The following is a 56,475-nucleotide window of genomic DNA, read 5'->3' as shown; positions in this document are numbered from 1 at the left end:
GCGGCATCCTTGTCGCTTTCGGCCTGATTGCGGATGACCTCCAGATTCTCCTTGGCGTTGATAAACGAGGCCTCAGCATTCTGCACACGGATTTCCTGGTCAATCTTGGAGCTCAGCAAAGAACTGGCATCCAGTTCGACCAGCAAATCTCCGGCTTTCACCCGGGCCCCCTCTTCAATCAAATAGATAATGGATGTACGGCCTTCTACTTCGTTCTTGATAATAATCTGGTCCTTGGCCTTGATGGTGCCGGACTGAAGCACACTGATGGTCAGCGGCCCCCGCTGGACAGGAAAGACCGCCATCGCCTGAGAGGCATCCGAACGGGACGTCAGGAAATAAAGGCCGCCGGCCAGCAGCAGCAAAACCGCCAGGCCGGTCAGAAGTATTGTCTGCAGTTTTTTAGCGGGTTTGGGAATCCGATTGTCTGTCATACAAAACCTCCGGAGCAATCTCCTTCCATAAACCGTTTTCACCCACCTGCAGAACCCCCATATCCCGCTGCAGGTTCAGTTCAGCCAGCCGATAATTGATAATCGAGGCGGTCAGCTGATTCTGGGCGTTCAGCAAAGCGTCCTGGGCATCCAGCAAATCACGAATTTGAGCACGCCCGGCATCCAGGAACAGCTTGGTGCTTTTCTGTCGTTTTTCCGCAACGGTCACCGCCTTGGCCTGAATTTTGACCTGTTCCCGCGACTCCAGCAGCGTACGGAGCTGGTTTCGGATAGACAATTTAATCGAATCCTCCGCCTGCTGAAGAGAGCGAACGGCTTCTTCGAGAGCCAGATAGCTCTTGCGATAGGCGTTTCGTTCGGCCGTGCGTTCCAGCGGAAGATTCAGATTCAGCAGGGCCGTATAGCGCCCGCGGTCCCATTCAAGCCGTGCATCGTCCATTCCGGCGGACCCCAGCGAACGTCCGCTTCCCCAGCCGGCTGTTCCCAAAAACGTCAGCTCCGCCTTCAGACGATCGGCTTTTACGATAACGTCCCGCTGAGCATCATACACCTGGCCTTGAACCACCCACAAGTCCGGACGCTTTTCGAAGGCGGTCTTGACGGCGATTGCCTCCGGCAGTTCAAAGGGACCTGCATCTTCCCCTGTCGGGGGCTGGGGTTCAATCGGAGCGTCGGCCGCCGGAAAACTCTGGTCTCTGCCCCTTTTCTGCTCGGACGAATCCGAATAAACAAAATAATTCTTATAAACCTGCAGCTGTTCCAAATCTTTCCGATCCAGCTCAATCTGAGCATCGGGCGGGAGTCCCAGACGAATCTTAAAGGAGTCCAGGCGCTGCTTGTACGACTCCACCGCCCCAATCCATTGCGCCCGGGCGCTCAGCTCCCGCTGCACAGCCTGGTCCACCTGAATTTCGGGCAGCCGTCCGGCATCGGCCAGACGCCGGGACTGACGGGCGGACGCCATCGCACTGATATAGTTTTCCCGGCTGTTGCGCACCTGGTCAAACTGGCGAAGAACGCCCAGATATTCCGCCGCGATGGTGACGGCAAACTCGCTTTTATAGCGTTCGAACTGCCAGATGGCATACATCACGCGGCGCTCGGCCTGCAAAAGGGGTTCGGCCGCAATATGAGGGCCGGACCCGCGAAGCAGAGGAACAGAAATGCTCGCATCGGCCGTCAGACCCAGCGAAGAGGCCCCGCCGAGCGTTAAAAGATTGACCAGGTCCGCAGCCATCCCCGCCCGCAGCTCCGTCCCGTTGGTGAGCTTCTGAGACGCACTCAGACTGCCGCTGTGAACGAATCCCCTTTGCGGAGACAGACCGGTACGATTTTCCTCATAATAACTCTTGGCCGCTCCGGCAAACAGCGTGCGAAATTCGTTGCGGGCCAGGTCTAAATCCAGAGCCGCCGAAAAAATAGCTTCTTTTCTGGATTGATAATCAAAGTTGTTGGCGGCTCCGATTTGCAGCGCATCCATCAGCGAAAGGGTAATCACCTGATTCGGCTCCGCTGTCCAGGTCCCCGTCTTTGGTTTTTCAAATGGGTAATCCTTTTCAGGCCAGTGGGCAAGCGGTTCTGTCTTGTCAGTCCCGAGCGAGGCCGGAGTGGAAACCGGCAGTGCCTGAATCTCTATCAGACGCCGTCGGAACAAATCGCTCGGCCGTTCTACGCTGAAAGGCTCCGTCCGACCAATCGACTCTAACTGCTTCTGCTCAATGATTTTATAAGAAACTTCATCCGCCTTTTGACGATAGTCGGACGGGCTTTTACAGCCCCAGACAACGCTCAGTATGGGGACAAAAAAAATCCTTCCGGCCGTCAGGATTCCGCGTACAGGAAAAATCCTCATTTTTCGTCGTTTCCCTCAAATTCCCCTTCATATACGAAATGAAACCTTATTTTTATTGCAAAAAAACCGCAATGTTTTTTTTGAAAGTTTTGCGAGATATAAGGATTTATCCTGTCCATATTTATACTTTTTTGTGGAAAAAAGTGGGTGGTTGACACAAAATTTTTTGTCCGGAACCATCTTGGGAAACTAAAAAAGCTGGCACTATATAATGTTCCTGATTTTTTTGTAACCACTATATATTGGTTTCCCGCCTATTTAACCGAACGCTTTTAGAAAAATGAAAAAACTTTTTTTGTTTGTTTTAAGAAAATTTGGCTTTGACACGAAAATAATAATGTGGTATTGTCCCCCATAAAAGTAAAGAAAAGTAGGGAGAAATAGCAAAGATTCCCATGCTTATGCTAACAGGCGAATCCGAGCATGTGGTCGATGAAAAGAACCGTCTTTTCATCCCTGCCAAACTGCGAAGCAAGGTGGATGCCGAAAAATACGGCAGCGACTGGATTCTGGCGCTGAGCATTGACGGGATTCTGTGTCTGTATCCGGAGAAATGCTATCAGCAGCTCTTGGCCGAACTGGCAGCTGATAACAATATCCCGGATGATGACTTTGTGATGATTGAACGCCTGCATTTTGCGTTCTCGAGTCTTGTGGAGTTTGATAAACAGGGTCGGCTTCTGATTCCGGAAAAACTGAAAAAACGGGCCAACCTCGGCAATAAACTGACGCTGCTGGGTGTGCGGGACCATATCGAAATCTGGAACACGGACGAGTGGGACCGGTTTGTGGCCGAAAAGGCCGCCGGGTTTGAAAAACACCTGATGCGGGCCCGAAAATCGCTGCTCCAGAAGCAGGCCCAGGAAGCCGCTTACCCCGAAGAGGAAAATCTGCAGCCCACGGAGGAATAAACCATGAAAGCCGCTCAAGCCGTTCAGCTGATTCAAAAGGTGCTCCAGGGGAGCTATCCGCTGGATGAGCAAATCCTCAGCAGTCTGAATTATCTGGAAAGGCAGCTGGAAAGTCTGAAAAAGAAGAGCGCTCTTTTCGAAAAAATCGGATTTTCTGAGCAAATGGAGCATTTGCTCGAACAGGCCGCTGCGGCGGCGGCCCACTGACCAATACCAAGGGAAGGGTATTGAGATGACGCAGAACGGCTGGGCGAGTCTCACGGAGGACGATTCGCCCGGTCATATACCGGTTCTTTGGAAAGCATTAGCCGAGCGAATCCGGCTGCCTAAGGATGGGCGGGTTGTAGATGCAACCATTGGTTATGGAGGCCATAGCCGGCTGTTCGGCGCCCAACTGGGCCCTGAGGGGATAATTCTTGGTCTGGATGTAGATCCGAAATGTATCCAAAGGGCCCAATCTTTAACAAAAGACCTGTCCTGCAAGGTGGTGCTCGTACGGGAAAACTTCGCCAGACTGCCGGAGGTGATGACCGAGCACGGACTTGCGCAGGCGGATTTAATTTTGGCGGATTTGGGGTTCTGTTCAGCCCAAATTGAAGATGAAGAACGCGGGCTGAGTTTTCAGACCGATATGCCGCTGGATATGCGGCTGGACGACCGGCTGACTGTAACGGCGGCAGACCTGGTCAATCGACTGGAGGAAAAGACACTGGCGGATTTAATCTATCGCTACGGGCAGGAACGGGCTTCACGGAAAATCGCCCGTTTCATCGTTCAGGCCCGAGACCGCCAACCGATTACAACAACCGGTCAGTTGGCCCGAATTGTCCAAAAAGCCATAACAAGGCCGGAACGAAGGGGCCTGCGTCGGCTGCATCCGGCAACGCGAACCTTTCAGGCCCTTCGGATTGCCGTCAACCGGGAACTGGAGTGTCTGGAAATGCTGCTGAAGTCGGCTCCGAATCTCTTGAAAATCGGCGGCTTTTTGGCCATTATCAGTTTTCACAGTTTAGAAGACAGACTGGTGAAAAATAATTTTCGAGAAAATAAAATGGATGGGATTTATCAGATTCTGACGCCCAAGCCCATCACGGCAGACGAAGAAGAACGGAGAGAAAATCCCCGCTCTCGAAGCGCCAAACTGAGAATTGCCCAGCGAATCGAACAAGACAGGCCAGGTAAGAGGTGAGAACATGACTTCAGACGGGAAAATCGGACTGCTGATCAGTTTCTTATTCATTGTAATCATTGCGTTTCTCATCAATGGCCCCGGCGGATTTTTTAAAGCCGACAAACCCGTAATTGAAACAGCGGTTCAGGTGCCTTCCAGCCGTTCGGTTCTTATCGAGCAGGCCGTCGAGCAGGCCGCACGGGAACTGGAACCGGCACCGCTGCGTCAGACCCAGCCTCCGGCGGATATTCGGCTGATTGAACCAACACCGGCCACTCCGGCGACGGCTCCGGCCGCTCCGGCACCAGCTGTACAGACTCAACCGGCCGCCCCCGCTGCGCCGTCTGCATCGGCTGCACCAACCCCAGCGACCACACCGACCCCACCGGCCGGACAAATTCATACCGTCCAAAAAGGAGATACGCTGGCCTCCATCGCTGTTCGCTATTATGGAAAGGAAACCGGAAACACACGGGCCGCCATTCAAAAACTCTACGAGGCCAATCGGAACCTGCTGACCTCGCCGGACTCCATCCGAATCGGGGATAAACTCGTAATCCCGCCGCTCGAAAAAGCCGCTGCCGGTTCCGCTCAGGCTTCGCCCTCCCGCCCGGAACGAGTCCTTCTGGACAAATACAAAAATGTTCTCGAGCCGGCGGTCTCCGACCGAAACAAACCGCGCACGGTAGAATACGTCGTGCAGCCGGGGGATCGGCTCTGGGACATCGCCCAGAAATATCTGGGAGACGGAAAAAGATATCAGGAAATCGTCCAGCTGAATCAGGCCCAGATACCCAACCCGGATAATCTGCAGGCCGGCACTCGTCTGAAAATCCCCGTACGATGATAAGATTTATGATTTCCCGGGCCCGTTTGAGGTTTGTGATTTTTTCCTTAACAGCCGCTCTGATTGCAACCACCCATCTGCGTATCAGCACCTCGCGGCTCTTTCATCAGGCCCGTCAGGCCCAGATTGTTCAGGAACAGCTGCGGCGGCAGCTGTGGAAAAAACAGGTGGAGCTGGAAAAACTCCTCCAGCCCCAGCAGGTCCTTCCCCATCTGCAGGAGAGCGCCTCATGAACCGGCCCGCTTCCGGCTCCATCCGACTGTGGTCCGGCATCGGACTGTTAAGCTTGTTTCTGCTGGCGGGCTTCAGCGGCTTAGGAGCTCGCCTTTGGGACCTCCAGTTTCGTCAAAAGGAACACTTCGAACAGACCAGCCGCACTCAGCGCTACGCCGTGGTTCGCCAATCCCCGCAGCGAGGACTCATTACAGACCGCAAAGGGAGAATCCTGGCGGCCAGCACAATGATTTACAATGTTTTTGCCGAACCCCGCCGGCTGCTGCAGGACGAACAGTACAAACTGACGGCCGACACGCTTCAATCCATTCTGAATATCCCGGGACATGAAATTTCCAAGCAGATTCTGGAGGCCAAAAATCCGGGCTTTCTTCGTCTGGTCAAAGACATCCCTTCGGACCAGCAGCAGGCCGTTCTGCGGGCACGCCTGCCCGGCATCGGAATTGAAGAGGCCTGGGTTCGGTCCTATCCGGCGGCTTCGCTGTGCTCTCATGTGGTCGGCTTTGTCGGCGCAGAGGGCCGCGGCCTGGCCGGCATTGAACTGAAATACGACGCGGTGCTGGCCGGCAGAGGCGGACAAGATGTCTATGTAGTCGATGTCTTTCGAAGGCCCATCGCCGCCTATCCGGAAGGCCGCTCCCCTATTCAAAACGGAGACAATCTGGTCCTGACCATCGACCTGGTCATCCAGGAAATCGTCCGGGAAGCCCTTCAGAAGCAAATCCGGGAGTATCAGGCCGAATCAGGGATTGCGCTGGTGATGGACCCCTGGACCGGCGGCATCCTGGCCTGGGTATCCCTGCCGGACTTTGACCCCCACCAATTTTCCAAAACCCCCGCCGACCGTCTAAAAAACCGAATTTTGTCCGACCCGTATGAGCCGGGCAGCATTTTCAAGCCCATTGCAGCAGCGGTGGCCCTGGACTGCGGAGCCATTACCAAGGAAGAAAAGTTTGACTGTGAAGACGGCTACTGGGGACAATACGGCGGCATCCATGAGTTCGGCAACAAACGTTACGGCATTCTGAATGTGCGGGGCATCATCCTGAATTCGAGCAATATCGGAATGGCCAAAATCGGCCTCAAGACCGGAGCAAAAAGACTGCATGAGGGACTGCGTCTGTTCGGCTTCGGCCGTCCGACAGGCGTGGACCTGGCCGGAGAAGAATCAGGTGTTCTTCGACCGGTCAAACAATGGAGCGGATACAGCCCCACGCGAATTGCGTTCGGACACGAAATCTCCGTAACCGCCCTGCAGATGGCCCGGGCCTACTGCATCCTGGCCAACGGCGGAACACTGGTGCAGCCCCATCTGGTTCGGGCCGTCATCAATCCGGACGGACAAATTACGGATGTTACGCCCAGTTTGGTCGGAACCGGATACATTCTCAAGCCGGAAATCGCCGAATGGATGGTTCGGGAACCGCTTCGGGCCGTGGTCAAAGAAGGGACGGGAGACCAAGCGGCCGTCGAAGGCGTTGAGGTCTTCGGAAAAACCGGAACGGCCAATATTGCCCTTCCGACCGGCGGCTATGATACAACCAACTATGTCTCTTCCTTTGTCGGCGGAGCCCCTGTGGACCATCCGCGAGTGATTATCCTGGTGTCCATCCGAAAACCGAACCGCGCGTTGGGAAAGGGCTACAGCGGCGGACGGGTAGCCGCTCCGGTCTTCCGGGAAATCCTGCAAAAAACTCTTGCGTATCTGGACAGCAATCCCTAAAGGCTTTTTGTTTTTCAGCGAGGACGGGGACGCTGCCCGACCGGAGTGCGAAGCTCCAGATACTTGACTTTGCCCTGCAGCGTATATCCGGACCGAATGTAAAAGTTATACAGCGAAGAGAGTTTTTCCGTCTCATCCGCTTCCAGAAAAACCCCCGCCTTGCCGTAAGGAGCGCCCCAGTAAACCTGAGTGCCGTCATGGGTTTCCAGGATAATCCGCGGTGCAGACGGATTTCGGCCGCCAACCCAATTGGCAATATCCACCGCTTTGATTTCATTCAGGAGAGGTTTGTTCGGAGAACATTTTTCATCCATGCGGCGCAGGATTTCGATAAGCTTCAACACGGACACCGCCTCTTCCGAACGGGACACTTGTCCGGCCTTTCCGAGCCGCTCAGACGGCAGCCCGCGGAGCTCCACGATCGGCAGGGACATCAGCACGGGGGCATCGAGCACAACAGCCTCTTCATCCAGATAAATCGTCTTTCCGGAAGCGGTTTTCACCTGAAGGCAAGGTTTGCGGTACCGCGCCTCGACCCGAAGACGTCCCGGAACCGCCTGCACGCGTACGTCCGACAGCCAGGAAAAAACCGTCAGTTTTTCCCACACTCGGCGTGCAGAGCCCTCTTCCAGAGCAAACAACCCGCTCCCAACCGCCGCCTTGATGGCATCAATCCAGGACGACTCCACCCACTCCGGCACATTGGCCAGTTCCAGCGGGCCGTCCTGAAAGGCCTGAGGATATTCCCTTCGGACATACTGGTTCAGATAGCCGAAACTCCAGACAAGACCGGTTCCGAGCAGAATCCAGACCAGCCAGGACAGGCAAATCTTTACCCGGGCCGGCCAGACAGATTCCTTTTTTTCCGACGGCCGGACAGGCGGGGCGTCCTTTTTCCCGAACCATCGGCTCAGCAGGCCTCCTGAACGGCCGTTTTGACGGTCTTTCTTGCCAAACAGTTTCATAGTTCTCTGGTCTCACTTGCCCGTTTCTGAAAATCCATCCAGGCCGCCTCCAGGATTTTCAGACACAATCCGGTTGCATCAAGGCCTGCCCGCGCCGCCGCCATCGGAAGCAGCGAATGGCTCGTAAACCCCGGCAGAGTATTGATTTCCAACACCCACGGAGTCCCCTGCGCATCCACAATCATATCCACCCGTCCGAAGTGCCGGCATCCCAAAGCCCGGAAACTTTTCAGCGCGGTTTCCTGGAAAAGCGCAACATCGCGAGCATTCGGGAATGTGTCAAACAAAAACTCCGTCTGCTCATCGATATATTTGGCCTGATAATCATAAAAAGAACGTTTGGGACGGATTTCAATCACAGGCAAAATCATCTGGTCCACGATTCCGACCGTGATTTCCCGTCCCGGAATAAACCGCTCCACCATACAGTCTCCGAAGCGGCGGAAACAATCCTGCGCGGCATCCAGCGCCTCGCGAGCCGTTCGGACCAGCTGCACCCCGACACTGCTGCCCTGCCGCAGCGGCTTGACCACAAAACGCTCGCCCCCCAAACCGTTTATCGCCTCCAGCAGCTCCGCCTCAACCGCCTCGGCATCCACATACACAGCCGGCGGCGTCGGAATAGCCTGCTCACAAAAGCGCTTTTTGGCGGCCCATTTGTCAAAAGCCAGACAGCTGGCCGCCGAATCCGAACCCGTATAGACCAGGTTTTTCTCTTCCAGAATCTTCTGCAGGTGCCCGTCCTCGCCGAACTGGCCGTGCAGAATCAGGAAAAAAATGTCAATCGACGGGTCATCCAGAATCGACAAATCCTCCGGCTGAATGTCTGCAAAACGCACATCCAAATCCGTTTTTTGGAGGGCCTGATACACATTCTGCCCGCTTTGAAGGCTGACCGGACGCTCTTCGCCGATGCCCCCTGCCAACACCGCCACCGTCTTAAATCTGTTTCTTTGCGATTTCATTCTGCTTCCCGGAAAAACTGTGCAACGGCTCCGTCCCGCACCGGCGGCCCTACCAGATTTCAATCTCCAGCTCGAGCTGAACATCAAACTTCTCGCGGACTCGGGTACGGATTAAATCAATCAGCTGCCTGACATCGGAGCTCCGGCATCCTTTTTCCGCAATGATAAAGTTGGCGTGTTTTTCGCTGACCACCGCCCCGCCGATTTGCGTGCCCTTCAGCCCGGCCCGGTCAATCAGAGCACCGGCGGACAGGCCTCGCGGATTCTTGAAAATGCAGCCGGCATTGTGGGTATCCAGCGGCTGCGTGTTCTTTTTGTAAATCCAGACCTCTTTAATCACCTGCAGAAGCGATTCCGGGTCTGATTCCGTCAATTCGATTGTGGCCTCCAGAATCACTTTGGCTGTAATATTGGTGCTGCGGTAATCAAACACCAGCTCCGGCTTGGCCTTTTCGAAAATCTGCCCCTCCGCATTCATAACGGTCACGCTTTGAACCACCGAACCGAGGTCCCCGAACCGACCGCCGGCATTCATCCGAACCGCCCCGCCGATGGACCCCGGAATTCCGGTCAGGGCTTCAAGCCCCCCCAGGCCTTTTCGGACTGATTCGAGAACCAGCTTGTTCAGATTCGCTCCGGCTCCGGCTTTCAGGGTCGTGCCGTCAAACTTGTACTCGCAGAAAACCGGATTCTCCAGCCGAATCACCGCTCCGCGCACCCCTTCATCGCTCACAAGCAGATTGGAGCCGAATCCGAGGACCCGCACCGGCAGCTGATGGTCCTGACACCGGCGAAGGACCTCGGCAATCTGCTCCCGGCTTTGCGGAAGAATCAGATAATCCGCCGGCCCGCCCAGGCCGTACCAGGTATAAGGAGCCAGCGGACACTTTTCCTTAACAATGTGTTCTAAGCCACTGAAGATATTCATCGGCCACCTTCCAGATGGTTCCGGCACCCATCGTTACCACCACATCGCCGGATTGTACATGTTCTTTCAAATAAGACGCAATGCCCGGAAAATCGCGGATAAAAACCGCCTCGCTTCCGGTTCGGCGTATCCGTTCCACCAGCACTTCCGCATTCACCATCCTGCGGCTCTCGGCGGTATCCCGCACAAAATAGATTTCCGGGACGATGGTTGTATCGGCCAGATTAAAACTTTCTGCAAAATCATCAAGTAAAAAACGGGTCCGACTGTATTGATGGGGCTGGAAAACACACCAGAGCCGCCGGGGACGGTAGCGCTCTCGAATTGCCAAAAGAGAGGCCCGAATCTCCGTAGGATGGTGTGCATAATCATCCAGGACAATAATGCCGCGGGCCTGACCTTTGAGCATCAGCCGGCGGTCAATGCCGGTAAAGCCCCCCAGATGCTGCAGCAGGGCCTCCGCCGACAAGCCGGCGGACAGACAGGCCGCCGTCACCGCGAGGGCATTATCGACATTGTGGATTCCCGGAATCGACAGCCTCGCCAGCCCCAGAACCGCTCCTCTTTCGCACAACTCAAACTCATAACACCCTTCCCGCAGAAACAGCCGGCCGGCGGAGTAATCGCAGGATTCGCTGCGTCCGAACGTTCGAACCTGAATTTGTCCGTTCAGACGGCGAAGCAGACGAAGGGTATTTTTGTCCTGGCCGTTGGCAATCAGCACGCCTCCCGGACGGATGCCTGCGGCAAAGTCCGTAAAGGCGTCCACGATTTCCTCTTCGTCTCTGTAGTAATCCAGATGGTCCTGCTCGATATTCAGAATCACCCCGATGGAAGGCCGAAGATTCAGGAAACTTCGGTCATATTCGCAGGCCTCCGCCACAAAAAAGGGCCCGTCTCCGATTCCGCTGGAGCCCCCCATCTGCGGCACATGGGCGCCAATCAGAAACGTCGGCGACCGGCCGGCCTTTTCGAGCAGATAGGCAATCCAGGCGCTGGTTGTGCTCTTGCCGTGCGTGCCCGCCACCGCAATCCCCTGATATTCCCCAAACAGCCGACCGAGCATTTCGGCATACTTATAAATGCGGATTCCCAGCTCTCCGGCCCGTGCCAGCTCCGGGTTGCCGGCCGAAATGGCCGCACTGATGACTACCGCATCCGCATCCGCCGGAATATTCTCCGGACTGTGCCCCAGACAAATCCGGATTCCCATCGAGGCCATCTCTTCCAGCACTGCACTGTCGGCCATATCGGACCCGGAAACAACGGCCCCGTGCTTGAGCAGCATCTTGGCCAGCCCGCTGGTCCCAATCCCGCCGATGCCGATAAAATGATATTTTTTGCCAAGAAACGATTCCATGTCTTCTCCGTGAAAACAACGCACCCTTTATATCCCTGTCTTTATGCTGATTCAACTTCAATCCGGCGTAAAACGGCATATTCGGGCAGGGAATCCGGCAATTCCAAACAGTCCCCGTTTTTGGCCGTCTCTGACACCGTCCCGTCCGTATGGTTCAGCGGCTGGGGCATCCGGACGCTGGACAGACGTCCGCCGGGTGAAAGCACTTCAAACGTCTCGCCGGAAGCAATTGTATTTCGAACACGAAGGGTGCACCCATCCGGCCGAGTCTCAAGAACATTGGCGACAAACCGGCTGGTGCCCGCCGACACACTTTTGTCCCAGGAATAATCCTCCGGCAAAAACGAGCCCTTGATAAAACCGGCTGTATAGCCCCGATTGGGCACGCGATTGAGCCAGTCGAGGGCCTGCTCTTTTGTGAAGGTTTTTCCGTCCAGCAGCTGACGATAAAAAGAGACGACAGTCGCAATATAATGAATCGATTTCATCCGTCCTTCAATCTTAAAAGAGCAAATCCCCATTTCTCTTAATTGGGGCAGATACTCAAATAAAGCGAGGTCTTTGGAATTGAACAAATAAAGACCTCGATTGTCTTCAAAAACCGGCATATATTTTCCCGGCCTCTTTTCCTCGACCACAAAATACTGATACCGACAGGGCTGTTTGCATTCCCCGCGATTGGCGCGGTAGCCGGTCATGTAGTCGCTGAGGGCACAGCGGCCGGAATAAGAAAAACAAACCGCCCCATGGATGAAAACTTCTGTTTCCATCCGGCCTTTCAGGTGTTTTTGAATCTCCGCCAGCTGCTCAAGCGATAACTCCCGCGCCAGAATGACCCGCTCAGCGCCCAATTCTTTGTAGGCCAGAGCGGTCTGCCAGCTGAGTGTATTGGCCTGAGTACTGATATGAATCGGGGCTTTGAACCCCTTTTTTCGCAGCGCGGTTAACACACCGATATCGGAAACAATAATTCCGTCAATCGACATATCCTGAAGGGCGAAAGCATCGGAAATCAATCGACTATATTCATCCGAAAATGGAAAAATATTTAGTGCCGCATACCCTTTTTTACCCATATTATGAAGATACAATAGACCCTCTTTTGCGTCTTCAAGCGTAAAATTCCCCGCGAAATTTCTCAAAGAACCAAATTCCAATCCAAAATAGACGGAATCCGCCCCGTAGGCGACCGCCCATTTCAACTTTTCGAGAGTTCCGGCAGGGGCCAGCAGCTCCGTCATGTTTGGTGAACCTTAACAACAATCTGTAGTATTTTCATTATCGGACGCACCTACTACAGCGATATTTTTACTCGTTTTTATAAAAAAATTAAGAAATTAAAAGAAATTTCCGAAAAGAAGTTGACCAAATAGTCAGACCTGACTATATGGTCACTTATATGATGATTGGTGCAGAAAAAAGCAATATAACTCGTGCGGATAAAAGAGCCGACAGGACCCGGCGAAAACTTCTCGCGGCCGCACTGGAAGTTTTCACAGAATATGGACTCGACGCAACCACAATTGAGGACATTACCCAAAGAGCCGACCTCGGCAAAGGCACGTTCTATCGGCATTTTCAAGATAAAGAAGAAATCGCTACCTATCTTGTCGATTTATCCATTGATGAACTGCTCGAACGGCTCCGAAACGTCAGCAAACCCATCAAAACCCTTCCGGAGGCGCTCGAACACCTTTTGGATGCCCACTATAAGTTTTTTTTGGAAGAAAATGAAAAGTTTATTCTTTTATTTCAGGGCAGACTGCTGGTAAAACTGGAACGTCGGATTTCCGAAAAAATGGAAGGCCCCTATGAGCGGTATCTCCACGAGCTGGAACATCTGCTCACTCCCTTTGTCGGAGAAAAGATTGACCCGATGAAAATCCGACGTCTGGCGTGTGCTGTGGCAGGGTTCGTTTTCGGCTTCTTCTCCTTTGCTATGATTGGAATGGAGATGGAACAGGTTGAATCCAGCATCCAGCCGCTTCGGCAGAGTTTTGTAAAGAGCTTATCCTCGTTTTTGGGATATTTACCGGAAAATAAAGAATGGCAACCATAGGAAAAGGAACTCAGCTTATGCAGCCCCAAGTGACTTCTCTCGCTGCGTCACGTGAAGAAGAGCAATCTTCGGAACCTCCGAGTAGACCGAGGGCGGAAGAGCCGCCCTCCCCTGCCCCAGACTGTCCTGCCGTTTCTTCCAGAGACTCGCTCTGGAATGATTGGCGGTGGCAAATCCGAAATCGGATTCGCACGCTCGAACAGCTGTCGGCGTATCTGCCGGGCCTGTCAGAGCGGGCCGACCTGAAAGCGGTCATCAGCAAATATCCGATGGCCATCACCCCGTATTATGCCTCCCTGATTCGCGTGCCGGATTTATCGGACCCGATTTTCCGGATGAGCATTCCGAATCCGCAGGAACTGTCGGACCCGCCCTGCCTGAGCGAGGACCCGCTGGAAGAACATGTGGACATGCCGGTCCCCGGGCTGATTCACCGGTATAAAGACCGAGCCCTTTTGATTGCCACGACAACCTGTTCGATGTACTGCCGGCACTGCACGCGCAAGCGCATCGCCGGCACGCGGGAAACGGCGATTTCCTCCCGCCGTCTTCGCCAGGTCGTCGAATACCTTCAGGCCCATCCGGAAATCTGCGATGTGATTATCTCCGGAGGCGACCCGCTGACGATGGCAGACGCCGCGCTTGAATCGGTGCTGTCGGCGGTTCGTTCCGTGCCGTCGGTTCAGGTCATCCGCATCGGCACCCGGGTGCCTGTCGTGCTGCCGATGCGCATCACGGATGCCCTGGTTCAGATGCTCCGCAAATACCACCCGCTGTGGATCAATACTCACTTCAATCATCCGAACGAACTGACGGCGGAATCCTCCGCAGCCTGCGGCAAGCTGGCGGATGCCGGGATTCCGCTGGGCAATCAGTCCGTCCTGCTCCGCGGGGTGAATGACCGGCCACAGGTGCTCGAAGAACTGTATCGGGGCCTGGTGCGGATTCGGGTGCGGCCCTATTATCTGTATCAATGCGACCTGGTCCGCGGCGTAGAGCATTTCCGAACCTCCGTACGGGCCGGCATTGAAATCATGGAATATCTGCGGGGGCGTCTGAGCGGAATCGCCATCCCCACGTTCGTCGTGGATGCACCGCACGGGGGCGGCAAAATTCCGGTCCTTCCCAACTATGTTGTTTCGATGAGCCCGACTCATACGGTTCTGCGCAACTACGAAGGACTTCTGATTCACTATCCCGAACCCGGCGTGGAAACCATCCCGGATGAACAGACCGAACTCCACGGAACCCCCGGCGTATGGGAACTGGCGGCGGGCAAAGCGTCGGTCATTCAGCCGGCCAGAACCCTCCGGGGACAGCGGCGGGAAAAAATCCGGAATCGCTCCGGACTGGATGCCACCGGTTTTCTGTTCGACTCATGATTCGGAACCGCTGAGCCTCGAAAACTTAGAATCCTATGAAGAAAAAAATCGGCCTGGTTTACGATTTGCGAAGAGACTATTTATCCGCCGGCTTCACGCCGGAGGATGTGGCGGAGTTTGACTCCGACAGCACGATTGACTGCCTTCATCAGGCCATTGAGTCGCTCGGATACGAAGTGGAACGCATCGGCAACGGCTGGGCGCTGTGCCGTGCCCTCACGGCCGGAAAACGATGGGATTTGGTCTTTACCATTGCCGAAGGGCTCAAAGGCAGAAGTCGAGAGGCCCAGGTGCCTGCTGTGCTGGAGCTGTATCAGATTCCGTACACGTTTTCCGACCCGCTGGTCTGTGCAGCCACACTCGACAAGGCGGTCGCCAAGAAACTGGTGGCGTATGAAGGGCTGTCCACGCCGGCGTTTGCCGTCGTGCGCCGGGCGGAAGACATCCAATCCGTCGCACTGCGGTATCCTCTTTTTGCCAAACCGCTGGCTGAAGGAACCGGCAAGGGAATCGACCCAAACTCCAAAGTTGAAAATCCGGCGCAGCTCAAGCGGGTCTGCCGAAATCTGCTGGAGCAGCACAAGCAGCCCGTTCTGGTGGAAGAGTACCTGGCCGGACGCGAATTCACCGTCGGGATTGTCGGCACGGGGTCCAAAGCCCGTGTAATCGGGACGATGGAAATCGAGGTCGCCGACAAAAATCAGCCCCCGATTTATTCCTACCTGAACAAAGAAGAATGTGAAACGCGGATTCGGTATTCTCCGCTTCGGGAAGCGGCTCTGAAACAATCCATCGAAAGTCTGGCCCTGCGGTGTTATCAGGTGCTCGAATGCCGCGATGCAGGCCGGGTCGATATACGGTGCGATGCGCAGAATCGGCCGTATTTTCTGGAAGTCAACCCCCTGGCCGGGCTGCATCCGACCCATTCTGACCTTCCGATGATTGCCGCCCAGGAAGGCATGACGTATGAAGAACTGATCGGCGCTATTCTCCAGAGCGCTTTTGAACGAGCGCAGGAAGAACGGAATATCCATGGAAGACGTCCTTGTATTGTATAACCAGATTGACCCGGCCGACCCGGATTTTCGGGAAAGCCGCGGAGGCGTCCTGGACCAGGTCAAAGCAGTCCTGGAGGCCCTCGATAAACTCGGGATTGAATCCGAAGCCCTGGCCGTGGAAAGTCTCCAGCATCTGGTTTCCCTGCTGAAACGGCGGAAAGAGAAACTGATTTTCAACCTGATTGAAGAGTTTCCGGGCTCGGCGCGGGATGCCTGCGCCGTTCCGGCCCTGTGCGAGGCCTTTGGAGCCGGCTGCACCGGCAGCGGCACGGAAGCCCTGTTTCTGGCTCAGGACAAATCGCGGACGCGGGCTATCCTGACGGCCGCCGGTCTTCCCTGTCCGGCGGGCCTGACGGTCGAGCCGGGACGTCCGCTGCCGATGGACAAACTCAAAAAAGGCACCTACATCATCAAGCCCGCCTGTTCCGATGCCAGCGAAGGCATCTATCCGGATTCGGTGGTGACGATTCCATCCCCGCAGGCCGTCGAAAAAGTCCAGGCCATTCACCAGCGGTTTCATCAGGCCGCTATTGTGGAGCAGTTTATTCCCTCTCGGGAGCTGAACGTCTCGCTGCTCGAAACCGCCGGCAAAATCCGGATTCTGCCTCTGGCGGAAATTGATTTTTCCGCCTTTCCGCCGGACAAGCCCCGCATCGTGGATTACCACGCCAAATGGATGAAAGAATCCTTTGCCTATCAGCACACCCCCCGCATCATTCCGGCACCCCTCGAAGAGCCGCTGGCCGAGAAAATCCGCCGTCTGGCCACGCAGGCCTGGCTGGCCCTCGACTGCCGGGGCTATGCCCGAGTCGATTTTCGGCTGGACGAAAAAAATCATCCGTACATTCTCGAAATCAATCCCAATCCGGACATTTCCCCGGATGCAGGGTTTGCAGCCGCCCTGAAAGCCGCCAATATCCCCTATGAACGCTTCGTGTGGCTGATGCTTCAAAACGCCCTGGCGATTCGGGCCCGGAATACGCTGACCAGTCAAAACGGAAATACCCTATGACAGCCCCTGCTTTCGCAATCCGGCCGGCCCGCCCTTCGGACGAATCCACTGTGCTGGAGTTCGTGGAACGGACCGGCTTTTTCCGAGTCGGAGAGCTGGCTGTCGCTCGCGAAGTCTTTTGTGAAGCCGTCAGCGGAAAACCGGAATGCACGTATCAATCCTATGTAGCCGAGCTGGAAAACAGAGTCGTCGGCTGGGTTTGCTTCGGGCCGACTCCCTGCACCGTCGGCACCTTCGATATGTACTGGATTGCTGTGGACCCTCTCTTTCAGCGCAGAGGAATCGGCAGGAAGCTGAGCGAATTTGCCGAGGAAAAAATCCGCGGACAAGACGGGCGGCTGATTATCGTCGAAACCTCCGGAACCCCGCGCTACGATGCGACACGGGCCTTTTATGAGCAGAACGGCTATCTGCTGGCGGCGGAAGTCCCGGACTTTTATGCCCCCGGGGATTCCAAATGCATTTATTTAAAACCTCTCGTTTGAAGCCCGCCTAAACCAAATCGCAGGCATCCGGCGGCATCCAGTGCGGGTCTTGTCCTTCCCATTTGACGTTGCAGCCGATAGGATTGGTCAGGGGCTTTCGGACCGGCCGGCCCGCCAGCACATCCTCCAGTGCATTCTCCAGGTCGTTGACCGTGCTCTTGCTCGGATCGCGGGGATTATCCAGTTCGCGGCCGGTATAAACCAGTTTGCGGTTTCGGTCAAACACATAAAAATGCGGGGTTCGCAGGGCCCCGTATTTTCGCGCCACATCCTGAGAACGGTCATACAGATACGGCCAGGGAAATTTCTTTTCCTGCATCCGCCGAACCATATGCTCGAAGGAATCCTCCGGATACGTATTGGGGCTGTTGGAATTGATGGCGACAAACTTTACTCCTCTGGGCAAAAACTTTTCCGCCGTGCGTCGGGTGACCTCTTCGGACCCGAGCACGTACGGGCAATGGTTGCAGGTAAAGAAAATCACCAAAACCGGGGCCGAATCAAAATCATGCAGCGTGTATGTTTTGCCGTCCGTCGCCGGCAGTGAAAAATCCGGAGCAGACTCACCTATTTTTAATGTAAAAGCCATATTTTTAATCTCCTTTCCGAACAAATCCGTCTCTTGAATAATACAAATGAAAGAACCGCCGGGTTCTGGAGAAACAGATTGCGGGAATCAATCATATTTTGCGGAAAGGAAAGACCGATGGACTGGAAAACCTATTTTGAGAGCACCGAAGGGGTCGGCATTCTCGCTACGGCGGATAAGTCCGGAAATGTCAATGCAGCTGTTTTTGCACGCCCTCACGTCCAGCCCGACGGACGAATCGCATTTATTATGCAGCCGCAGTTAAGCTATGCCAATATTCAAATCAATCCGAAAGCCGTGTATTTGTTTCTTGAAAAAGGAGAAGGCTATAAAGGCCATCGGCTGTATTTAGTGAAAGAGCGGGAGGAAAGCGACCCAGCCGTCGTTCAGTCGATGCGGCGCTGCCGTCAGAAAAACAAATCTCTAACCCAGGAGCGGGCGAGATTGGTCTTTTTCCGTATTGACCATACTCGACCTTTAATTGGGAATACGGCTGCCTTTGAAGAGTATCTTTGAATCCTGAATCAAATGGGGAGGAATAATACTTTCTGACTGCCGGAATATGGGTTCATAAAGGTTCAATCCTCCAAAAATATCCTGTTTCCCCCCTCGCCAGGCGTAACTTAAATCGTTTTTTAAATTGCATTTTTGACGCTACTCCGTTAAAATAGGTAAAAATAAACCCTTTGGCCGCTTCGAAAATCTGTCAATTTTTTTGTGTCCTGTCCTGCAAGCAAGAATCTTCTTTTACGGAGAGATGTATGAAAAACAAAACCATTCTGCGGTTTCTGCTCCTGACAACCTTGTTCAGCCTTTGTGCTTTTGCGTCCGGGGCGGAGAAGATTGTCAGCCGTCCGGTGGATTGGCGGGCGCCGGGCGGGGGAAGGATTCCGGAAGTCCGTTTTCGAGTTAAAGAGGAACCGGCTGCTGAAGAACAACTTCCCAAGGCCCTCAGCCTGCCAGCCGCGAATGCGATAGACTCCCCTCCGATTGACGGCTTCGTCCCATGGATTGTCATTACTACCACCAATCGTCGGCTGGCCGACCTGGAGCTGGATGCCGTCCCGTCAGCCGCTGTTGTGGGGCAATTTACAGCCGCCAACTGGCAGCGGGATTTTGCCGTCGGCATTTTCGATACCGGAGCCAGCGCCCATGTTCTCAGTTATGCCGCCTCCGTTGCTCTGCGGCTGAACAACAGAACCTATCTGACCAACAATACCATCACGATAGCCGGCGTAACCGGCTCCGTTGATGCTTATGTCAGTTATCCTCTGGGGCTGTTTATGGGCGGTCTGAATCTGCTGGAACCCAACCAGACTCCGGACCGGGAGGCCCGTCTGCCCTCTACAGCCGGAATGGTGGGCGAATACAATGTCTCCGTGCTGGTGGGGCAAAACCCGGGCACAAATCCGGATTTGGTGACCGCCGTCGGAACTCCGATGAGCGTCTTTTGGACGACGGTGATTCGAAATGACCAGCCGGTGACATCCGTTTATAAGGGCCAGACCTATACCGGGCCTTCGCTGACTTTTTATCCCGCCGGCGATGAGAATGCCCCGCGATTCCGAAACCGCGTCCCGCTGGAACTGCGTCCGCTCGGCGCCGCCGCCGTCCAATACGTTCCATTCAGCATAGACGATATTTTTAATTTTGATTTCAGCCCGTCCAGTCCCTCCGTCATCATCGGAACCGGTTCACAGTGTCTGTTCTTTGTCCACAGTGTGGATTTGGCAGAAGGCGGGCGGTCGGCGATTGACCGGAGCCGCTTTATGCTCGATACCGGAGCACAAATCACCGTCATCGGGGACCGAATCGCCGCCCGGCTGGGGCTGGACCCGGACGCCTGGGAATTTCAGGTGCCGATTATCGGGGTGACCGGGGAGACCATCGAGGCGCCGGGGTATTATCTTGACTCCCTGAAGATTCCGGCGATCGGACAGTGGCTGGAGTTTACCAACGTGCCGGTCGTCTGGCTGGAAATTTCTTCGCCGGAGGGCGGCAAACTGGACGGGGTCATCGGGATGAATCTGTTCACTGAATACAATCTGATTCTCCGCGGGGGCGGGCTGTTTTTAGGAGACGACCCGGCGCTGGAGTTTGAACGGTTTGTTCCGCCGCTGCGCGGGGATATTGCCCCGGCCGTTCGGGACGGCCGTGTGGATATGCTGGATTTGGCGGAATTCAGCCGAGCATGGCTGAGCGAAAGCGGGCAGGCAGGCTGGAATCCGGCGGCCGATTTTATCAGCAGCGGGCGAATCGATTTGTCGGACCTGGCTGTTCTGGCCGAACAATGGCTGGCTGCTCTGTGAGACTTTTTTGAGTCTGACTACAAAAATTCTTCGGCAGTTCCGCGGCTTGCCCTCCGAAGCGTTTCGTGAAGCTCCCGTCATTCCCGCGCAGGCGGGAATCCAGCGGAGGGGAAAATCCGAAGCTCGAAATCCGAAACAATTCACCACAGATTGCGCGGATTCCACAGATTTGAAAAAAATGAAGAAGGAAAGCAAATGAATTTGACTGATGACTGATGACTAGCAACTGTTGACTGATAACTGGCGACTGGCCGCTGGCGTCTGGACACTGTCCGGCGGAAGACAGCCCCGCCCGAAAGGGCGTGGAGAAAAACGTCATCCATCATCAGGCCGTTGTCGTCAGCCTTCATTTGTCAGGGAAAGAGGAAAACAGAGGCATGCTTGCCCTTTCCCCGGGCTTATCGCCCGGGGCTAATTCCTGCCCTGGTTTCCTATCACCGGGCCTATCGCCCGGGGCTGGTTTTTTGCAAAGATTTTGAGACACACCGGCAGGGGAAGTCTTACCGACCGTTCGGACGGAGTGTATGCAGCAGAATCGCCTGGCTGTCTCGTCCGGACAGCAGGTCCTGTCCGGGCAGCAGGAGGATTTGCTGACCGGCTTTGGCCCAGCCGTGCTTGAGAATCGTCTTTTCCGCGTATTCGGTAAATTCCGCCAGGGTGCTCACAAAGGGACTGTACACCCCGATGACCCCGTAATGAAGCCCCATCTGCTGATTGACCCGCTCATCCGGACAAAACGAAACAATCGGCACATCCATGCGTGCCTTGCTGAGCAGACGAGCCGTAGTGCCGGTTTTGGTGGCCACGGCAACGAGCGCGCAGGGAATTTCATCAAGCATCTGGGCCACACAGCGGGCGATGACCGACAGAGTCTTTAAGGCAGGGTCGGTCTCCATCGGAGGACGCGGCAGATTCAGCCGCTCCAGATACGCTTCCGTGCTGCCGCAGACCCGATGAATCACCCGGGCGGCTTCGACCGGATATTTGCCGACCGATGTCTCGCCGGAGAGCATAATCGCATCGGCATAATCCATCACGGCATTGGCAATATCCGACACCTCCGCCCGTGTCGGCCAGGGATGTTCAATCATCGACTGAAGAACCTGTGTCGCCACGATGACGGGCTTGCCGAACCGTCGGCATAAGGCGGTTATCCGCTTCTGAATCAGAGGCACTTGTTCGGCCGGCATTTCCACGCCCAAATCCCCGCGAGCCACCAACACGGCATCGGAGACCTGAATAATTTCCTCCAGATTTTCCACCGCTCGGGGTTTTTCAATCTTGGCGACGACTTTTATCGGAGAGTCTTTCTGCCGCAGCATCTGCCGCAGGTCAAGAATCTCCTGCGCTTTCTGAACAAAGCTCAGAGCCAGATAATCCAACTGATGCTCCACCGCCCAATCGATCCACTGCCGGTCGCGCGGCGTGATGGCGGGGATGCCCAAATCGGTATCCGGCAGATTGACGCCCTTTCGGCTTCGGACAGGGCCGCCGACCAGAACACGGCACTCCAGAATCTCGCCTTTTTTGTCAACGACCTGCAGAACAATCGCTCCGTCATCCAGCAGGATGCGCTGGCCGAGCTGGACCCGGTCAATCAGCTCCGGCAGAGTCGTGGAAAAGGCGTCAGGCCGTCCGACCTCCAGACGGCGATGAATCAAAACCGTCCGGCCGGGTTCAATCAGACCGCCGTCGGGGTCAATGGGACAGAGGCGGATTTTGGGACCGCACAAATCCCCCATCACGGAGACGGCAAACGGCACTTCCCGTGCCGCCGAGCGCACCGCCGCCAGCATCGACTGATGCGTATCGGGTTCTCCGTGCGAAAAATTCAGCCGAAACGTCCGCACCCCCGCCTCCATCAGCTGCCGGACGGTCTTCACATCCGCCGAAGCGGGCCCCAGCGTAGCCACAATCGCCGTCTTGGTAATCATGTGGGTCCTTTCCCTACCAAAGCGTCCCCTGAAAACCGCCGGATTCAATTCGTCAAACCGGCAATCGCCGCACCGACCAGCGTCGCATTGTCCACACTGACAATTTCCGTGAAAACCCCCTTTTTGTTTTCCAGATAGTCTTTCAGATAAAACTCCACGCGGCTTTTGAGGGACTTCATTTTGTAAAACGTCGTGCCCTCCGCCACGATGCAAATCGGACGGGTGGGGTCTGTCCCCTGTCCGGACTGCAGGGCCGCACTGGACAGATTCAGTGCCGCCAGTTTTGCCGCCCGCTCCGTCAGCCGGTCCGCCAGTCCGTAAAGAATCTGCACATCCTCCGGCCTGCCCTGCCGCACCGCCGCCGCCAGACGCCCCGTGCCGTAAGGATGTTCCAGAAACTCATTCATCTCTTTTGTGGTCAGATTTTCCAGGGTTGACAGCGGTTCTGCGGCCTGGCGGCTGAAAAGACCGTCTTTGCATGCCTGACAAATCACCACCCCCAGCAGGGCCCCCAAATACGCCCCTGAAATCATCTTCTCAAACCGCTGTGAGCCCGGATTGACCGTGGACTTGTCAAAGCGAATATCCAGTTTGCCGCGGTGACAATGGCCGAAACCGCCGGATTCCGTGTTGATAATCTGGCTGCGGGTCAGGTCCAAATTTTTTTTCTTGAGAATATTGGCGTTCTTTTCGATGTAGCAGCAGTTTGTCCCGGTTCCCAGAATAAAGCCGATCATTCCCCCGAAAATTCGATTCTGATAACCGCAGCCCGCCAAAAGGGTCGCCACTGTATCATTCAGCAGCACAATATGTTTCCGCCCCAGTCCGGCGGCCTCAAGGGCCTCATTGAGCCGCTGGCCGATCATCTGATCGATGACCGACGGGGCTTTAATTTCTTTGGAAAAGCGGAGCAGCCGCCCGTCTTTATTCGGGTACATCTCCACCGGATATGAAAAGCAGAATCCGAGCCGCTCGGAGGCATCCCCGATGTCGCGGAAATACCCGGCCATGATGCGGAAGAACTCCTCCGCCGAGACTTCTCTGTCGATGCCGGGCATGGAAAACAGCCGCAGATTCTCCAGAATCGGCCTTCTCTGCTCATCGAAAATCACTGTGGCGGCCCGGAAGTTGGTTCCGCCGGCATCGGCGACAATCACCCGCTGCCCGACCGGCACATCCGCATCCGCCTCCAGATATGTCGGAATCATCTCCACCGTGCTTTTCTTTCCGGCAAGCCCCTTCTGCATCTCCGCCAGAAACCGGCCGACATTCTCCTCAAAATCCACATCGAGGACATCCATTTCCCAGTCCCGAAGGAAACGAATCACCCGCCGGCGGACCGATTTCGAGTTGACGGCCCCGGACCCACCTGTTTTTTTCTGAACCACGTTCTCATCCTCCCACACAAACCCCACGACTTACGGGTCTGTGCCTTTTGTTGTTTTATTCATATCCATTCGGATGCGCCGTATGAAACTTCCAGGCGCTTTCGACGATGGTTTCCAGGTCCGGATACCGGGTCTTCCATCCCAATTCCCGGATGGCGCGGGAGGCGTCGGCCGTAAGCACCGGCGGGTCGCCCGGGCGGCGGGACGTCTCTTCCACCCGAAACGAACGACCCGACACACGCCGCACCGTGTCAATCACCTGGCGGACGGAATAGCCGGTTCCGTTGCCCAGGTTGTACACCAGCTCCCGCTGGTCCGCCAGCCGCTCCAAAGCCAGCAGATGCGCCGAACACAAATCCTCCACGTGAATATAATCGCGAATGCACGTGCCGTCCGGGGTCGGATAATCCGTCCCGTAAATCTTGATCGACGGCCGTTTTCCCATCGCCGCCTGAATAATCAGCGGAATCAGATGCGACTCGGGGCGATGGTCTTCGCCGAATTGAGCATCAAAACCCGCCCCGCACGCGTTGAAATACCGAAGCGCCGCATAGCGAAGCCGTCCCGTCTGACACTGAAAATGACACATCCGCTCCACAGCCCATTTGGTCTCGCCGTAGGGATTGATGGGGTCTTTCGGCAGGTCCTCCGGTATCGGAATCGTCCGGGGCATTCCATACACCGCTGCCGTGCTGCTGAAGACGAACTTTTCCACTCCGGTTTTCTCCATCGCCTCCAGCAGGGTACGCGTTCGGCTCACATTGTTGTCATAATAGCGAAGCGGCACTTCCACCGATTCGCCGACCTCGATGAAGGCCGCAAAATGCATCACCGCTTCAATTCGATGTTTTTTGAGAACCTCGACCGTAAACTCCAGATTTCCGAAATCCCCCTGCACAAACTCCGCACTTCGCACGGCGGCTCGATGTCCCTTGCTCAGATTGTCCAGCACAACCGGACGATGTCCCGCTCGAGCCAGCATCTCGGTCATATTGCTGCCGATATAGCCGGCCCCGCCGCAAACCAAAATATTCATTTCTTTCCTCCGTGAGAAACCGACTTCTGAATCGAACGCAGGATTTTCTTTTCCAGCCGGGGATCCGTCCCCAGATAGACCCATTCGGCCTGCGCCAGCACCTGCTCTCTCATTTGAAGAGATTGTCTGCGGCCGTCACTGTCCGTGACATAACCGCCCGCCCGGCTTCTGCCCTCCAGCGGCTGGTCCGGCACGCTCAGCCGACGAACCAGGACACGGCAGTTAACGCAGACCTGACTGCCTTCGGCCTCCAACCGAACCTCGGCAATCCGCTGAAGACTGTGCAGACTGGCTTCCGCTGTGTCGGACAGACCCGCATTGTCCGCCCGCCAGAACTCAAAAAACTGGGCTCCGCGAAGCGGAAATGTGATGATTTGTCCCGCCCGAACATCCGATTTCTCAATGGCAAACTGCATCCGGGTCATGGTGCGCTCGGCTGCCGAAAAAACCTGGTCCATTGATACCGGCTCCAGACAAATCGGTTCCGTCGGCTCCGTCTGTTGGGTCGATGCGCAGCCCGCCAGCAGCCCCAGCACAAGCCCGAGCCATATCTTTTTCTGTTTCATACCTGTCTCCTGTAAGTTGATGCAAAATTGTATCCGGAATCCTCTCTTTTCTCAAGACTCGTTTTGTTTTTTCCATTCGGACCAACATCATTCAACCTCCGGGCGAGCCCCGGACGATATGAAAGGAGAACGATTATGCTGAACGTCCAAATTCAAAATCTTCGCAGGCGTCTGGCCGAGCTGCCCCTCGGAAAGACCGTCGAGTCATTTCTCGACTATCTGATTGTCGAGGCGGGGCTGGCCTCCAACACCGTTTTGGCCTACGGCAGGGACCTGCTGGAATTTGCCCGGTTTTGCCGCAGCCGAAACATTCATCGGCTCCAGGACATTCAGCCGGCCGTCGTTTCCCAATATCTGCACACCCGCCGCGGTCTTTCAGAGGCCTCCCTGAGCCGACATCTCGTTGCCGTCAAAATGATGCTCCGTTTTGCCGTACTGACAGGTCTCGTAAAAGACACCTTTATCGACACCCTCGAAAGCCCCAAACAATGGAAACGGCTGCCGGCCGTGTGCTCCAAGCAGCAAATCTTCGCTCTCCTCGATGCGCCCGGCCCGGATGACCCCTATTGGCTTCGGGACAAGGCCGTTCTGGAACTGCTGTATGCCACAGGGGCCCGTGCCGCAGAGGTCGCCGCACTGGAAATCAAAGATGTCAACCTGTCTGTCGGATACGTCCGCTGCTTCGGCAAAGGACGCAAGGAGCGTATCGTCCCTTTGGGCCGTGCCGCAGCTCAGGCCGTTCAGGCCTATCTGGAAACCCTGCGCCCTCAGCTGGCCAAACCGTTCAGCGGCGCCGCTTTGTTTCTCTCGCGGACGGGCCGGCCTCTGGACCGCATCGAACTGTGGCGGATTGTCAAAAAATACGCCCGACGGGCCGGTCTGCCGAAAAAGTTAAGCGTCCACACCCTTCGGCACTGTTTTGCCAGTCATCTGCTGGCCGGAGGCGTGGACCTCCGCTCCCTGCAGGAAATGCTCGGCCATGCCGACATCCGAACCACCCAGATTTACACTCACGTGGACCATGACCGCCTGAAAGCCATTCACCGAAAATTCCACCCCCGGCCGTAACCCCATTTGCCAAAACCGACGATTGACAAATCCCTCCTGTTCGATTACCATGATTTATGAGGTAGCGGTCATTGCACAGTGCAGGAACCAACAGAGCCCCTCCAGGGAGAGAAAAAAATGGATTTTATACTGTCTCCAAAACAGCCGACTCATCGAAAAGGATTTCTCTGGCTTTTGATTTTCATCAGTCTGTTTGTCATCTCCCTGCTGTGTTTTGCCGCCGGCCGGCTGTTTGAAATGCTCAGTTTTCTGCTCCTGCCTTCTGTGTTTCTGTTCCTGACAACCGCCGCTGTCGGCGTCATCGCCGTTCTGGTGTACTTGAACGACACGGCCCAATCTCTTCATGCCGTGATCGAAAAAATGGAGCAGACCCTCGAATCCCTCGGGCGGCAGCAGACCCTGCTGGTCAAAATCTCCCAGGCCGTCCGCGTCAGCGACCGGGCCAAGGAAATCATCTTCCGCGACGCTGAGCAGATTGAGCTCGGAGAAGCGGTGTTAAGCAAGGTGCATCAGCATGATTTCGAGGCGGCGGAGGCCATGCTCAATGAAATGGCCAAAGAGGCCCGCTACAAAGAGCTCGAAGCCCGCCTGCGGCAGATGGCCGTCAAATACCGCACGGCCACCGAAGAGGGACGCATCAACCAGATTATCAACCACATCAACGACCTGCTTGAGCGGCACTTGTGGGCACAGGCCGCCGCCCAGATTGAAAACCTGCTGACGCTCTATTCCTTCTCCGAAAAGGCCCGGCAGATGCCCGCCAAACTGCAGGAAAAGAAAAACCAGTACAAACGCAAACTTCTGGCCGAATGGGACAAAGCGGTCAAAAACAAAGAGACCGACCGCAGCCTGGAAATTCTCAAAGAACTGGATATGTATCTGACCCCCGCCGAGGCCCTGGCCCTTCAGGAATCCGCCAGCACCGTCTTTAAGACCAAACTGCACAATCTCGGCGTGGAGTTTCAGATGGCGGTCACGGAAAAAAACTGGAAGGCGGCTCTGCACGCCGCCCGTCAGATTGTTCAGCACTTCCCCAACAGCCGAATGGCGGCGGAAATTCGCGGCAAAATGGACATTCTGCAGGAGCGGGCCCGTCAAAGCACTTCCGAAAGCACCGCCTCCTGACCCTCCGCCACCGCAAAGCCCGGCCGGCCGTTTTCAGCCGCGCATATCGAAAAGCGACTGGGTTTTGATAATGGTCAGCTGCTCCGGGAAGGCATGAAAGGCATGAATGTGAAGCTCGTCCCGTCGGGCTTCAAAATCAATATAACTGAAGGCCTCCAGCCCTTCGGCGGAAGAACCTCCAAAGGCGACAAACAGCCCCCGATTTCGGGCAAACCGCTGCAAATCGATGTGGCTCTGTCGGTACAGATTCGGACTCATTTTTTCCACCTGGAAGTCCGTCATATAGCTCAAACCCCGGCTGAGCGTGCATTTGTGGGTCCGCGGACCCCGGAACGGAAACCGCTCCACCAAACCGCGGCGCGGCAGCGGCTGCTCGGGACCGCTGATCAGTTCCGTCAGGCAGACATCATCCGCAAAGACGCTCACCACATGGGAACAGCCGGTCGCCCACAGCAGCATCTCATACCGTTCTGTTTTCAGATGCCGGCGGGCATAAATGCGAAACAGTTCCGGATGCAGCGGACGCTGAAAGAGGGAGAAGGTCAATTCGCTGACTGCCAGGTTGGTCTTCGGAACATCCATCTTGTCCTGCCTTTCTATGCAAATCCCTGTTTGTCATTTCCGATTATACCAAATCGGAAAAAAGCAAATCAAGGCCCTTATCAATACTGAAAAACCCATTTGGGCCGGCTTATCGGACCAAACTTTTGCAAGTCTGTACGAAACAACGACTAAAGAAGTGCAAAAAAATTTGTGAAAAATCCGCTTTGGCCGTCCGCTCAGCTGAAAACCAGCAGATTCAGAAAGGCCGCCAGAATGTCATAAAAAGCGTGAGTGCCCGCCGTAATGCCGAATCCGCGGAAGGCATAAAGCACGGCAAAATAAATGCCTGCCAGCATTCGAAAGAAAAAGCGGCTCCATTCAAATGCTTCCCCTACTCCAACACGTCCGTTTACAAAAAACACGTGATGATGAATGCTGAACAGGAAAGCCGACACCAGCACCGAAGCTATCACAGCATGTTTCCGCTTCAGGCCCAGAACATCCTGAAACAGGAGCATCAGCACGCCGATGAGAATCAGACGGAAGACCAGCTCCTCATAAATCCCCGCTCCAATGCCGGTAATCACCTGAAGCCACAGTTCCTGACGGGCCAGACTGAGCACAGAAGACAGCATCATCGCCGCATTGGAGGTGATTTCCGCCGTACGGTTCAGCAGCAGACTGAGCACAATCAGCGGAACCGACAGCAGCAGACACTCCGCCGTCATCGGCAGAAAATCCGGCCAGTGAATCCGCCAGGAGCTTCGGGACGTGAACTGAAACCCCAGCAGAATCACCAGCGGCACCAGCGGAGTGGCCACCCAAATCATTCGGGGCGAAAATCCCAGATATTCCAGAACATTCTGCACCCACAGGAAGGCCACAACCCGCGTCTGGGGCTGGGCCAGGCGTTCTGAAAGGGCCTCCGGGTCAATCAGATAGGTCCCCAGTTCATACAGCAGGATAAATCCCAGCAGATAAACGAACGCATAAATCGGCCGACTCGTCCGGTCCATATAGGTATCCGGAACAAACACCATCAGTTGGCGAAACGAATCCCGATGTTTTCGCTTTCGGCTCATTTTTTCACGGTCTGCCGGGGCTTCTTTCTTTTCATCCTGTACCCGAAACAGTAAAATTCGTCGGCGGAAAAGTAAAGACAATTTACCAGACCGGAAAGGAAAATCAATGCGTTCCGAAATCCTGATGGACATCTACCGCCGGCTTTACGACCGCTTCGGCCCGCAGCACTGGTGGCCCGGGGAAACCCCGCTGGAAATCATGATTGGAGCCGTCTTAACCCAAAACACCAACTGGAAAAACGTCGAAAAAGCCATCGCCAACCTAAAGGCCGCTTCGCTGCTGGACTTGTCCAGACTGGAGGCGATTTCCGCAGAGCGTCTGGCGGAGCTGATACAGCCCGCCGGCTACTTCAACGTCAAAGCCCGCCGGCTCAAAAACCTGATTGCCTGGCTTTCCGAAAAACACGGCGGACAAATCGAATCCCTCAAAACCCTTTCGACTTCACGGCTTCGGGAGGAGCTTTTGTCGATTCGGGGAATCGGACCGGAAACGGCGGATTCCATCCTTCTGTACGCCCTCGAAAAACCGGTCTTTGTTGTGGATGCCTACACCGCCCGAATTCTCGGCCGCCATCGCCTTCTGGAAGAAGGGGCCGGCTATGACGAGATTCAGTCCCTCTTTGAAAACGCCCTGCCGAAAGACACCGCCCTGTTTAACGAATACCACGCCCTGCTGGTCCGCTGCGGCAAAGAAACCTGCAAACCCAAACCGGTCTGTGCGGGCTGCCCGCTGGAAGATTTGCCCCACGACACGCAGTAAGACTGCCTGGAATCCCTGCCGGGCCTATGGCGTCGGTTCCGTCTGCTTCGGCTGATTTTCCGTCTGTTCCAGACGGCGCAGCTCCTCCTGAAGCCGCCGAACGGCCTCGGCCTCCTGTCGGGCCTTTTCCTCCGCTGCGGCTGCCTGACGCCGGGCCTCTTCCAGCTGAACCTGTTTGGCCTGAAGGTCCTGCAGGGCCTTCTGCATCTCCTCCGAAAGCAGCATCATCTGTTCCTGAGTAAGCCGGCGCTGCTGCTGGGCGGCCGCTTCGGCCTCCAGCCGCTGCTGAAGGGCCTGCTGGGCACGGGCAGCCTCCTCCTGCAGGGCCGTCGCTTCCTGACGGAGCCGCTCGGCCTCCTCCTGCGCTGCCTGATACTTTGCTTCCTCTTCCTGAAGCCGACGCAGCGCCTCGTCCCGCTCAACTTCGGCCTTGACACGCCGCGTTTCAAATTGAGCAGCCCGTCTTTCCACAATATTTCGATAGGAATCCCCCCAAAGGAAATCCAGAGCCCCGCCTTCCGTGTCCAAATCGAACCCGGGTTTTTCAAACTTCTTTCGGATATCCTCGGCTACGGTTTCGAAGGCCTTGCCGCCGCCGGAAATGCTCGGCGTCAGAATGAAGAATATCTCCGTCCCCTTTTCTTCAAAGTCCTTGCTGGAAAACAGATATCCGATGACAGGAAGGTCCTTAAAGAACGGAATGCCGCGCACCACCGAGCGCTTCTCGCTCTTGCGCATCCCGCCGATAACCAGACTTTCGCCCGGACGCACCCGCGTCTCGGCAATCTCAATCGAACGCTCCGTAATAATGGAACGCTGGATGACGCCTTCAGGTTTGGAGCGGGAGCCGATGGTGATCGAAACGGACAAGCCGATAGAACCGTCCGAATAGACCGTCGGCACCACCGTCAGCGTATCCTTTACCCAGACATACTCGGTAATATTATAGGCGTCGCTGGCCCCGCCCAGACCCGTTTTGACCTTTTCGACCGGAGTATAATCCTGAATCGTTACCGTCGCCTTTTTGCCGTTGACGGTCTCCAGAGTCGGGTTCAGCAGAATTTTCAGATACCCGCGGGAAACCAGCATATCCAGAACCAGTCGAACCTGATGGCGGGGCTTTCCGCGATTGACCCAGGCCCCGAAATCTCCGCCGAAATTCGACCGCTCCGTCTCCCGAAGCGACGCCCCTGGAAACGCAGGGTCCAAATCAATCAGTTCCCCCGGCTGGAGCGACATTCCGGGATACTGAGACGGGTCAATCTGGAAAATCCGTCCATTTTTAATCGCATAATGCTTTCCGCCGCTCTGACCGTAATAGAATGTGGCCATTTTCTCCCCGAGCGTCAGATTTTCCCCAAACAAGTTTTCCAGAAACAGCGAGCTTTCCCAGTCCATTGTGACATCGCCGAACCGCTCGAGAATCAGACAGTCCACATTGACCTGAATCGGCGGCACATCCACCCCCTCCAGATAGGCCAGGGCCGCATCCGCCTGCGCATGATCCTGACAATAGAGAACCAGCTGATTCGTTGAATTATATGCGACAGCCTGGATGTCCATCTGCTCCCGAACCAACCCCGCCAGATAGTCTGCAGAATGGTGACGCGTAAAATAAAAGGCCTTGATGCCGTCCTTAATTTCCAGCCGGCTGGGCGGCTGCAGATACAGCTCGGGAATCGGATTGGTCATCTGGGGTTTGGTTTGAATTTCCCGAAGCTCCTTTAAGACCCGGACGGTTTCCGCCTCGGTACTTCGTTTTTCGAGGAAGTTTCCGCAGCCGGCCCCCGGCAGAATCCCGGCCAGAGCCGCCAGACAGAGCACCCACGGCAGCCGTCCGCCTCCCTTTCCAAAGACAGATTGTAAATTCACTTGCCTCATCTTTTATTGTTTCGGATTTGCAGGAGCCGCCGGAGATTCGGCGGAGTCAGGACTTTTCTGTTCCTCAGTTTGAGTTTGACGAATTTGCAGGAGGCGCTGCTGTTCCTGCCGAATTCGGGCCGCCCGTTCCGCTGCTTCCGCCGCCTGCTGTTCGAGCTCCGCGGCCCGCTTTTGCGCATCCTGAATCGCCGCTTCAGCCGCTTCAGCCTGCCGTCGGGCCTGCTGAATCTGTTCGTCCAGTCTCATCCGAAGGACTTGCTGTTCGACAGCCGTTATTTCCTCCGACTCGGTTTTCTGACGATTTTCGTCCATCTGCTGCCGGGCCTTTTCAATCTGTTCCAGGGCCTGTTTTCGCAGCGATTCAAACAGTTCTGCCTGCCGGCGGGCTTCCTCCGCCTGTGTCTGACGCTCCTGTGCCAGGCGCTCCGCCTCCTCCGCTTCCCGCTGGGCCCGAACCAGAGCCGCCCGGGCTTCCGCCGCCCGCTTTTCCAGCAAACCGGTGTACATATCGGCTCCCGTCGGGTCCCCCAAAATCTCCTCGAGGGTCTGACGGCGCTGCGGGGCTTCATATTTGTCCCGAACCATCTGCGCCGCTTCCACATAAGGAATGCTGCCGGAGGAAATGCTCGGCGTCAGAATAAAAATAATCTCGGTCGCCTTCTCCTCAAAATCCTTGCTGGAAAAGAGAATCCCCAAAATCGGCAGGTCCTTCAGCCCCGGTATCCCCCGAATGACGGACCGATTTTCGCTTTTGCGCATCCCCCCGATAATCAGACTCTGCCCGGGGGCAATCCGATTTTCTTCCACCTGAATCGAACGCTCCGTGATAATGGACGTCTGAACCACCCCTTCCGGCTTGGACTTGGAGCCGATGGCAATGGAGGTCTGAAGGCCGATGGAACCGTCCGCATACACTCGGGGCGTAACCGTCAGGGTATCCGCCACCCACTTGTAATCCGTCAGGGTATAGGTGATGGTCTTGTTGGTCTCGGAAGTCCCTTTGGCCGTCACCTGCAGTTCAATCGGAGCATTGTCCCGAATGGAAATGGTCGCACTTTTCCCGTTGATCGTCTCGATAGACGGATTCAGCAGTATCTTCAGATAGCCGCGGGATTCGAGCATGTCCACCACCAGGCGAATTTGACGCCCGTCTATGCCCTTATTGCGCCAAAAACCAAAATCCATCCCAAACTCCGAGCGGCGGCTTTCCCGCAGCGAAGCCCCCGGAAAGGCCGATCTTGGATACTTGGAAGCCCCGAGAGTAATTCCTTCTCCCAAAAGATTTTCCATTAGCAAAGTCGTCTCCCAGTCCATCGTGATATCGCCGAACCGCTCCAGAATCAGACAGTCAATATGGACCTGAATCGGCGGTACATCAATCCGCTCCAGAAAATCCAGAACCCGGTCCGCCTCTGCCTCATCCGCACAATGAATAATCAGCTGATTGGTTGTCGGATTGGAACTGACTTTGTATCCCAAATCGCGAAGGGCTCCCGCCAGAGAATGCACTTCCTTTTCTTTGGCCTTATCCGGACTGCGAAAAGACAAATCCCCGGACGGATTGTGTTTCGTAAAATAAAACAATTTGACTCCATCCGGTACCTTCAACCGGATGGGCGGCTGCCGATATAGAAGCGGCAAGGGATTGGCAATATGGGGGTTTTCGCGAACCTGAGAGAGTTCATTCAGAATCAGTCGGGATTCTATTTCCGTCGATTTTCGCTCAAAGAAGGTCCGAAGTTTCTGCTCGGAGGGTTCCTGCGCACAACCGACCGTGAAAAACAAAAAGGCCAAAGTCCCGCTGATAATGAGTTCCCTCAGGAAAACCACTTGAAGGGAAAAACGATATTTTCTGAAAAAAGACATCCCCGCTCGTAATAAACAGAACGTTTCGGTACTCTAACGTATCCTAAACATCGGATAAAAAACACAGTTTTCTGTAATAAAAAAGGGATTTTTCGGTGAAATCTCCTGAAAAAAACTTCAGGAAATGGTATAGTTGAAGAATGAGCAAAAAAACAAATCCGTCCATTACAGTCGGTTTTGTCTCTCTGGGCTGTCCGAAAAACACAGTGGACAGCGAGGTGATGCTGGCCCGCATCGGTCAGGCGGGTTTTGTTTTGACCGGCCAGATGCAGGCCGATGTCGTGATTATCAACACGTGCGGCTTTATTGAACCGGCTAAACAGGAAGCGTTGTCGGTCATCCGTCAGGCCGTCAAAGAAAAAAAGAAAGGCCGGCTGGGCAAAATTATCGTGGCGGGCTGTTTATCCCAGCGGATGGGGGCTTCCCTGCTCGAAGAAATCCCCCAAATTGACGCCGTCGTCGGACTCGGCCAGCGGGAACAGGTAGTCGAGATCCTTCATGCGGTTTTGCAATCCTCACCAAAACAGCCGGGCAATCGACAATTTCTTCAGCCCTCTTCGGAGATAATCTTTGACGACAGCGAACGTCTTTTAATTACCCCCTCCCACTGGGCGTATCTCCGCATCAGCGAAGGATGCAGCCGACATTGCTCGTTCTGTACAATCCCTTCTATCCGGGGCAAATTCCGAAGCAAGCCTATCGACTTAGTCCTTTCTGAAGCCAGGCAGCTGGCCGAACATGGGGTTCTCGAATTGAACCTCATTGCACAGGATACCACCTCCTATGGGCGGGACCTCGGCTTAAAAAACGGCCTGGCTACACTGATAAGCGAGTTGGAAAAGATAAAAACAATTCAATGGCTGCGGCTGATGTACCTTTATCCGGCGTCTATCGATGAAGCCCTCATCGAAAAGATTGCCCAAAGCTCCAAAGTTGTCCATTACGTCGATATCCCGATACAGCATATCAGCAATCCTATCCTGCGGGCAATGCATCGGCCGGACACAAAAGAAAACACGTTTCAATTAATCCAGAAATTACGGCAGTCTATTCCGGATATCATCCTGCGAACCACGGTTATTGTCGGATTTCCGGGGGAAACCGATGAACAATTCGAAGAACTCCTCGACTTCATTCAATGGGCTCAATTCGATGCACTCGGCGCTTTTCCCTATTTTGCCGAATCCGGAACCAAGGCCGCCGAGCTGCCGGACCAAGTGCCGGATTCGCTCAAACAAGAGCGGCTGAATCGGATTATGCTTACCCAGCAGGAAATCGCCTTTAAAAAAGCCGACCGGATGATTGGGAAAGAATTGACCATTCTGGCGGATGAAATGGACGAAAACAACCGTCTTATCGGACGTTTTTATGGGCAGGCCCCGCACATCGACAGCGTCTGCCTCATCGAGGGAACTCCCGTTCAGCCCGGTCAGTTCGTTCCGGTCCGCGTCATCGGCCGGGAAGGTTATGACCTGCTGGTGAAGCCGGTCTGAAATTTGGAAAGAACAAAATCTAAAAAAATGATGTATAGAATTATAGACCTGAAATCTTATAGGAATAATAAGATGGCTGGCTTTCACAAACATTATCTTGTATTTTTGTCAGCCGCCGCGCTGGCACTGGGCGGAATGATGAGCAATCGCTGTATCCGCTGTGAATGCTGCATTCAGCCCAAAATGGACAGCGGCCATTCCGAAAAGCAAACCTCGTCCTGCTGCCAACCCCCTGCTCCAAAAACCTCTTCCTGCGGTTTTTCTCAGGAAACAGTTTGTCCCTGTGCTCTGCGGTCCAGGCCTGCGATTCCTGTTCAGGTCGGCCGCAATGTGTCCGCCGGCGATTCCAAAACAAATGGGACTGCCGCTTGGCTGAGTCCTGAAACCCTTCATCAATTCTTTGATGTCCTTCCTAACCAAACGATACACGGGGCGGCAGACGTCCGGACAGCCCCTGCGCTGTCTTTTCTTTGCCGTCTGAACTGTTGATTCGTTCCCTTTCAAGTCGGTTTCTCCGAAAAGAACCTGAACTCTTTTTAACGAAAGGAACGAACCATGAACAAAAGAATGATGTCATTTCTGCTCCTGTCAGGCATTGCTGTGCTGGCAATCGCCTTTGCGGGCGGAGCGTTCCAAATGTCTTCGCACGGCCAGAGCGGATGCAGCGCAGCCGCTTTGACATCTGCGACCGCCTGCTGCAGCGCCTGTACCTGTACCGACTGCTCGTGTACGGACTGCCAATGCACAAAGGGATGCACCTGTGAAAACTGCACCTGCAACCCCTGCAAGTGCGGACAGGACTCCTGTGCCTGCTGCAGCGGATGCACAAAGCCTAAGGCAGCCTAATCCTGCTGGATGAACGGTTTAAAACGAAAACCCTTTTCCACGGCCCCTTCATGGGGCCGTGTTTTTTTAAAATAAGCAGGCAGCCTTTGCAGCGAGACCGCAGGCAGGATTTAACGGATTTGCTCAAAGCAGAGGTTGGCGATGTTGATGTAGTCGGCGGCGGACAGTTCTTCCGGGCGGCGCTGCCCGTCCACAAAGGCCTCGGCAAACACATCGGACCAGTGCCGTACCGAAGCCAGCTGTCCTTCGGCAAAATGAACACAGGCCTTGAGCATTTTGCGTCGATGGCTCATAAACAGATGCACAACCTGCCGGAAAACATCCATATTGTGAATCTGAGCGGCCTTTTGGGGATTTCGGACGAATTGAACCATGGCGGAATCCACCTGCGGACGCGGCCAGAAAACCGTTGGGGGCAGATGCTTGAGATAGTGCAGGTCTCCCGTAGCCGTCATCAAAATACTCAAGGGGCTGTATTCTTTGTGTCCCGGAACAGCGGCCATGCGTTCGGCGACTTCCTTCTGGACAGTCACGGTCATCGCCTCCGCCGTCAGCGGCCCGGCAATCAGATTGGCCATCACACTGGAGGCCACATTGTACGGCAGATTGGACACCAGCAGCAGCCGCCCCCCCGTTTCCTCCAGGGCCTTCTGAACCGCATCCAGAACAGCATGGTTGAGGGTATTTTTGCTTTCGAGGACATCTCCGCACAGAAGCGTGAGGTTGTCGGCACCGGCCAGGCGTTTTTGAACAATGCCGAAGAGAACAGGGTCATACTCAACTCCGACAACCCGGCCGCCGTGCAGCAGCAGTTCTTCGGTTAACGAACCGGTGCCGCAGCCGACCTCCAGCACCACATCGCCGGAATGCACCGCCGCGGACTGCACCAGAACCCGCATCAGATTCAGGTCAATCAGGAAGTTCTGCCCCAGCCGATGCTTGGGACGAGTGCCCGCCGCCGCCAGCAACTGTTCAATTTCCTGTTTGGTCTGCATGGCTGTTCTTTTGAGCTTTTCGACTTCTCCGGATTGTCGCCATTTCAATCGCCGTGCGGATGGCCTGTTTCATACTGGCCTCGCTGGCGATCCCCTTGCCCGCAATATCAAACGCCGTTCCGTGAGAAGGCGAGGTGCGGATAATGGGGATGCCGATGGTTACATTGACCGCCTCCTCAAAGGCAAGCATCTTAACGGGAATCAGCCCCTGGTCATGGTACATCGCCACAACGCCGTCAAACTCTCCGCGCGCGGCTTTAACAAAAAGCGTATCCGCCGGAAACGGACCTTCGCATCGAATGCCGACTTCCTGCGCCAGGAGCATGGCCGGACGAATAATCCGCTGCTCCTCGTCGCCGAACTGGCCGTCTTCGCCGGCGTGGGGGTTGAGTCCCGCTACAGCAATCCGCGGATTTTTGATTCCGAAATAATCCTGCAAAGCCGTGTTCAACAGGTCAATGGGCTCAAAGACACAGCCGATGGTAAACTTATGGCGAATTTCAAAAAGGGCCTCGTGAATCGTCGCCAACGCCAGCTTTAGGGGCCCGGCGACAAACATCATCGCCTTGCGGGGGCTTTTGCAGCAGTCGGCAAGCAGCTCGGTATGACCCGGCCAGGGGGCATCCGCCAGTTTCCAGCTGGTTTTGCTGATGGGGGCAGTCACGACCGCGTCGATAATCCCGTCCCGGGCGGCCTGAACGGCATCCAGGCAAAAACGGATGGAGCATTCCCCGCTGATGCGCGTGGGCCGGTGAATGTAGGACGGCAGGGAATATTCATCATAGTCAGCCACAACCACCTGACGCGGGTAATCGCGGCTGATTTTTTCGTGCGGGTGGCGAATCCAAAACGGCGGCACCTCCGCCAAGTCCGCCGCATATTCGAGCTGCTCATCCAGACCGAAAATAATAAATTTGGCCTGCCGGCGCAGGAGCGGGTCCGCCAGGGCTTTTACGATAATCTCCGGACCGATGCCTCCCGGGTCGCCCATCGTAATCCCAATCGTCAGCGGGTTGGAAGCCGAATTGTCCAGCGTATGCTCAGCCATTGGGTGAATACCCCCACGAACGCAGGACCTCCGGGTCCAGTGCGGCGGACGGTCCGGCGGTCTTGTGCAGCAGGTTTCGGACAATCTTGACCAGAATATCCGTTTCAATATTCACCTCATCCCCCGTTTTGGATTCTTTCCATGTTGTCTGGGCCAGCGTAGCCGGGATAAGGGCCACGGTAAACCCCTTTTCATCTAAGGAGGCTATCGTCAAGCTGATGCCGTCCACTGCGACAGACCCTTTTTCAACCATTTGCTCCAGAAGGGCGGCCGGCGCTTCGATTCGAAACTCGGCAAAGTCCCCGCGCCGGCGGATTTCGGCAATCCTTCCGATGCCGTCCACATGCCCCTGTACGAAATGGCCTCCGAAACGCCCGTCGGCCCGCATCGCCCGTTCGAGATTGACCCTTTGTCCGCTGCGGAGCGTCTTTAAGGTGCTGCGCCGCAGGGTTTCCGGGCTCACATCGAAGACAGCCGTCGTATTCTGCAAAGCCGTTACGGTCAGGCAGACCCCATTGACGGAAATACTGTCCCCTACTCGGGTCCCTTCCGCAGCGGCTCCCAGGTCGATTTCCGCCTGCAGCCCGCCGCCCCGGGGACGAGTCCCTCGAACAAGACCTGTCTGTTCTACAATACCCGTAAACATCGTTTCGCCGTCCATCTTTTCTAAGATGCCGTTTATCCTACCTTTAGAATACGCAAAAAGCAAACGGCATTTCCCTCATGCGAGCTTTCAAGCTTCCAGAACGGTTTCAAAAAAAGGTTTCTTTTTCGGCTCGTTTCCGATAAGATAGTAAACTCGAATGGGTGGGAATGCAGAACTCATAAAATCAGGATATGGGCAGGAGTTTTCTATGAAAAAAGGAATGATTTATAGACAATTCTCAATACTGCTTTGGGCTGTCTGGCTCTTGGCCTTAAGCGGCATTGTTTTCGGCGGTGCAGCCCCCCGCAGACCTCGAAGCCCGGAACAAATGGGAGCAGCGCAGACGGAAGACCCGCGACGACAGGCACTGCTTCAGCAGGCTCAGGAGGCCGCCGGGCTGCTGGAAAAAGCCCTGGATGACTTCTTTACCCAAATCAACGAATACAAAAATCCCGGCGAGCTTTATGTCAAATCGGCTTCCGCCCTGCTCGAGGACAGCCGCCGACATATGATGATGTTTGAAGACCCGGCCAAGGCCCGTTATATGCTGCTGCAGGGCTGGGTCGAATACTGCACGGGAGCGGTTGAATCTGCGCTGACTTCCAGCGCGCGGGCCTGCCGGATGGATGCGTCCAATCGGGACGCGTGGGTTTCGCAGCAGTTCTTTTCGCTGCTGCTTTCCAAACGTCCGATTCAGCCGCGTGCCGTTCGCCCGGCCATGCAGCGAAATCCGATGGGGATGGGCGCTGGGCCGGAAATGATGCCGGAAATGACCGGACAATCCCTCTACGGAACCACCGGAAAACTGGACTTTAATCCGGAATCCCTGCGGATGGATTTGATTGGAAAGACCCTCAAGCCGTTTTACGGGGCTTTTCTGGATGGAAAATCCTTTGATTATCAGCCCAATCAGGCCGTCTTGTGTCTATTCATTTGGGAGGTTCCGGCGGAAAATCTGATTGAGAAAAAACCGGAAGACGCCGGCCAGCCGCTGCTTTATACCCCCGCTCGGCAAACCCCGGCGGCCGGTCCGGGCGAAGAGACGGCCGCATCCCCGGACGGCCAAACCGGTTCGAGTTTTGCCGCCCAGCTGGAGGCCGTTGAAATCCTCAAGGAGCAAACCGCCAAAGCCGGCAAAAAAGACATCCTTTTCCTGAGCGTGATTACCAATAAACCCGACCAAAAACCTGCCGTTCAGCGGTATTTGAACGAGAACCCGCATCCGCTGCCGATTCTTTATGCCGCCGCCAACACGCCGGATTTGGTGATGGATGCGAAAAGTCCGTTTACGGCGATTGTTGACAAAAACGGCCAGTTCCGATTTGCCGGCTCGGCGGAAGGATTTATGCTTCCGATGCTCCTGCGAAACCTGACGGGTTTCGCCTTCACCAAACCGGTCCAGCAGACCCCTGCGGCATCGGGGGAAGACATTGTGCCGGGTGTAAGACCGGCGGACCCAAACCGCCCGGCTCCTGTACCGGCGGACCCCAATTCCCGGATGATGTCAGCGGCTCGGGGCCCGGTTGAAAGCGATGAGTATAATGAACTGTGCGGGGCCAACGAGCTGGCAGCGGCACAGGATTTTTTTTTGCAGGCTGCCGGCAAACGCTTCATTTCCTATCGAAGAGGGGTGGAACTTTGCCGGCAGGTTATCCGCAACTGCCCCAACTCCAAAAATGCCGAAGCCGCCCGCGAACTGCTGCGAACCAAAATCCCGGAAGACCAGCGGGAATCCCTCGGCCTGACCAAAGAGGAACTGGGGCTTTAACTAAAGGAGATTTTTCATGTCATCTTCCTCCTCAGACGGGACTTTGCCTGTCCTGACGGTTGCGGCGGACTGTCTTCCCGAGGCGTGGGAAAAGGCGGTGCTGGCGGTGTGGGATTACGGGCTGACGATTCCGACCCAGTATGACCGCCCGGGCGACCCGCCCAGCAAAGATGCCACTGTGATGATTACCGTAAGCGACCCCTTCCGGGAGCCGCGGATTCACAAAAACTTCCCCGGCGGACCGGAGGAACTGGAGGCGTATCGGCAGGAGGTAGTGGACGGCATTCACGATCACTGGATTGACCCGGCGGCGGGCAAATGGACCTACACCTATCATCAGCGGCTGTTTGCCTACTGTCCGACGGAAGACCTGCGAAATCCCAACAGTCCAAAACCCTTTGCCCCCGTCAATCAAATCGAGTCTTTGGTGGAGGCCCTGGCGGCCTGTCACTATACCCGTCGGGCCCAGGCGATTACCTGGATGCCTACGGCGGACCCGAAAACACAAGACCCGCCCTGCCTGCAGCGTATCTGGTGCCGTCTGACGGAAGACAGCCGAGGCGGGTTTGTGCTGAATATGAACACTCATTGGCGAAGCCGGGATTTATACAAGGCCTGGTTTATGAATGCCTACGCCCTGACGGACCTTCAGCGGACAATCGCCGAGCGCCTGGCCGGCAAACTGGGCAAGCCGGTCCGCGTCGGCCGCTATGTTGATATCAGCGATTCGCTCCATATCTACGGTTCCTATCTGAAGGATGCGGGCATCGAAGTGGAAAAGATGCGCACCACCCCCTTTACGCTGCGGGCGTGGGAGTCCACCTATCCGGCCTTTGCCTTGATGACGGAAGAAGCCCGCGCGAAACTGGCTCAAGACCCTGATTGGTACGCCCGTGCGAAAGGATAATTTTGCGATGACCATAAACCCTCGAACCCGCTTTTTTGTTTTGGCTCTTTCTGTTCTTTTCCTTCTTGACGCCGGCTGTTCAACCGTCTGGCACTATGTCGCACCGGCGGAAACAGACATCTCTTTTTATCAGCCGCCGACCGCCAAAGAACCGCTTTCCAATCCCGTCGGCGAGCGTCCGAAAAATGTCATCCTGTGCATTGGGGACGGGATGGGCATCAACCAGATTGCGCTGGCTCGTCAGGCCGCAGCCGGGGCGGACGGGCGGCTGTGGATGGAGCGAATGCCTTATACGGCTCTGGTGTACACACACAATATCCGCGGAGAGGTGACGGATTCGGCGGCGGGGATTACGGCCCTGATGTGCGGCATCAAGACCCGCAACGACCGAATCGGACAGGATTCCAAAGGAGCAGACTGGATATCGATTGCCGAGCGGCTTCAGCAGGAAGGATACCGCATAGGAGCGGTGGCCACGTCTACGATTACTCATGCCACGCCGGCGGGCTTGGCTGCGCATATTCACGACCGCAACCTGGAGGCCCAAATCGCCGTCCAGCTGTTCGAAAGCCGAGCGGATGTCCTGCTGGGCGGCGGACGCAAATACTGGCTGCCGCAGCCGCAAGGGGTTCGAACCGACGGGCGAAATCTGCCGGCGGAAGCCGAAGCGGCGGGCTGGCAGGTCATCTCTTCAAAGGAACAGCTCGGGGCCTTGTCCTCCGGACGGGTGCTTGGTTTTTTTGCCTCGGATGCGATGACTACCCTGCCGCCGGAACCGACCCTGGCGGAAATGACTCAGGCGGCCCTTCGGATTTTAAGCCGCACAACACCGCCTAAACCCTTTTTCCTCCTGATGGAAGGCAGCCAGATTGACTGGTGCTGTCATGCAAATGATGCCAAGGCCGCCGTTCGTCAGACGCTGCTGTTTGATATGGCGGTGCGTGAGGCGCTCGAGTTTGCCGCCGCCGACAAACAAACCCTCGTCCTGGTGACCGCCGACCACGAAACCGGCGGACTGACCCTTTACGGCGGCGGACCGAAACCCAATTGGATGAAGTCCGAATGGTCGTCCAAAAATCACAGCAATGGGCCGGTGATTCTGCTGGCCTTCGGGCCCGGGGCTGAACACTTTACCGGTGTGCTGGACAATACGGACATCCCGCGGCGAATCGCCCGGCTTCTGGGCATCTCCGATTTTCCAAAACCCCGCCGCAAACAATCCGCTGCGGCACACGCCGCTTTGGAAACGGCCGCGCTGAACTAAAGGAGGTGTTGGATGATTCGCAAGGCCTTTGTGATGCAGGTTTATCCCGGACAGGAGGCCGAATATGAAAAGCGTCACAATCCCATCTGGCCCCAGCTGGAGCAGACCCTTTTGGAGCACGGCGTAAAGAGCTACTCCATCTTTCTGGACCCGCAGACGAATCAGCTGTTCGGCTATGCAGAAATCGAAGACGAGGAACGCTGGAACGCTGTGGCCCGGACGGAAATCTGTCAAAAATGGTGGGCCTATATGAAGGAGATTATGCCGTCAAATCCGGACAACAGCCCCGTCCAGCGGCCTCTTCGGGAGGTCTTTCATATCGAATCGTCCCCCGAAAACCGGACGAAATAAAACCGGCTCTTGTACACCCGACCGGCGGGCCCTATAATGGCCTCTTAGAATCCGTTTTGTTGAACAACAACACCCAGATTGAGGGTCTGTTTGAATGCGAATCGTCTTTTTCGGCTCATCGGAGTTCGGGCTTCCGTGTCTGGAAGCCGTCCTGCAAAGCCGGCATACTCTGGCAGGGATTTTCACGCAGCCGGCTCGTCCGGCGGGACGTCATCGCCAGCCCAGGCCGACGCCGGTTCGTCTCTGGTGTGAACAGAAAGGACTGGACTGCCGGGAAAGCGAGAACATCAACGATCCGGAATGGGCCGAAAAGGTCGCCGCCTGCAAGGGCGAGCTGCTTTTGGTTATCGCCTTCGGCCAGAAAATCAGCCGGCCGGTCATCAACCTCTTTCCGTATGGGGCGATTAACGTTCACGCTTCGCTGCTTCCGAAATACCGCGGGGCTGCCCCAATTCACTGGGCCCTGATGAACGGCGAAACCAAAACCGGCATCAGCATCATCACGCTGGCCGATCGGATGGATGCCGGAGACATTCTGGCCCAGTCCTCTCTGGCAATCGAACCGGAGGACAACGCCCAGACCCTTCACGACCGGCTGGCCGCCCTGGCAGTGCCGGTCCTGATGCAGACGCTGGACAATATCGAAGCCGGACGGGTTGTCCTGATACCCCAGGATGAATCCGAGGTTACCTATGCACCGAAACTGAAGAAAGAACACGGGTTTATCGACTGGAGCCGACCGGCGTCGGCGGTCGTCAATCAAATCCGGGCCCTGTGGCCCTGGCCGGGTGCACAGGCGGTCTATGTTTCCGGAAAGACAGGCCGCTCCTGGCGGGTGATTATCCAGAAGGCCCGGGCGGTTTCGGCCAGCAATTCCGCCTATCAGCCCTGCGGAATGCTCAATGAAAATCTGGACGTCTGGTGCGGTCAGGACGCCGTGCGGATTGAGTGGATTAAGCCGGCCGGGTCCGACCTGATGCCGTTCAGTGCCTTCGTCAACGGCCGGGCCTGTCAGCCGGGTGATTTATTCCTGCCGCTGGAAAAAGTTCTGAAGGGAGTCCTCGAATGAAATCCTTTGGTTCTTCCAATCGGGGTCTGGCCGCAGGGATTCTGCTCAGCTGGGAAGAGGGAAAGCATACCGCCTCGGAGCTGCTGGAACAAACCCTGCCGGAAGCCGAATCCAGAGGACAGGTGACGGATTTGGTGCTGGGGGTTCTGAGAAACCGGACGCTGCTGGATACGGTGCTGACGGCGGCGGCGGAGCTGAAGCCGTCTTTCGTGGAAAAAGACCTGATGACGCTGCTGCGGCTGGGGGCGTTTGAGCTGCTCTTCTGCCCGGACACAGCGGAATATGCGGTTGTGAATGAAACGGCCTCGCTGGCGGGCAAACAGGCCCGGCGGCGCGGTTTCATCAATGCGGTCCTGCGGCGCGTGCAGCGGCTGATTGAAAACCGACGCTGTCCCCGGGAAGGCAGCGACCGGCGCCGGTGGATTCCCGCCAAGGCCGGAACAGGATGTCTGCTGAAAGAACCGCTCCTGCCGGACCCGGACAGCCAAATGCTCGAGTATTGCAGCATTGCGTTTTCGATTCCGAAATGGCTGACGGAACGATGGCTGGCGGCCTATGGACCGGACAATCTGCTCTCCATCTGTGCGGCTTCCAACCGGATTCCCGCCATCATCCTGCAGCCGAATCTGCTGAAAACCACCGCCCCGCGTCTGGCGGAGCTGCTTAAATCAGAGGCCGTCCACGCCGAGCTGAACACCGAGCAGACGATGCTGCGCATTCATACGCATCGGTATCTGGCGGACTTATGGACGTTTCAGAAAGGGTATTTCTTTATCCAGGACCCGACGGCGGCCCGGGCGGCTTCGATGCTGCCGGTTCAGCCGGGGTCGGTTGTGCTGGATTTTTGCGCCGCCCCCGGGGGGAAAACCATTCAGCTGGCGATGAAAATGAAGAATCAGGGACGGATTCTGGCGGTGGATGCCGACAGCCGGCGGCTCCAAAAGGTCGAGGAGAACTGTCGGCGGCTGGAAATCAGCTGTGTGCAGTGTGTTCGGCCGGAGCAAATCAAGGAGGCGTTAGGAACCAAAAACAAGGTCTCGGCCGTTCTGCTGGATGTCCCCTGTTCCAATACGGGGGTGATGGCGCGGCGCGTGGAAGTGCGATGGCGGCTCAAGCCCGAATCCATCCCCGAGATGGTTCAAACCCAAAAAGACCTGCTCGAACAGGCCGCCGGGTATGTCCGCAAACACGGAACGCTGGTGTACTCGACCTGTTCCATCCTGCCGGAGGAAAATCAGCAGGTCGTTCAGGACTTTCTGGCCAACCATCCATCGTTTACGCTTGAACAGGAAGAATTGACCCTGCCTTCCTGCGGCTCACAGACAGATTTTGGACACGACGGCGGATACGCCGCTCTTTTGCGGAAAACATAAATCATACATAAATCATTCTGTCCTGCGGCAAAAAGAAATGGTTTCCTATGCGTTGCTATCTGGACATTGAAACAACGGGCTTAAGTCCGAAAAATGCAGAGATTACGGTCGTCGGGCTGGCGCTGGAACGGGGGCCGATGCTCGAAGTCATCCAGCTGGTCAGTCCGGGCATCGAAGAGCGGTCCATTCGAGCCGCCCTGGAGGGCGTGACAACCATTTACACCTACAACGGGCACCGGTTTGACCTGCCGTTTCTGCGCAAACGTCTGGGAATTCATCTGGAAAAATCCTTTGTTCACTGCGACCTGATGTTTTCCTGCTGGCAGCAGGAACTCAAAGGCGGACTGAAACGGGTTGAGCAAAAACTGAATATCCGCCGCCGGCTCAAAGACATCAACGGCTGGATGGCGGTGCAGCTGTGGCGGGATTATACGGAAAACGGCGACCCGGACGCTCTGCAGACCCTGCTGGACTACAATCAGGAAGACGTGGTGAATCTGCAAACCCTGCGGATTCGTCTTAATATCCCTTAAAATAAAGCAAAAAGAAAGGAGTTCTCGTATGAAACGCTGTCTGTCCACTCTTGTCCTGCTGACCCTATTGGCAGGATGCTCCACCGTTCCGGAAAAGAAAGAAACACGGGATGTCCTCAGTGCGGAAGTGCAGGAGGCGATTGCCCTGTTCAAATCCGCTGACCCGAGCATCCAGTCCTTTTTTGATAATGCCTACGGCTATGCGGTGTTTCCGCGAGTGACCAAAGGAGCGTTCTGGGTCGGCGGGGCCTACGGGCGCGGCGAGGTCTTCGAACGCGGACGCAAAATCGGTTATGCCAGTCTGTCGCAGGCCACCCTGGGTTTCTCCTTCGGAGGAGAATTCTTCCGCGAAATCGTCTTCTTCCGCCAGAAACAGGACCTGGACCGCTTCCGTTCGGGCGAGTTTGCCTTTTCGGCACAGGCCACCGCTACGGCTGTCACGATCGGGGCGGCCGCCAAGTCGGACTACAAAGACGGAATGGCGGTCTTCATGATGGCCGACCGCGGCCTGATGGTGGATGCCTCCGTCGGCGGACAGAAGTTTAAGTTTGTCGAAGGCGTAATGAAATAGGTCAAGCAAAACGACATCGTCAACTGGAACCATTTTGGGAAAGGGACAAAAATGAAGGAAAGCAAGACACACAGCAGGATAAGAAAACCGGGGATTCTTCTGATGGTCGGACTGCTGTCAGCGGCGGCCTGGTCGGCCCAGCTGACCATTCAAGCCGACCAGCCCAAAGACACAATTGCCCCGGAAATCTACGGGCACTTCGCCGAGCATCTGGGGCGATGCATTTATGACGGCATCTGGGTCGGAGAGGACTCGCCGATTCCCAACATTCGCGGCATCCGGCTGGATGTGCTGGAGGCCCTCAAAGCGCTGAATGTTCCTGTGCTGCGCTGGCCGGGCGGATGTTTTGCCGATGAATACCACTGGAAAGAAGGCATCGGCCCGCGGGACAAACGCCCGAAAATGGTCAACACCCACTGGGGCATGGTCACGGAAACCAACGCCTTCGGCACCCACGAATTTCTGGATTTGTGCGAGCTGCTGGGCTGTGAGGCGTATGTAGCGGGCAATGTCGGCTCGGGCACCGTCGAGGAAATGCAGGACTGGGTGGAATACATGACCTTTGACGGCGACAGCGAGATGGCCAATCTGCGGCGGGCCAACGGACGGGAAAAACCCTGGAAGGTCAAATATTTCGGCATCGGCAATGAGAACTGGGGCTGCGGCGGCCATATGACCCCGGAATACTACAGCGACCTTTACAAACGTTACGCCACCTATGTCCGCAGCTATTCGGGCAACGAAATCGTCAAAATCGCCTGCGGTCCGGGCGGGGTGGACTATCACTGGACCGAAGTCGTGATGAAAAACTGCCACCGCCATATGGATGCGCTTGCCCAGCACTATTATGTCCGCGGCACGGGCACCTGGGGAGAGAATGAAAAAGGCAGCGCCACACAGTTTGATGAAAAAGAGTGGTTTGCCCTGATGAAAAATACCCTCGAGGTGGATGAAGTAATTCGCAAAGTCAAGGAGATTATGGACAAATACGACCCGCAGAAGCGGGTGGCCCTGTTTGTGGATGAATGGGGCACGTGGTGGGATGCCGAGCCCGGCACCAATCCGGCGTTTCTCTATCAGCAGAATACGCTGCGGGACGCCCTGTCGGCGGGCATCTTTTTGAATGTCTTCAATCACCACTGCGACCGGGTCAAGATGGGGAACATCGCTCAGACAGTCAACGTTCTTCAGGCGATGATTCTGACCGAAGGCGACAAGATGCTTCTGACACCGACCTACCATGTTTTCGAAATGTACAAGGTGCACCAGGGCGGACGGCTGCTGCCGACGAAGCTGACCTGCGAGGATTACACGTTTGACAAACAGAAGATTCCGGCTCTGCATGTATCCGCCTCCAAAGGCAAGGACGGGGCGGTGTATGTCTCCATCTGCAATCTGAATCCGAACAAGCCGGCTTCGCTGAACTGCACGGTTGAAGGGCTTAAAGTCGGCTCCGTCACCGGACGAGTCCTGACGGCCGAGACCATGCAGGCCCATAACACCTTCGAGAAGCCGAACACGGTCAAACCCGCCCCGCTGAGCGGCATTCAGGTCAAAGACGGCAAAATCTCCGTCACCCTGCCCGCCCGCTCCGTGAGCGTGCTGAAAATCGTCCAGTAGGAGAACGGTCTCAAAACGAAAAACCGCCGGCCTGAAAAACCGGCGGTTTTTTTATTGCGACACCGTCTTTTGCAAAAAAACCTTTCATGAATTTCTTATTCGCATTTTCCCCAAAATATGGTTAATTATATCGTCGAAAGGGGTTTTGACACGACGGAATCAGCGATGAAGATTGACTACGATTTTCACATTCATACGGAATATTGCGGGCACGCCCCGACGATGACGATTGAGGCCATCTGCCGACGGGCGGATGAGGCGGGGCTGCGGATGATTGCCATTACAGACCATACAACTCAACCGGACAAAAAGGCCCCTGTGGAGCAGATTCGCCGCCTGGTTCAGCAGTTTCAACCTCACTGCCGGGTCATCGTCGGAGCAGAAATCGACGTGGATGGACAGCGGGATGACGGCCGTCTGATGGTTAACGACTTCTCAGGTCTTGATTACGTAATCGCCGGCTTTCATTATGTTCCCACCAAAGGCCATTACCCCTGGAAGCCGGAACAGCGGGGGCTGGATGAAGAAACATTCCTGCGGGTCTGGGAAAAAACCCTGCTGGGTATTGTCTCCAACCCGGCGATTGATACACTGGCCCACCCGGGACGGCTGCTGGCCTCGTGTATGCAGCTGGACGTCCACGGGGAACGAGCCCTGAAGGTCTTTCAGGAAGCGGCCGTACTGTCGGCCAAAAATGAGATTGCCTGGGAAATCAACGAACTGACCGGCTCCCGGCTGGCTCATAACGGACTTTGGTTCTGGATTCGGCTGTACCAGATTGCCCTCGAGGCCGGGGTTCGGCTGATTTACGGTTCGGACTCCCACGAACCGGAGTCGATTGGGTCCTGTACCTTCACAAAAGAGATTTTGCGGCATCTGCCGAGTAATGCGTTGTCGAAGCCGGAAGACCTACCGGCAGCGAAGCGATGGAAAAATCCAATCTGATTCTGATTGGCATGCCCGGAGCGGGCAAGAGCACCCTGGGGGTCCTTCTGGCCAAGGCCCTGCGGCGGGATTTTCTGGATACAGATGTCGCCCTTCAGAGGCGGCAGAACAAGACCCTGCGGGAACTGATTGCCCAACTGGGGCTGGAGGGCTTCTGCAGGCTGGAAGAGGACTATCTGACCCAACTGGATGTTCATCATACGGTCATTGCCACCGGCGGCAGTGCGGTTTATTATGAATCGGCCATGAAGCATCTGAAGCAGAACGGCTATGCCCTGTACCTGCAGGTGCCGCTGGAAACGCTTCAGAAGCGGCTGGCGGATATGTCGGCTCGAGGGGTGGTTATCGAACCGGGCCAGACGCTGCAGACGCTTTTTGAAAAACGAACGCCCCTGTATGAAAAATACGCCGACCTGACCATTTCCCTGTCCGGCCTGACCCACGAGCAGGCCCTGCAGCGAATCCTGCAGCATCTTTCGTGCTTTTTCGATATTCGGCCGGTCGGCTGAGGAACGCGGCTGATTGGACTCCTGCCGCTTTGTCTTCTCTTAAGCAATACAGGTGACCTCGCTGGATTCCCGCCTGCGCGGGAAGGACGGCTTTTTTCCTATTTGAAAGCTTTGGAGGGCAGGATTCGGGAACGACACAGGGGGCCTGTCAAATAACAACTCGTTGTTCACAAAACCAGAGGCGACATTTCTCCCTCTTGAAAAACCGCTGCGGGTTAATTGCGGAGTGAGTGGATGGGGGCGGGCATTCGTCCGCGGCGGAGCACAAAAGCCCTCGAGGCACGCCGACTGACAGGCATAATCGGTGCAGAGCCCAGCAGCCCCCCGAAATGAACCATCTGGCCCGGCTTTTTGCCCGGAACGGGGATAACCCGCACGCTGGTGGTCTTGTTATTGATGATGCCGATAGACAATTCATCGGCAATCAGGGCACTGAGAACATCGGGCGGCGTGCTGCCGGGGACGGCGAACATATCCATCCCGACGGAGCAGACGCTGGTAAGGGCCTCCAGTTTTTCAAGCGTTAAAGCCCCCTGCCGCACGGCCCGAATCATTCCGGCATCCTCACTGACGGGAATAAAGGTGCCGGAAAGGCCGCCGACATGCCCGGAGGCCATCGAGCCGCCCTTTTTGACGGCGTCAATCAGCAATGCCAGAGCGGCAGTGGTGCCCGGCCGGCCCATTCGGCTTACGCCCATCGCCTCGATGATTTCCGCCACGGAGTCCCCCGCACGGGGAGTCGCGGCCAGGGAGATGTCCACAATGCCGAATTCAACACCAAGCAGGTCAGCAACTTCCCGTCCGATGAGCTCCCCGGCCCGGGTAATCTTAAAGACGGTTCGTTTGATGACTTCGGACAATTCCGTCAAATCGCAGTCCGGGTTCTGCTCGACAACGGCTTTGACGACGCCCGGGCCGCTGATGCCGACATTGAGAGCAAAATCCGGCTCGCCCGCCCCGTGATGAGCACCGGCCATAAAAGGATTGTCATCAGGCACGTTGGCAAAGACGGCCACTTTGGCGCAGCCGATGCCGTTTTTGCTGCGGAAGGCCAGCTCTTTGAGGATATGGCCGAACCGTTCGACGGCAGTCATATTCAATCCGGCACGGGTGGAGCCCATGTTGAAATAGGAGCAGACCCGATGCGTCTGCGAAAGAGCGACGGGCAGGGCCTGCATCAGATTCTCGGCAGAGGCGGTCAGCCCTTTTTGCACGTGGGCGCCGAAGCCGCCGATGAAATCAATGTCGCCGGCGGCAGCCGAGCGGTCAAGCATCCGGGCGACCGCAACAGCAACGGTTTTGGTTTTGGGAAGCGGCTCCAGAAGAATCGAAACAGGCGTGACGGCAATGCGGCGGTTGATGATGGGAATGCCGTATTTGGCCTGCATTTTGTCGGCAGCGGCATTGAGCTGCCTGCCCATGTGTTCAATCCGCTGGCCGGCGCGACCGCAGAAATGGTCCAAGTCGCGGTCCATGCAGTCTTTAAGGTTGATGCCCAGCGTAAGTGTGCGGATGTCAAAGTTCTGCCGAAGCGTCATATTGACGGTTTCAAAGATTTCTTCGACGGTAATCGACATAGACCATCCTCATTGCACAAGATTTTCACCCTCGGCCGTGCAGACGGCGCAACGGCCTTGTCCGGAAAGTACTCTACCAATTTGACGGACAATCTGCAAAAAAAAGTTGACCGCCGCAGGCTGATTCGCCGCCAATAACAAAAAAGCGGACAGAGAACGGAATCCCTGTCCGCTTGAAAAACGCAAGCCAACGACCCGGATTAGGCAGCGCCGCCGCCCTGCTCGCGAATGACAAACCCCTGCGGGGCCAGACCGGTGGAGGAGGGAGTACCGGCAATGCGGGCCAGATATGTATTGCCCATCTTCTTGATGTGCTGGTCCACATTGTCAAAGTAGTTAAAATGGGACTGTTCCTCCTCAATGATGGTCTCGAAGAGCTTCTGGCTGACAGAATCGCCGTTTTCCCGGCAGACCGCGGCAAACTGGTTGTACACATCGATGGTGTGGTCTTCGAGGTTGGCATCAAAGGGGAAGATTTTTTCGACTTCCTGCCCCCGGATGGTCTTGGCAGCCGGCTCAGCCGTCGGTTCGCCGCCCAGCTCTTTAATGCGTTCGGCAAAGGCCTCCGCATGGCGCATCTCATCAATCGCAATGAGCTTCATATTGGCGGCCAGCTCGCCATAATCCATATCATCCAGACCGTAATGCTGATTCATATACTGGGAGATGGCCTGCAGCTCCATCGCCCGGGCTTTGTTAAGCACCTCAATCACTTTTGCCTTTTTGTCCTTTGCACTTTTGGCCATAGTCTTTCTCCCTTCGCTTTTGGTTCCGGTATATCCTGATTTCAGGAAATTCTAAACGAATCGAACCCCAAAATCCAGCCGATTTTGTGGGGAAAAACAATCAGAAACGTCCCTACCGAGCTTGCGGAAATGGAATTATCCGCTTTGCAAATGGAAGTCGAGAGAGTAAAATCCGGACTTTGTCAAAATCCTTGAGGACGAAACAAGTTATGTTTTTTCTGCTGCATCGATATTTGATGAAAGAGCTGCTGCGGATCTTCTTTCTGGCGACCGTGGCCCTGACGCTGATGCTCAGCGCAGGTCTTTTGGTTCCGATGATTAAGGAATACGGTGTCAGTCCGCGCCAGATGCTCAGTCTAATCGGAGATTTCTGCCCGATTACGCTGACATTTGTCATTCCAATCGCGGCCTTGTTTGCGGCGGCAATGACCTACGGACGTTTTGCGGCGGACCGGGAACTGGATGCCTGCCGAGCCGGCGGAATCGCCTTTCGAACGCTGATTCTGCCGGGCTTTTCTCTGGCCCTGGGAGCGGCCCTGGCCAACCTGATGCTCAGCTTCTATATTACCCCGGCCTTCATTCACCGCAGCGAATATCGGGTCCGGGCCGATGCCAAACAGATTTTGTTCCGCAATATCCAGCGCAAGGGCTATTGGGACCTTCCCGGAGGCCGATACAAAATTTACGCTGAACAGGCCGTTCCGGCAAACAACCTGCTGCTGGATGTGGTGATTCTGGATATTCAAAAGAATAAACCGCCGCGGATGATTACAGCCCGCCAGGCCACAGTCGATATCGAAACACATCGGCAGCATCATTCGGTCACCGTGATTACAGAGGATACCATTCGTTTTGATGAAAACCAGCCGGTTCGCGTGGGAACCATTGGGGTCAGCCGGCGGGTGCCTCCTCTTCTGGCTGATAAAATCAAGTTTCAGAAAATCGAACAGCTCAAACAGATTCAGGCGGACAAACTTCAGTTCGGACCGGTTTATGATTTGGCCCTGACGGTCCGGGCTCAAACCATTATCGAGCGTCTGGCTGAAGAAGGCCGTCAGACCCTGAACAACCCGCAGGAGTATCTGAGGTTTCGCTCCGCTGACGGGGGACGGGAATATCTTTTGCGGGCGAAAGGACTGGAAGTAAACCAGGAACGGCAGATTGAGCTGATCGGACCCGTGCGGCTGCTGGAAATCCTGCCCTATCGGAACAACGAGGTCTATTGTCGGTATGAAAGCGACCATGGACGGATTACTCTCGAAGATGACCGGATTGAACGAGGGCTGGAACTGATTCTGGAAACCCCGCAGTGGCAGCTGGCCGGAGGCATCAAAGGAACCGCTCTGCAGAAAGTGATTCCGGACCTGCCGATTCCGGAAGGAATTCTGGAGGGACTTCGGACGGACACACTGCTGCAGACCCTGACCGGAAACGATTTGTCCGCCAAAGGCCTCCGCATTTCCGCTCCGAGCCGATTCCTGGAAGCACTTCAGAAACAGCTGCAGGAGCGGCTCGTCCAGGTGGACAATCAGCTGATCAGCGAGATTCATTCCCGGCTGGTCCTGGGACTCGGATGCATCCCGCTGATTGTAACAGGAATCTGTCTGGGGATTTTGTTCCGCGGAGGACATATTCTCAGCGCCTTCGGGGCCAGTACAATCCCGGGAGCTGTGCTGATTGTGTTTATCCTGTCGGGCAAGCAGCTGACCAAAAATCCGGCCGCCGGACCGGAGGTTGGGATTGCCGTGATGTGGGGCGGGCTGGTTTTGCTGACCATGCTGGCGTGGATTCTGTATCGGAAAATCAGTCGGGTTTGAAAGCGGACAGAACGATGCGGCTGCTGGATCGATATATCGCCAAAAACTTTCTGGTCGGGTATTTCATTTCCTTCTTTGTCCTAATCGGGATGTGCATCACCCTGGATTTGTTTGTCAATATTGACGAGTTTGTCGAACAGTCCGGACAGGGAAAAGGCGTGCTGCTGCGGCACATTTTGTCGTACTACGGCCCGCAGACAGCCCTGTGGTTTCGGCATCTGGCGGGGATGATTACGGTGATTGCAGCGGTCTTTTCGCTGGCCCGAATGACCAAAAACAATGAGCTGATTGCCGTAATGGCCTCCGGAATCAGTCTCAAACGCATTTTGGCACCGATTCTGCTGCTGGCGGTGCTGCTGATGGGGCTCCAGATAGCAGATGAAGAATTTCTGATTCCGCGGCTGGCGAGCGATTTGACGCGGGGACGGGATGAAATCGGCCAGCCCCGCCGTTTTCCGTTCTGGTTTATCAGCTCTCCAGAGGGTCATCTGTTCTGCGGCCGGGAATACAATGAATCCACCCGAACTGTAGAGGATGCCTTTGTCATCCTTCGTCAGCAGGATGCGTCCGGACAGCGATGGACGGTTATCGGACAAGTGGAAGCCGCCCGAGCGGTGTATGATGCATCGCGGAAGGGCTGGGTGCTGGAACACGGCCGGCGAATGAATGTCCTGCCGGAACAGGAAGGGCCTACCTCTTTGACCTCCGTAGAGCCAATCGATTTTCTGGCCAGCAATCTGAGACCGGAAGACATCGGGCTTCGCCGTCAGGAAGGGTACAAGTCTCTGCTGAGTTTCGGCCAGATTGAAGAACTTCTGAACTATCCGGGCACGCGAAAAACGGATTTGGCGGAACTGATTCTCCAAAAGCATTCGAGGATTGTGGACCCAATTATGAACCTGATTGTTCTGATGGCGGCGCTTCCGGTTCTGATTCGGCGAGACCCCAAAGAAATAAAATCGGCCATCTTGATCAGCTTTCTGACCACACTCGGCTGTTTTCTGACCGTTTTTCTGTGCAAACTGTTCGCCACCGAAAGCATTGGAGGGCAGGTCTGGCCGGAAATCTGGGTTTGGGCGCCGGTTTTTCTGTTCCTCCCAATCGCCCTGCTTCAGATTGACGCGATGAAAACATAACAGGGGTTGGCTTTCATCTGTTTTTATCAATTTTTCGTCCGATAAAAATCTTTTTTATTCCCCACCTGCCTTGCATTTTTCAAAAAAACAAAAGTTTTCCTATTTTTGCTATATTCCCCAGATTAACTTTGACGATAATAAAGACTGCAACGATTCAGACACTTTTAGGGAGAAAAGGTTATGGACGGCACACTGGTCGAACAGCGTAAGGAAGTGCGAACGGAATTGAGTTGGCCGGTAAGCGTCTGGCTGCCTGGCGCCAACCGCTTTTTCAACGGGCGAAGCGTAAATGTCAGCAAAGGCGGGGCCTATTTGACCATTCCTCTGACAGCTCCGGTCCGCCCGGGACAAGAGGTCGAATTAAACTTCCCGCGAACAGCCCATCTGGCTCATCAGAAAGGGCAGTATGCCCGCATCAAAACCGGCAAGGTGGTTCGGGTGGATCGCACCCGAATGATGAGTGAAGGCGTGCTGGGACTGGCGGTTCAATTCCTGCAGGAGCAGGAGTAAGCACCCGCCGGACGCCGGCCGTTCTCGGAACGGAGTCAGAGTTTCACGGGCCGGCAGAGACGGTTTTTGTCGGCGGCCGTGCGCCCGCACAGCTTGCACACATACTGGGAGTTTTCCACCAGTTTTTTGTACTGTTCCCAGTGCGTGTGATGAAAATGGAGGTTGATGAGATAACACAGGTGTTTGTTGTGTCCGGGATGCGGCATTCCGGGCTGATGCATAACCATACCTTTCCTTACCAAAATTCCGCCGCACTGAAAGAAGTACTGACAAACCAGGCGGCCTATCCTGAGTATAAACGGCTTTTCCTGAAGGGCAAGCGAAAAACCGCTTGCCGAAGCTTGGGCGCACAGTACAATAGGCCGAATGGACCTGAAAACACCAGAGAACACAGAAAACCAATACTGTCGGCGGCGGCCCCTGACACGAATCCAGAAACTCATCGGCCGAACGATGCTGGAGGCCAAGCAGACCAAGGCCTTCGGATATTATTCGGTCTGGGCGGATGTGACGGATATGGTAGCCATGCGCAAGGAATACAGCCGGCAGACCGGCATTCGCCTGACTACCAACGACCTCGTTTTGACGGCTATGGTCCGCGCTGCTGCCGTGTTTCCGCAAGTCTGCGCCAAACCAAACCTCCAGGCGGGGCTCTGGGAGGTTCCGGAAAAAATCGGTCTGGGATTTGCCGTCGCCGCCCCGCAGGGGCTGGTGGTACCGGTGATTCAGGATGCCGGACGCCTGACACTGGCGGAGATGGCGGAGGCCTCTGATGCCCTGCTTCGACGGGCGAGGGCGAATCGGCTTACCCCGGACGATTTTGACGGAGCAACCCTGGTTTTGAGCGGCCTGGGAATGTACGGTATTGAATGGTTTTATGCCATTGCGCCGCCTTCGGCCAACGGGATTCTGTCCATCGGATACATCGCCGATGACGTTGTGCCGCTTGAGGGAAAGCCGGTGATTCGAAAACTGCTGAATGTGTCTCTGGCCATTGACCAGTGTGCAGCTGATGAGATTACCGCTGCGGCCTTTCTTCGGAAAATCGCCGACCTTCTGGAAGCTCCGTGGACACTGACGGACAAGCCCACCCTGCCGATTTCTTCCAGCGACTGATACTTTTTTTTCAAGAAAGCAAAAAAAGGGAAGCCATGGTAGATCGTACCCCCGCAATGCATATTCTTCTTTGGTCATATA

At 55.6% G+C, this 56,475-nt stretch carries 55 protein-coding genes (1 of these 55 only partly in view); 33 read left to right on the top strand and 22 right to left on the bottom strand.

The genetic code is table 11. The features are described 5' to 3' along the window. Both WHS88_02235 and WHS88_02230 read right to left on the bottom strand, forming a co-directional pair. A protein-coding gene (locus WHS88_02235) for an efflux RND transporter periplasmic adaptor subunit (GenBank protein ID MEJ5258988.1) crosses the window boundary here: on the bottom strand, nt 1–434 show its 5' portion. Its footprint begins 1,426 nt before the window's first position; only the first 434 of its 1,860 coding nucleotides appear in the window; it begins with the start codon at nt 432–434; its stop codon lies off the left edge, out of view. Then, nucleotides 403–2,307 carry a TolC family protein gene (locus tag WHS88_02230; protein MEJ5258987.1) on the bottom strand — a complete coding sequence of 635 codons (1,905 nt, stop codon included), beginning with the start codon at nt 2,305–2,307 and terminating at the stop codon, nt 403–405. Before WHS88_02230 ends, WHS88_02235 begins: the two co-directional genes overlap by 32 nt. A 395-nt stretch (nt 2,308–2,702) precedes the next feature. On the opposite strand from WHS88_02230, the gene WHS88_02225 reads away from it, so the two are divergent. From WHS88_02225 to WHS88_02200, 6 genes are read left to right on the top strand one after another with little or no spacing between them, the layout of a single operon-like run. After that, nucleotides 2,703–3,218 carry a hypothetical protein gene (locus tag WHS88_02225; protein ID MEJ5258986.1) on the top strand — a complete coding sequence of 172 codons (516 nt, stop codon included), beginning with the start codon at nt 2,703–2,705 and terminating at the stop codon, nt 3,216–3,218. Between the two features lie 3 nt (nt 3,219–3,221). Beyond that, nucleotides 3,222–3,425, top strand: a complete 204-nt coding sequence (locus tag WHS88_02220) for a hypothetical protein (GenBank protein MEJ5258985.1) — start codon at nt 3,222–3,224, stop codon at nt 3,423–3,425. A gap of 25 nt (nt 3,426–3,450) precedes the next feature. Then, the gene (gene rsmH, locus WHS88_02215; protein MEJ5258984.1) at nt 3,451–4,407 is read left to right on the top strand and encodes a 16S rRNA (cytosine(1402)-N(4))-methyltransferase RsmH; all 957 of its coding nucleotides are present in this window, start codon (nt 3,451–3,453) and stop codon (nt 4,405–4,407) included. Between the two features lie 4 nt (nt 4,408–4,411). Continuing rightward, nucleotides 4,412–5,236 carry a LysM peptidoglycan-binding domain-containing protein gene (locus WHS88_02210; protein ID MEJ5258983.1) on the top strand — a complete coding sequence of 275 codons (825 nt, stop codon included), beginning with the start codon at nt 4,412–4,414 and terminating at the stop codon, nt 5,234–5,236. Between the two features lie 8 nt (nt 5,237–5,244). Next, on the top strand, nt 5,245–5,469 hold the full coding sequence (locus WHS88_02205) for a hypothetical protein (protein ID MEJ5258982.1): 225 nt from the start codon (nt 5,245–5,247) through the stop codon (nt 5,467–5,469). After that, nucleotides 5,466–7,193 (top strand): penicillin-binding protein 2, encoded by a 1,728-nt coding sequence (locus WHS88_02200; GenBank protein MEJ5258981.1) that lies wholly within the window; start codon nt 5,466–5,468, stop codon nt 7,191–7,193. Before WHS88_02205 ends, WHS88_02200 begins: the two co-directional genes overlap by 4 nt. 14 nt (nt 7,194–7,207) lie before the next feature. On the opposite strand, the gene WHS88_02195 is transcribed toward WHS88_02200, so the two are convergent. From WHS88_02195 to WHS88_02175, 5 genes are read right to left on the bottom strand one after another with little or no spacing between them, the layout of a single operon-like run. Continuing rightward, the gene (locus tag WHS88_02195) at nt 7,208–8,158 is read right to left on the bottom strand and encodes a hypothetical protein (GenBank protein MEJ5258980.1); all 951 of its coding nucleotides are present in this window, start codon (nt 8,156–8,158) and stop codon (nt 7,208–7,210) included. Continuing rightward, on the bottom strand, nt 8,155–9,123 hold the full coding sequence (locus WHS88_02190; protein MEJ5258979.1) for a D-alanine--D-alanine ligase: 969 nt from the start codon (nt 9,121–9,123) through the stop codon (nt 8,155–8,157). The genes WHS88_02195 and WHS88_02190 overlap by 4 nt, the downstream gene beginning before the upstream one ends. A 49-nt stretch (nt 9,124–9,172) precedes the next feature. Beyond that, nucleotides 9,173–10,051 carry a UDP-N-acetylmuramate dehydrogenase gene (gene murB / locus WHS88_02185; protein MEJ5258978.1) on the bottom strand — a complete coding sequence of 293 codons (879 nt, stop codon included), beginning with the start codon at nt 10,049–10,051 and terminating at the stop codon, nt 9,173–9,175. Continuing rightward, a complete protein-coding gene (gene murC / locus WHS88_02180; GenBank protein MEJ5258977.1) occupies nt 10,017–11,411 on the bottom strand; it encodes a UDP-N-acetylmuramate--L-alanine ligase in 1,395 nt (464 codons plus the stop codon). The genes murB and murC overlap by 35 nt, the downstream gene beginning before the upstream one ends. 41 nt (nt 11,412–11,452) lie before the next feature. Continuing rightward, nucleotides 11,453–12,397: a U32 family peptidase C-terminal domain-containing protein gene (locus WHS88_02175; GenBank protein ID MEJ5258976.1), complete on the bottom strand. Its 945-nt coding sequence runs from the start codon at nt 12,395–12,397 to the stop codon at nt 11,453–11,455. A gap of 413 nt (nt 12,398–12,810) precedes the next feature. Here WHS88_02175 and WHS88_02170 point away from each other — a divergent pair, with 413 nt between their 5' ends. The 5 genes from WHS88_02170 to WHS88_02150 are packed head-to-tail and all read left to right on the top strand — an operon-like array spanning nt 12,811 to nt 17,407. Next, nucleotides 12,811–13,470 (top strand): TetR/AcrR family transcriptional regulator, encoded by a 660-nt coding sequence (locus tag WHS88_02170; protein ID MEJ5258975.1) that lies wholly within the window; start codon nt 12,811–12,813, stop codon nt 13,468–13,470. 17 nt (nt 13,471–13,487) lie between these two features. Continuing rightward, complete coding sequence (locus WHS88_02165) at nt 13,488–14,852, top strand: KamA family radical SAM protein (GenBank protein MEJ5258974.1); 1,365 nt, start codon at nt 13,488–13,490, stop codon at nt 14,850–14,852. Nucleotides 14,853–14,887: 35 nt separating this feature from the next. Further along, nucleotides 14,888–15,910, top strand: coding sequence for a hypothetical protein (locus tag WHS88_02160; protein MEJ5258973.1), 1,023 nt, complete (start codon nt 14,888–14,890; stop codon nt 15,908–15,910). Further along, nucleotides 15,885–16,922 carry an ATP-grasp domain-containing protein gene (locus WHS88_02155; protein MEJ5258972.1) on the top strand — a complete coding sequence of 346 codons (1,038 nt, stop codon included), beginning with the start codon at nt 15,885–15,887 and terminating at the stop codon, nt 16,920–16,922. Before WHS88_02160 ends, WHS88_02155 begins: the two co-directional genes overlap by 26 nt. Continuing rightward, nucleotides 16,919–17,407 carry an N-acetyltransferase gene (locus WHS88_02150; protein MEJ5258971.1) on the top strand — a complete coding sequence of 163 codons (489 nt, stop codon included), beginning with the start codon at nt 16,919–16,921 and terminating at the stop codon, nt 17,405–17,407. The genes WHS88_02155 and WHS88_02150 overlap by 4 nt, the downstream gene beginning before the upstream one ends. 7 nt (nt 17,408–17,414) lie before the next feature. Here WHS88_02150 and WHS88_02145 read toward each other — a convergent pair whose 3' ends face one another. Beyond that, nucleotides 17,415–17,996 (bottom strand): thioredoxin family protein, encoded by a 582-nt coding sequence (locus tag WHS88_02145; GenBank protein MEJ5258970.1) that lies wholly within the window; start codon nt 17,994–17,996, stop codon nt 17,415–17,417. Nucleotides 17,997–18,113: 117 nt separating this feature from the next. Between WHS88_02145 and WHS88_02140 the strand changes: the two genes are divergently transcribed. Further along, nucleotides 18,114–18,512, top strand: coding sequence for a pyridoxamine 5'-phosphate oxidase family protein (locus WHS88_02140; protein MEJ5258969.1), 399 nt, complete (start codon nt 18,114–18,116; stop codon nt 18,510–18,512). A gap of 245 nt (nt 18,513–18,757) precedes the next feature. Further along, on the top strand, nt 18,758–20,305 hold the full coding sequence (locus WHS88_02135) for an aspartyl protease family protein (protein MEJ5258968.1): 1,548 nt from the start codon (nt 18,758–18,760) through the stop codon (nt 20,303–20,305). A 500-nt stretch (nt 20,306–20,805) separates the two neighbouring features. On the opposite strand, the gene pyk is transcribed toward WHS88_02135, so the two are convergent. From pyk to WHS88_02115, 4 genes are read right to left on the bottom strand one after another with little or no spacing between them, the layout of a single operon-like run. Beyond that, complete coding sequence (pyk, locus tag WHS88_02130) at nt 20,806–22,239, bottom strand: pyruvate kinase (GenBank protein ID MEJ5258967.1); 1,434 nt, start codon at nt 22,237–22,239, stop codon at nt 20,806–20,808. Between the two features lie 44 nt (nt 22,240–22,283). Then, entirely contained in the window at nt 22,284–23,627 is a 1,344-nt protein-coding gene (locus tag WHS88_02125; GenBank protein ID MEJ5258966.1) for a hypothetical protein, read from the bottom strand. Nucleotides 23,628–23,682: 55 nt separating this feature from the next. Further along, complete coding sequence (galE, locus tag WHS88_02120; protein ID MEJ5258965.1) at nt 23,683–24,663, bottom strand: UDP-glucose 4-epimerase GalE; 981 nt, start codon at nt 24,661–24,663, stop codon at nt 23,683–23,685. Then, entirely contained in the window at nt 24,660–25,229 is a 570-nt protein-coding gene (locus tag WHS88_02115) for a hypothetical protein (GenBank protein MEJ5258964.1), read from the bottom strand. The genes galE and WHS88_02115 overlap by 4 nt, the downstream gene beginning before the upstream one ends. 135 nt (nt 25,230–25,364) lie before the next feature. On the opposite strand from WHS88_02115, the gene WHS88_02110 reads away from it, so the two are divergent. Both WHS88_02110 and WHS88_02105 read left to right on the top strand, forming a co-directional pair. After that, nucleotides 25,365–26,297: a site-specific tyrosine recombinase gene (locus WHS88_02110; GenBank protein ID MEJ5258963.1), complete on the top strand. Its 933-nt coding sequence runs from the start codon at nt 25,365–25,367 to the stop codon at nt 26,295–26,297. 117 nt (nt 26,298–26,414) lie between these two features. Continuing rightward, nucleotides 26,415–27,422 (top strand): hypothetical protein, encoded by a 1,008-nt coding sequence (locus WHS88_02105; GenBank protein MEJ5258962.1) that lies wholly within the window; start codon nt 26,415–26,417, stop codon nt 27,420–27,422. Nucleotides 27,423–27,455: 33 nt separating this feature from the next. On the opposite strand, the gene WHS88_02100 is transcribed toward WHS88_02105, so the two are convergent. Together WHS88_02100 and WHS88_02095 are read right to left on the bottom strand one after the other, a co-directional pair. Further along, the gene (locus WHS88_02100; GenBank protein ID MEJ5258961.1) at nt 27,456–28,004 is read right to left on the bottom strand and encodes a DUF2617 family protein; all 549 of its coding nucleotides are present in this window, start codon (nt 28,002–28,004) and stop codon (nt 27,456–27,458) included. Between the two features lie 197 nt (nt 28,005–28,201). Further along, a complete protein-coding gene (locus WHS88_02095; protein ID MEJ5258960.1) occupies nt 28,202–29,047 on the bottom strand; it encodes a CPBP family intramembrane glutamic endopeptidase in 846 nt (281 codons plus the stop codon). Between the two features lie 106 nt (nt 29,048–29,153). On the opposite strand from WHS88_02095, the gene WHS88_02090 reads away from it, so the two are divergent. Beyond that, nucleotides 29,154–29,807 (top strand): endonuclease III domain-containing protein, encoded by a 654-nt coding sequence (locus WHS88_02090; GenBank protein ID MEJ5258959.1) that lies wholly within the window; start codon nt 29,154–29,156, stop codon nt 29,805–29,807. A 24-nt stretch (nt 29,808–29,831) separates the two neighbouring features. On the opposite strand, the gene WHS88_02085 is transcribed toward WHS88_02090, so the two are convergent. Both WHS88_02085 and WHS88_02080 read right to left on the bottom strand, forming a co-directional pair. Continuing rightward, on the bottom strand, nt 29,832–31,679 hold the full coding sequence (locus tag WHS88_02085; GenBank protein MEJ5258958.1) for a hypothetical protein: 1,848 nt from the start codon (nt 31,677–31,679) through the stop codon (nt 29,832–29,834). A 12-nt stretch (nt 31,680–31,691) separates the two neighbouring features. Further along, the gene (locus tag WHS88_02080; protein MEJ5258957.1) at nt 31,692–33,554 is read right to left on the bottom strand and encodes a hypothetical protein; all 1,863 of its coding nucleotides are present in this window, start codon (nt 33,552–33,554) and stop codon (nt 31,692–31,694) included. Nucleotides 33,555–33,694: 140 nt separating this feature from the next. On the opposite strand from WHS88_02080, the gene rimO reads away from it, so the two are divergent. Continuing rightward, the gene (rimO, locus tag WHS88_02075; protein MEJ5258956.1) at nt 33,695–35,047 is read left to right on the top strand and encodes a 30S ribosomal protein S12 methylthiotransferase RimO; all 1,353 of its coding nucleotides are present in this window, start codon (nt 33,695–33,697) and stop codon (nt 35,045–35,047) included. A 555-nt stretch (nt 35,048–35,602) separates the two neighbouring features. After that, the gene (locus WHS88_02070; GenBank protein ID MEJ5258955.1) at nt 35,603–35,893 is read left to right on the top strand and encodes a hypothetical protein; all 291 of its coding nucleotides are present in this window, start codon (nt 35,603–35,605) and stop codon (nt 35,891–35,893) included. Between the two features lie 110 nt (nt 35,894–36,003). Here the strand turns inward: WHS88_02070 and rsmA are convergent, their stop codons facing one another. Genes rsmA through WHS88_02055 form a run of 3 tightly spaced genes read right to left on the bottom strand, consistent with a single transcriptional unit; the run spans nt 36,004 to nt 38,597 of the window. Further along, nucleotides 36,004–36,888, bottom strand: a complete 885-nt coding sequence (gene rsmA, locus WHS88_02065) for a 16S rRNA (adenine(1518)-N(6)/adenine(1519)-N(6))-dimethyltransferase RsmA (protein ID MEJ5258954.1) — start codon at nt 36,886–36,888, stop codon at nt 36,004–36,006. Continuing rightward, the gene (gene pdxA / locus WHS88_02060; GenBank protein MEJ5258953.1) at nt 36,866–37,936 is read right to left on the bottom strand and encodes a 4-hydroxythreonine-4-phosphate dehydrogenase PdxA; all 1,071 of its coding nucleotides are present in this window, start codon (nt 37,934–37,936) and stop codon (nt 36,866–36,868) included. The genes rsmA and pdxA overlap by 23 nt, the downstream gene beginning before the upstream one ends. Next, nucleotides 37,929–38,597, bottom strand: a complete 669-nt coding sequence (locus tag WHS88_02055; GenBank protein ID MEJ5258952.1) for a riboflavin synthase — start codon at nt 38,595–38,597, stop codon at nt 37,929–37,931. Before WHS88_02055 ends, pdxA begins: the two co-directional genes overlap by 8 nt. A 193-nt stretch (nt 38,598–38,790) precedes the next feature. Between WHS88_02055 and WHS88_02050 the strand changes: the two genes are divergently transcribed. From WHS88_02050 to WHS88_02000, 11 genes are all read left to right on the top strand, one after another. Then, on the top strand, nt 38,791–40,350 hold the full coding sequence (locus WHS88_02050; protein ID MEJ5258951.1) for a hypothetical protein: 1,560 nt from the start codon (nt 38,791–38,793) through the stop codon (nt 40,348–40,350). 16 nt (nt 40,351–40,366) lie between these two features. Next, a complete protein-coding gene (locus tag WHS88_02045) occupies nt 40,367–41,257 on the top strand; it encodes a thymidylate synthase (protein ID MEJ5258950.1) in 891 nt (296 codons plus the stop codon). A 7-nt stretch (nt 41,258–41,264) separates the two neighbouring features. Next, nucleotides 41,265–42,521 (top strand): alkaline phosphatase, encoded by a 1,257-nt coding sequence (locus WHS88_02040; GenBank protein MEJ5258949.1) that lies wholly within the window; start codon nt 41,265–41,267, stop codon nt 42,519–42,521. 12 nt (nt 42,522–42,533) lie between these two features. Beyond that, nucleotides 42,534–42,872, top strand: a complete 339-nt coding sequence (gene rhaM, locus WHS88_02035; protein MEJ5258948.1) for an L-rhamnose mutarotase — start codon at nt 42,534–42,536, stop codon at nt 42,870–42,872. Nucleotides 42,873–42,966: 94 nt separating this feature from the next. Beyond that, entirely contained in the window at nt 42,967–43,941 is a 975-nt protein-coding gene (gene fmt / locus WHS88_02030) for a methionyl-tRNA formyltransferase (GenBank protein MEJ5258947.1), read from the top strand. Then, nucleotides 43,938–45,314 (top strand): transcription antitermination factor NusB, encoded by a 1,377-nt coding sequence (locus WHS88_02025; GenBank protein ID MEJ5258946.1) that lies wholly within the window; start codon nt 43,938–43,940, stop codon nt 45,312–45,314. The genes fmt and WHS88_02025 overlap by 4 nt, the downstream gene beginning before the upstream one ends. Before the next feature lie 47 nt (nt 45,315–45,361). After that, the gene (locus WHS88_02020; protein MEJ5258945.1) at nt 45,362–45,847 is read left to right on the top strand and encodes a ribonuclease H-like domain-containing protein; all 486 of its coding nucleotides are present in this window, start codon (nt 45,362–45,364) and stop codon (nt 45,845–45,847) included. A 28-nt stretch (nt 45,848–45,875) separates the two neighbouring features. Beyond that, nucleotides 45,876–46,418, top strand: coding sequence for a lipid-binding SYLF domain-containing protein (locus tag WHS88_02015; GenBank protein MEJ5258944.1), 543 nt, complete (start codon nt 45,876–45,878; stop codon nt 46,416–46,418). A 51-nt stretch (nt 46,419–46,469) separates the two neighbouring features. Then, complete coding sequence (locus WHS88_02010) at nt 46,470–48,038, top strand: alpha-N-arabinofuranosidase (GenBank protein ID MEJ5258943.1); 1,569 nt, start codon at nt 46,470–46,472, stop codon at nt 48,036–48,038. A 165-nt stretch (nt 48,039–48,203) separates the two neighbouring features. Then, nucleotides 48,204–48,983, top strand: a complete 780-nt coding sequence (locus WHS88_02005) for a PHP domain-containing protein (GenBank protein ID MEJ5258942.1) — start codon at nt 48,204–48,206, stop codon at nt 48,981–48,983. Next, the gene (locus tag WHS88_02000) at nt 48,965–49,492 is read left to right on the top strand and encodes a shikimate kinase (GenBank protein ID MEJ5258941.1); all 528 of its coding nucleotides are present in this window, start codon (nt 48,965–48,967) and stop codon (nt 49,490–49,492) included. Before WHS88_02005 ends, WHS88_02000 begins: the two co-directional genes overlap by 19 nt. Nucleotides 49,493–49,707: 215 nt before the next feature. Here WHS88_02000 and WHS88_01995 read toward each other — a convergent pair whose 3' ends face one another. Together WHS88_01995 and WHS88_01990 are read right to left on the bottom strand one after the other, a co-directional pair. Beyond that, nucleotides 49,708–51,069, bottom strand: coding sequence for a PFL family protein (locus WHS88_01995; GenBank protein MEJ5258940.1), 1,362 nt, complete (start codon nt 51,067–51,069; stop codon nt 49,708–49,710). A 200-nt stretch (nt 51,070–51,269) separates the two neighbouring features. Beyond that, complete coding sequence (locus WHS88_01990) at nt 51,270–51,815, bottom strand: bacterioferritin (GenBank protein ID MEJ5258939.1); 546 nt, start codon at nt 51,813–51,815, stop codon at nt 51,270–51,272. A 209-nt stretch (nt 51,816–52,024) separates the two neighbouring features. Here WHS88_01990 and WHS88_01985 point away from each other — a divergent pair, with 209 nt between their 5' ends. The 3 genes from WHS88_01985 (at nt 52,025) to WHS88_01975 (ending at nt 55,278) form a co-directional block, all read left to right on the top strand. Continuing rightward, nucleotides 52,025–53,632 (top strand): LptF/LptG family permease, encoded by a 1,608-nt coding sequence (locus WHS88_01985; GenBank protein ID MEJ5258938.1) that lies wholly within the window; start codon nt 52,025–52,027, stop codon nt 53,630–53,632. Further along, nucleotides 53,629–54,768 carry an LptF/LptG family permease gene (locus WHS88_01980; protein ID MEJ5258937.1) on the top strand — a complete coding sequence of 380 codons (1,140 nt, stop codon included), beginning with the start codon at nt 53,629–53,631 and terminating at the stop codon, nt 54,766–54,768. The genes WHS88_01985 and WHS88_01980 overlap by 4 nt, the downstream gene beginning before the upstream one ends. A gap of 180 nt (nt 54,769–54,948) precedes the next feature. Continuing rightward, the gene (locus WHS88_01975) at nt 54,949–55,278 is read left to right on the top strand and encodes a PilZ domain-containing protein (protein ID MEJ5258936.1); all 330 of its coding nucleotides are present in this window, start codon (nt 54,949–54,951) and stop codon (nt 55,276–55,278) included. Nucleotides 55,279–55,313: 35 nt separating this feature from the next. Here WHS88_01975 and WHS88_01970 read toward each other — a convergent pair whose 3' ends face one another. Then, entirely contained in the window at nt 55,314–55,505 is a 192-nt protein-coding gene (locus WHS88_01970) for a hypothetical protein (GenBank protein MEJ5258935.1), read from the bottom strand. 139 nt (nt 55,506–55,644) lie between these two features. On the opposite strand from WHS88_01970, the gene WHS88_01965 reads away from it, so the two are divergent. Next, nucleotides 55,645–56,394 (top strand): 2-oxo acid dehydrogenase subunit E2, encoded by a 750-nt coding sequence (locus WHS88_01965; protein ID MEJ5258934.1) that lies wholly within the window; start codon nt 55,645–55,647, stop codon nt 56,392–56,394. Nucleotides 56,395–56,475: the final 81 nt, after the last annotated feature.

This window comes from Anaerohalosphaeraceae bacterium (genome assembly GCA_037479115.1).
GTDB lineage: Bacteria > Planctomycetota > Phycisphaerae > Sedimentisphaerales > Anaerohalosphaeraceae > JAHDQI01.
This window is presented reverse-complemented; position numbering and strand designations above follow the sequence as displayed.

Coding starts and splice junctions, on each gene's coding strand:
- WHS88_02230 (MEJ5258987.1), bottom strand. CDS start 2,307: ATGAGGATTTTTCCTGTACGCGGAATCCTGACGGCCGGAAGGATTTTT.
- WHS88_02225 (MEJ5258986.1), top strand. CDS start 2,703: ATGCTTATGCTAACAGGCGAATCCGAGCATGTGGTCGATGAAAAGAAC.
- WHS88_02220 (MEJ5258985.1), top strand. CDS start 3,222: ATGAAAGCCGCTCAAGCCGTTCAGCTGATTCAAAAGGTGCTCCAGGGG.
- rsmH (MEJ5258984.1), top strand. CDS start 3,451: ATGACGCAGAACGGCTGGGCGAGTCTCACGGAGGACGATTCGCCCGGT.
- WHS88_02210 (MEJ5258983.1), top strand. CDS start 4,412: ATGACTTCAGACGGGAAAATCGGACTGCTGATCAGTTTCTTATTCATT.
- WHS88_02205 (MEJ5258982.1), top strand. CDS start 5,245: ATGATTTCCCGGGCCCGTTTGAGGTTTGTGATTTTTTCCTTAACAGCC.
- WHS88_02200 (MEJ5258981.1), top strand. CDS start 5,466: ATGAACCGGCCCGCTTCCGGCTCCATCCGACTGTGGTCCGGCATCGGA.
- WHS88_02195 (MEJ5258980.1), bottom strand. CDS start 8,158: ATGAAACTGTTTGGCAAGAAAGACCGTCAAAACGGCCGTTCAGGAGGC.
- WHS88_02190 (MEJ5258979.1), bottom strand. CDS start 9,123: ATGAAATCGCAAAGAAACAGATTTAAGACGGTGGCGGTGTTGGCAGGG.
- murB (MEJ5258978.1), bottom strand. CDS start 10,051: ATGAATATCTTCAGTGGCTTAGAACACATTGTTAAGGAAAAGTGTCCG.
- murC (MEJ5258977.1), bottom strand. CDS start 11,411: ATGGAATCGTTTCTTGGCAAAAAATATCATTTTATCGGCATCGGCGGG.
- WHS88_02175 (MEJ5258976.1), bottom strand. CDS start 12,397: ATGTCGATTGACGGAATTATTGTTTCCGATATCGGTGTGTTAACCGCG.
- WHS88_02170 (MEJ5258975.1), top strand. CDS start 12,811: ATGATGATTGGTGCAGAAAAAAGCAATATAACTCGTGCGGATAAAAGA.
- WHS88_02165 (MEJ5258974.1), top strand. CDS start 13,488: ATGCAGCCCCAAGTGACTTCTCTCGCTGCGTCACGTGAAGAAGAGCAA.
- WHS88_02160 (MEJ5258973.1), top strand. CDS start 14,888: ATGAAGAAAAAAATCGGCCTGGTTTACGATTTGCGAAGAGACTATTTA.
- WHS88_02155 (MEJ5258972.1), top strand. CDS start 15,885: ATGGAAGACGTCCTTGTATTGTATAACCAGATTGACCCGGCCGACCCG.
- WHS88_02150 (MEJ5258971.1), top strand. CDS start 16,919: ATGACAGCCCCTGCTTTCGCAATCCGGCCGGCCCGCCCTTCGGACGAA.
- WHS88_02145 (MEJ5258970.1), bottom strand. CDS start 17,996: ATGGCTTTTACATTAAAAATAGGTGAGTCTGCTCCGGATTTTTCACTG.
- WHS88_02140 (MEJ5258969.1), top strand. CDS start 18,114: ATGGACTGGAAAACCTATTTTGAGAGCACCGAAGGGGTCGGCATTCTC.
- WHS88_02135 (MEJ5258968.1), top strand. CDS start 18,758: ATGAAAAACAAAACCATTCTGCGGTTTCTGCTCCTGACAACCTTGTTC.
- pyk (MEJ5258967.1), bottom strand. CDS start 22,239: ATGATTACCAAGACGGCGATTGTGGCTACGCTGGGGCCCGCTTCGGCG.
- galE (MEJ5258965.1), bottom strand. CDS start 24,663: ATGAATATTTTGGTTTGCGGCGGGGCCGGCTATATCGGCAGCAATATG.
- WHS88_02115 (MEJ5258964.1), bottom strand. CDS start 25,229: ATGAAACAGAAAAAGATATGGCTCGGGCTTGTGCTGGGGCTGCTGGCG.
- WHS88_02110 (MEJ5258963.1), top strand. CDS start 25,365: ATGCTGAACGTCCAAATTCAAAATCTTCGCAGGCGTCTGGCCGAGCTG.
- WHS88_02105 (MEJ5258962.1), top strand. CDS start 26,415: ATGGATTTTATACTGTCTCCAAAACAGCCGACTCATCGAAAAGGATTT.
- WHS88_02100 (MEJ5258961.1), bottom strand. CDS start 28,004: ATGGATGTTCCGAAGACCAACCTGGCAGTCAGCGAATTGACCTTCTCC.
- WHS88_02095 (MEJ5258960.1), bottom strand. CDS start 29,047: ATGAGCCGAAAGCGAAAACATCGGGATTCGTTTCGCCAACTGATGGTG.
- WHS88_02090 (MEJ5258959.1), top strand. CDS start 29,154: ATGCGTTCCGAAATCCTGATGGACATCTACCGCCGGCTTTACGACCGC.
- WHS88_02080 (MEJ5258957.1), bottom strand. CDS start 33,554: ATGTCTTTTTTCAGAAAATATCGTTTTTCCCTTCAAGTGGTTTTCCTG.
- rimO (MEJ5258956.1), top strand. CDS start 33,695: ATGAGCAAAAAAACAAATCCGTCCATTACAGTCGGTTTTGTCTCTCTG.
- WHS88_02070 (MEJ5258955.1), top strand. CDS start 35,603: ATGAACAAAAGAATGATGTCATTTCTGCTCCTGTCAGGCATTGCTGTG.
- rsmA (MEJ5258954.1), bottom strand. CDS start 36,888: ATGCAGACCAAACAGGAAATTGAACAGTTGCTGGCGGCGGCGGGCACT.
- pdxA (MEJ5258953.1), bottom strand. CDS start 37,936: ATGGCTGAGCATACGCTGGACAATTCGGCTTCCAACCCGCTGACGATT.
- WHS88_02055 (MEJ5258952.1), bottom strand. CDS start 38,597: ATGGACGGCGAAACGATGTTTACGGGTATTGTAGAACAGACAGGTCTT.
- WHS88_02050 (MEJ5258951.1), top strand. CDS start 38,791: ATGAAAAAAGGAATGATTTATAGACAATTCTCAATACTGCTTTGGGCT.
- WHS88_02045 (MEJ5258950.1), top strand. CDS start 40,367: ATGTCATCTTCCTCCTCAGACGGGACTTTGCCTGTCCTGACGGTTGCG.
- WHS88_02040 (MEJ5258949.1), top strand. CDS start 41,265: ATGACCATAAACCCTCGAACCCGCTTTTTTGTTTTGGCTCTTTCTGTT.
- rhaM (MEJ5258948.1), top strand. CDS start 42,534: ATGATTCGCAAGGCCTTTGTGATGCAGGTTTATCCCGGACAGGAGGCC.
- fmt (MEJ5258947.1), top strand. CDS start 42,967: ATGCGAATCGTCTTTTTCGGCTCATCGGAGTTCGGGCTTCCGTGTCTG.
- WHS88_02025 (MEJ5258946.1), top strand. CDS start 43,938: ATGAAATCCTTTGGTTCTTCCAATCGGGGTCTGGCCGCAGGGATTCTG.
- WHS88_02020 (MEJ5258945.1), top strand. CDS start 45,362: ATGCGTTGCTATCTGGACATTGAAACAACGGGCTTAAGTCCGAAAAAT.
- WHS88_02015 (MEJ5258944.1), top strand. CDS start 45,876: ATGAAACGCTGTCTGTCCACTCTTGTCCTGCTGACCCTATTGGCAGGA.
- WHS88_02010 (MEJ5258943.1), top strand. CDS start 46,470: ATGAAGGAAAGCAAGACACACAGCAGGATAAGAAAACCGGGGATTCTT.
- WHS88_02005 (MEJ5258942.1), top strand. CDS start 48,204: ATGAAGATTGACTACGATTTTCACATTCATACGGAATATTGCGGGCAC.
- WHS88_02000 (MEJ5258941.1), top strand. CDS start 48,965: ATGGAAAAATCCAATCTGATTCTGATTGGCATGCCCGGAGCGGGCAAG.
- WHS88_01995 (MEJ5258940.1), bottom strand. CDS start 51,069: ATGTCGATTACCGTCGAAGAAATCTTTGAAACCGTCAATATGACGCTT.
- WHS88_01990 (MEJ5258939.1), bottom strand. CDS start 51,815: ATGGCCAAAAGTGCAAAGGACAAAAAGGCAAAAGTGATTGAGGTGCTT.
- WHS88_01985 (MEJ5258938.1), top strand. CDS start 52,025: ATGTTTTTTCTGCTGCATCGATATTTGATGAAAGAGCTGCTGCGGATC.
- WHS88_01975 (MEJ5258936.1), top strand. CDS start 54,949: ATGGACGGCACACTGGTCGAACAGCGTAAGGAAGTGCGAACGGAATTG.
- WHS88_01970 (MEJ5258935.1), bottom strand. CDS start 55,505: ATGGTTATGCATCAGCCCGGAATGCCGCATCCCGGACACAACAAACAC.
- WHS88_01965 (MEJ5258934.1), top strand. CDS start 55,645: ATGGACCTGAAAACACCAGAGAACACAGAAAACCAATACTGTCGGCGG.